Consider the following 57,671-nt stretch of genomic DNA (forward strand, 5'->3'; position numbering starts at 1 on the left):
GAAGTGTCCGAGGGATAATATTTATAGAACCACCTTGGTCGTATGCCATCGTGGACACATACATTGATATATCTGTCAATCTATTATTACCTAATCCCCCTGAAATCCTTACTAAACCAGCTTTGTTTCCCATACCTTCAATAATTCTATACCATCCATCGCCATTAGAAAGTGTAACTGTTGTTGTAGTTTGTGAAAAGACTGTGTTTCCTATGATAAAGAGGCATATATAAATAATTGTTTTCATATTTTTTAATATTAATTTTTAGATTTTAGTAAAACTTCAATTTTTTGTAATCTTTCTTCTAAAACTTCAACTTTAGAAGCCTGCTTTTTTAATGTGTTTATTTCTTTTTCTTGCTGTATCGTATAAAGCATCAATTCTTCAATTTTTTCAAGCAATTTTAAGTTCATTTCTTTAAGAAGAAGCCCATTAGCTTCCATCTCTTTTGCAGAAGGAATATTAGGTAAATGTCCTTCTTTTGTAATGTAGTTTTCTACCTCGTTTAAAGTTTTTAAATCGTAATCTTTATAAAACACATAATCGGGTGCCACGGCTCCTAATAAATCTACTTTTACTTCGTTGGAATGGATGCTACCTTTTACGGCAAGTTTTGCGTCTGGGGTTGTGGTACCAATGCCCACACGACCGTTTTCATTAATTCTCATGCCAAGGTTAGCTCCAACTATAAAGTCTAAGTTCTCAGATACACCACCACTGTTAGGTGTTGTTTTAATTACTGAGTTCCACTGTGAATCAGACAACCGTATAGCAGCTCCATTAGCAGTAGATGGGTTATGAATATTCAATATTTGATTGGTACTTCCATCTCCTTTTACATATAATTTATTTGTTGGATTTGAGGTGCCGACACCTATGTTTCCAGTAGAAGTAATCGTCATAACATCAGACCACGTTGCTGTACTATGTCTTGCTTGAAAGTTTAATAAGGTTTGCCCGCCAGGATCCGAATTAATAATTCGATGCCCAAATCCAGATCCCCAATCAGATGAGTTCCAAGTAATGGCTTTATTGACATAATTATTTGCATTTAAATTATCAAATGTTGTGGTTTGTGCATTAATGTGTATGGCAACAAATAAACAAAGGCTAATAATAAGTGATATTTTTTTCATGTTTTTAATATTTAAGAATCATTATGGTCTAATCAATTAATAAGGCATATACTTCTTCAACCGAAGTAATACCTAGTTTCACCAAATTAATGGCATTGTGTTTTAAGGTTGAGATGTGATGTTCTTCTAAATAATTATCAATTTCTAAATCGTTGTTTTTTATATGTGGTATAAGTGCTTTTGTAATGGGTATAATTTCATAGATGGCTTTTCTACCAGTATAGCCTGTATGATAACATGCTGAACACCCTTTAGCAATAAAGTGCTTGGTTAAGTCTTTTGGAATATTAAAATGCTCAGGAAAAATAGATTTAGAAACTAGGGCTTCTTCTTTGCAAGTATTACAGAGTTTTCTAACTAAACGTTGTGCAATACTTACATTTAGAGTACTCGCAATTAAAAAAGGTGGAATTCCCATATCTATTAATCTGGAAATGGTTGCCCAAGCAGAATTTGTATGTATAGTAGACAAAACCAAATGCCCAGTTAGAGCAGCTCGAATAGCCATATTTGCGGTTTTTACATCGCGTATTTCTCCCACCATAATAATATCTGGGTCTTGGCGCAAAAAAGTACGTAAGGCACTCGCAAAATCTAAACCAATATTTTCTTTTAGCTGTACTTGATTGATGCCTTCAAGGGTATATTCAATGGGGTCTTCAATAGTTACTATGTTGGTTTTATCGTCATTTAAAAGTTTTAAAGTAGCATATAACGTTGTTGTTTTTCCAGATCCTGTCGGCCCAGAAATAAGCACAATGCCATTTGGGTTTTTAATGGCTTCTTCATAGATTTTTAATTCTTGTACTGTAAAACCTAAATCGTCAATATCAATATGATTGGCATCTTTACTTAAAATACGTAATACTATTTTTTCGCCATGAAGCGTAGGTAGGCTAGACACACGAATATCAAACTCGTCGCTTTGCGATTTCACAGTAATACGTCCATCTTGAGGTAATCGCTTTTCTGATATATCTAAACTTGCTTTAATTTTAAGTTTGTTTATAATAATAGGGTATTCAGATAAATTGATAACAAAATGTTCTTTTAGTTTACCATCAATACGAAACCGCACTCTACATTTATGCTCATAGGGTTCAAAATGAATATCACTACTACCAATATTTTTTGCAGACATCAATATTTTTTCTAAAAAATCATTAGTATAATGTAAATCTTCTGTTTGGTTTAAATCCTGTTTTCTAAAATTATTAGTTAAATACAGTTGGATATTTTCTGTAGATTCAGAAATCAATTCAATTTGTTTTCCAAAAACAACTCGTAGTTCTTTTTTTAGATTTTCAGATGGTACATCAGATTTAAAAGTGAGCGTTCCGTTTTGTGCTTCAATAGGAATAATGTTATAGTGATACGCCTGCTCGCTACTTAAAAGCTGCAATAAATTTGTTGGTATGCTGTAGTTGTTGTTCATAATCTATTAAACATTATAAACAATATTTACAAAGCCAACCCAATGAAACAGATAACTCGTTAAAAAAAACAAACTCATATAACCCGCTAAAGGGACGGTAACCGTTTTTTGAGATTTGTTAAGTATAAGATGTAACACCAAGGAAAAAATAAGGGCGCTGATAAATAGGATTATAAATGATCCCGTTGAAAAAGAAACAGATATAGCTAAAAATAATAATAAGTCACCCAGACCTAGAGTGTTTAAAAACTTGGTTTTAAGTTTAAGTTTTGCATATAAATAGATTATTAATGTTAGTGCTACTAAAAAAGTCAAATTCATTAGTATGGAAACCAGAAATAATTCAGAAAGTGTATTTTGATAAAATAGGATACCTCCTAAAACTCCAATAATGGGAAATAGGAACCAATACACTTGTTGTTCTTTATAATCTTGAAGAAAAACCAAAGCGAAAGCTATAATTAATATAAGTTTTATAAATATCATTTAATCTTTTATAATTTGTTTTGGTGTGCCATTTTCATCAATTTCCCAAACATTAAAAATACCATCGCCATCAAAATCGGTAATAGCAGTTGCTTTGGCTTTAAAACTATTATTGGTAGCTGCTAAAATTTCGTAGCTATAATTGCTCGTCCCATTTTCTTGTACTGTTTTTGGAGCCTCAAAATCTATTTCACTTAATTCATTACTGTATTTAGAATACATATATCTATAAGTAGTTTGCGAGTTGTATATAAACTTTAACTGTGTTTGGGCCTCAACACTTTTGGTTTTACTTATTAATGGCATTAAATTAGGTAAAGCCAAGAGTAATAGTATACCAATAATAACAAGTACAATTAGTACTTCTTGCAAATTGTATGCTGGTAGTTTTTTTAATACGTGTTTATTGTTTTTAGACATATCCTTTTTCTTTAGCTATTTGAATGAGTTTCTTATCGCCTTGATCTTCTATATTAAATATTTCTTTTAGATGTCTTTTTCTGCGTTCTATACCACTTTTAGAAAGGTTAACAAAATTTGGCAAATCTTTGTTTTTTGTTCCTTTTGATATTTCGTGCAATAAAATCCTATCTGTAGAATCTAACACAAAATCATCTGCAATATGTTTACGTATTAAAGTCAAAATACTGGGACTGTAAAAAGGAGGATTTGTCAAAACACGGTTAATAGCATGAACAAGTCCTTTATAATCAATATCGCTTTTAATTAAAAATCCTTCTGGATTAACCGTTTTTAAAACATTATTAAGTCTATAGTTGTCATTATTAGAGGTATAAATAATGATTTTAACATGTGGAAAATATTTCCGCAGTTTCAAACCTAAATCTTCTCCAGATAGTATATTTTTTTCCTTTGATTTAGGAATATTGATGTCTAATAAAGCTAAATCGAATGGCCTACTTAATATGGCTTTTTCAATTTTATTCATAGCTGAATCGCAGTTAAGGGTTGGGTGTAATTTAAAATTCCAATCACCATTTGAATTGCTGAGTTGTTGAAAAATATCTTTAAGTAAGCCAACTATAATAGGTTCATCTTCAGCTATTAGGACATTAATAATATTGCTCATAGTTGAATAGATTTCATGATGTTAAATGTTCAAGCTAAAAGTATGTATTATGTAGGATTTTAGAGAAAGCTATTTGCTTACTTTTATTACGGGTTTTCCATAATAATACTTGAATTAAAACTTTACAAACCCGAACCACTATAATACAACACTAAAGCTTTATAAAAATTTTAGCTTGAGTAGGCAAAAAGCTTATTTTGAGTAAGCTTTTTGCTTACTAATTCCAATAGAATAGCTTACTCCAAAAACAATTCTCCTTTCTAATTTTATTGCATCATAATTTTTTAGTTCAAACATTCATTTAATCTGAATCCAAATGAAAACATCTTTAACATTTTTAATTTTAATCATTTTATCTATCAATATAGTTTTTGGGCAAGAACAAGAATCGCCTGCGCTACCAGTTATCACAACGCATTCTCCCAATGCAGCAAGTTTAGGTCAATATGGTGAGTATCCAATAGATTTTAGTACTGGAGTACCAAAAATTGAAATACCACTTTACACCATTAAGAGTGGAGATTTGGAGCTTCCAATATCGCTATCGTATCATGCTAGTGGCATTAAAGTAGATCAGGAGGCCTCGTTTGTAGGTTTAGGCTGGATATTAAATGCCGGAGGTGTTATAAATAGGATAATAAAAGATAAGCTTGATGATAGCAATGCACTTCCCTTTCCGGGTTTCTCGACAAGAGGAGATGACTTACCCGATTATAACTCTTATACCGATGATTTACCCTACGGCACTATTGGAAATGACCCTACCTATCAGGATGAAGATATTAGAACAAACTATAAGATGGATAAAGAACCTGATGTTTATAGTATAAGCTGCAGTAATTTGTCTGGTCAGTTTTGCTTAAACAATGATTTGAATTATACGAGCATGAATTATGAGCCTTATAAATATGAAGTAGATATTAATAATAAGTTAATTGTCATAACCAATGAAAAAGGAGAAGTCTATCGATTTGGAACAAGCCTAAGCAATGAAGAAGCTTTTGAGTCTACTGGAGTTGGTACCAGCACACGAGATGAAAAAAATGCTCCAGACTGGAGCGGTATGCTAAATGATTTACCATATGATTCTAGCTGGCATTTAACGGAAATTATATCAGCAAATAAACAGGACACGATATCATTCAAATATAAAACAGCAAGTTATTTCAATAACAAAATTTCTAGTGAAAGCAGATATGTTTTAGCAGATAGAAGCCTTGTGATAGTTGATGATAGAGGAAAGAATTACGACAGTCATATTCAAAATTATGTAGCATCATCAATTAACAATGTTAGAGTACTGGATAAAATTTTATTTAAGAACGGTTCTATAGAGTTTAGTTCAAATACAGACAGGTTGGATGTGGGAGCTAATTATCCAAGAATAACAAGCTTAACCGTATTTGATTTATTTGGGCAACAAATAGAGAAGATTGCGTTTAAAAACAATGATTATTTTAATAGAACGGGTATTGGAAGCACGAGTTTTCCCTCATTGATAATTACTGACTATAAGAGAAAAAGTTTAAAGCTTAACGCCGTTGAGTTTTACGATAAATATAATTCCTTCGTAAAGGATTATAAATTTGAATATGATTTAACTCCATTACCCCCTGTTAATACAAATTCACAGGATATTTGGGGATATTACAATGGTCAAAATAACACGACAATAATCCCAGAAACTTTTTATATCGATCGATCTAATAAACCAGTCTACGCTGGAGGAAACAGAGAATCTGATATAAATTATATGAAGGCTGGTATTTTAAACAAGGTTATATTCCCTACAGGAGGTTATACAAACTTTGACTATGAGTCTAACTATTATTTGTCTCAGGAGCAGTTGGAAGGCAAAAAGCCGACAACAAAATCCATTAGTTTGGCGGCTATTAATCGTTCTACATCTTGTCCTCAGGAGTTTTTTGAAGGGGTTCCGGTTAATAATACATTAGAGTTTACGGTTACGGAAGAGTTAGCCAATAATGGTGTTGAACTGGGTAAGCTAACCATTATGTTTTCCGATTATGATATCTTAAATAATGGGAACTATATGACGTATAGATTTACCGACTTAAGTCCAAGTGAACCCGTTGAATATTTCTTTGAGCACTTGCCAGAAAACAAAGAGAGCAATGCCGTGTTTACACAGTACGTATCTATAAATCAAGGACATACATACAGATTGGAAGCAATGACCAATGGTGTTACAGGCTCTTCCATGAGCATATGTAATAGTCCCTGGATTGAGTCTACATTGACCTACGATTATTTACTACCTGCTACTTCTCAAGAAATTATTCCCACACAGGCAGGTGGATTAAGGATAAATACAATAACCAACTACAATTCGGATAATCTTCCAGTAACAAAGAAAAAGTATTCCTATGGTGACTCGTTTTACGGTCCCAATGCGATTGGTGTCGGAACCCTAATTACAGATCCTTCAAAAAACTTCTATTATTATCCCTTGTTATATTATACTTATGTCGCCAAATTTCATGACGAAGTGTCCGAGGCTGCTTTAGAAAATACTTTGTGGTTTATTTCCTCTAGTAATATAGAACTGGGTACTAATAATGGAAATCCAGTCGACTATAATAAAGTTACGGAGTTTACAACCTCTTACTTAAATAATAGCTTAACAAATGGTAAGACCGAATATTATTATTCTCAAACCGATCGTAGTGTAGATATGAGCTGGTCGACAGCTAACCGACCTTATAATAGGTACATATTCCCTGCCTGGAAAAAAAGTAATCTTCAAAAAACCATTCAATATAAGCAGAAAGAGGACCTAAGTTACGAACCCGTCCGAAGTACGGAGTACACCTATACAGATTTTCCAGAACAGCGTATTAAAACGGTAAAAGTAATAGAAAGAGAACCAGACAAATATAGATCTTCTCATTACATCCCACATGATAATAACCCTAATAGGTTTTATTATTATAATTCGTATGTCTCAACTGGGAAAAGAATTCTAAATAGTGAAATTACGAAAGAATATGAAAATGGTCTTGAAACATTAGCTATAACAAAAAATTATTTCTACAATAATCTAGCGCATATAAAGCCCACGGGGATTACATCAACAAATAGCAAGGGAGACCTGCTAAGAACAAATATCGCATATCCGCAAGATATAGATGCGGGTGTTCGAACAGCAGCTGAACAAGCTTTGATTTCAAATCATCAATTGGCTGTTCCAATAAAAACAAAAACCTTTAAAAAAGAGGTGGGTAATCCCGAAGAATTGTTATCAATCCAATATACTAATTTTAAAGATTGGGATGTTGACTTAGGTCTTTCTACAAACACAAATATTATACTACCAGAAAACATTCAAGTCTCTAAGGGCTCAGGAGCTTTAGACAACAGGATTGAATATCACAAGTATTATGATGATGGCAATGTTCAAGAAGTTAGCAAAACAGATGGCACTCATATTGTGTATTTGTGGGGTTATAACGAGGAATATCCAATTGCCAAAATAGAAAATGCAACATTCTCTCAAGTAGAATCTGCAATCGCAACATTACACCTTAATTATGATACCCTTGAAGAAATACAAGCTAGATCTGATTTAGATAACGATAGGACTATCGGCACTTCTGGTAATGAGGGTGCTTTGCGTACTGCTTTAAATGATTTAAGAAACGCATTACCTAACGCAATGCTTACTACCTACACTTTTGATCCTTTAGTAGGGGTTACAAGCATTACAGGCTCCAAAGGCTATACCATCTATTACGAATATGATGATGCAAATCGTTTAAAAATGGTAAAAGATGCAGATGGTAAGATAGTAAGCGAAAACAAATATCATTATAAGAGTCAATAAATTCAAATTAAGTCATTGAGTTTTTTAACGTTCAATCATTAAAACACATTAAACCATGAGTTATTTATATAAAATTATTACGCTAAGCCTATTCATTTACACAATACAATTATCTGCACAAACACCTCAATTTGATTATACACTAACAAGTGATAAGCTTAGTGTTCTGGAAAAAACACAGCTTTTTAGTTCTACACTAATAAAAGTAGGTAATACATTGAAATGGGTACAGCACGTTAAAGGAACAAATAACACAATTACTTATCCTATTACTAAAATAGCCGGAGGTTGGAATATGAATTCATCTACAGGAAATCTTAGCTATACCTTATATAAAGAAGGCTTTAAAACATCTTTTAATTTAACTAGAATGGAAGGTGGTGTTTTAAAAGCTGTTATGAGTATTAAGCAAGGACAATCCCCTGAATTATTATACACGTTTAATATAACAAATATAACTTACCCTTAATACAATAGTTATGATACAGAATTTCAACCTTGATAAAAAGAATATCCTAATAAGTCTAATTCTACTTTTGGGAAGTTTTACCTTGTCTCATGCTCAAATAACAGGTTCAACTAGCGTACAAGCTAACAGCACGCATACCTATCAATTTAATAATGGGCAAAGCCAGTATCCCAATAATTGGATTATATCTGGAGGAACATTATTGAGCTCATGGAAAAGCGGGTCTACCTATTATGTTTCAGCTAAATGGGATGGAGGTATGAGTAACGGAACTGTAGTGTTTACATCTACAAATAATTATTTATATGTTTCAATAGCCTCATCAGCGCCATCTACACCTTCTACACCAACTATACAAAGTACCAACTGTGGAAACACTGTTTTGGCTAGAGGAAACCCTCCAAGTGGTGTAACTTGGTATTGGCAAAGCAGTAGTTCAGGCACAAGTACAAGCAATTCTAGTTCTACAATTACAAAAACTACTGGTAGCACGCAATATTTAAGAGCTAGAAATTCTTCAGGAACATGGAGTAGTTCTTCAAGTAGTAAGAGCTACAGCATTAATGCTATTCCCGCCGTTCCAAGTGCTCCAACTGTGGTTAATGATTGTGGTAATGCGGTATTAACCAAGGGGAGCTCACCAAGTGGCATTACCTGGTACTGGCAAAGTAGTTCTAGTGGCACTAGTACAAGTAATTCAATGACAACAATTAGTAGAACTACGGGCACAGTATATTACCTAAGAGCCAGAAATAACTCAACGGGCTGTTGGAGTTCAGCACGAACAATCAATTATACAATTAATAGTGTACCAGGAACCCCGAGTACCCCAACCATAACGAATAATTGTGGTAGCACCATATTAACCAGAGGGAGTCACCCAAGCGGACAGACTTTATACTGGCAAAGCAGTAGTGGTGGTACTAGTACAGGCAACTCGGGTAGTACAGTAACTCGAACCAGTGGTACAGTATATTACCTAAGAGCCAGAAATAACTCAACGGGCTGTTGGAGTTCAGCACGAACAATCAATTATACAATTAATAGTGTACCAGGAACCCCGAGTACCCCAACCATAACGAATAATTGTGGTAGCACCATATTAACCAGAGGGAGTCACCCAAGCGGACAGACTTTATACTGGCAAAGCAGTAGTGGTGGTACTAGTACAGGCAACTCGGGTAGTACAGTAACTCGAACCAGTGGTACAGTATATTACCTAAGAGCCAGAAATAACTCAACGGGTTGTTGGAGTTCAGCACGAACAATCAATTATACAATTAATAGTGTACCAGGAACCCCGAGTACCCCAACCATAACGAATAATTGCGGTAGCACCATATTAACCAGAGGGAGTCACCCAAGCGGACAGACTTTATACTGGCAAAGCAGTAGTGGTGGTACTAGTACAGGCAACTCGGGTAGTACAGTAACTCGAACCAGTGGTACAGTATATTACCTAAGAGCCAGAAATAACTCAACGGGTTGTTGGAGTTCAGCACGAACAATCAATTATACAATTAATAGTGTACCAGGAACCCCGAGTACCCCAACCATAACGAATAATTGCGGTAGCACCATATTAACCAGAGGGAGTCACCCAAGCGGACAGACTTTATACTGGCAAAGCAGTAGTGGTGGTACTAGTACAGGCAACTCGGGTAGTACAGTAACTCGAACCAGTGGTACAGTATATTACCTAAGAGCCAGAAATAACTCAACGGGTTGTTGGAGTTCAGCACGAACAATCAATTATACAATTAATAGTGTACCAGGAACCCCGAGTACCCCAACCATAACGAATAATTGCGGTAGCACCATATTAACCAGAGGGAGTCACCCAAGCGGACAGACTTTATACTGGCAAAGCAGTAGTGGTGGTACTAGTACAGGCAACTCGGGTAGTACAGTAACTCGAACCAGTGGTACAGTATATTACCTAAGAGCCAGAAATAACTCAACGGGTTGTTGGAGTTCAGCACGAACAATCAATTATACTGTAACACAACCAAGTACTTGGTATGCTGATTCAGATGGTGATGGCTATGGAAACGCCAGTGTTAATTCAAGTGCTTGCAGTCAACCTCCAAACTATGTAAGCAATAATTATGATTATGATGACACCACTACCAACATTACTAACATTGCCCCTCAAAATTTTTACCTAGATAGTGACGGTGATGGGTTTGGAGATCCTAACAACAGTGTTTACTATAGTGTCATGCCATCAGGCTATGTTGCAAATAATAATGATTTATGTCCTAACGAATCGGGTACAAATAATGGTTGCGATTATACACCTTCAACATTATCCGATGAAAATTATGTGTATACAAGAGTATATCAAGATCCTATGAGTAATGCATCTGAAATAAATCAAGATTCTGATATTATAGAAAGTATTACTTATTTTGATGGATTAGGCAGACCCATGCAAAACATAGGTATAAAGGCTGCTCCTGATAGAAAGGATATCATTACACATGTAGGTTATGATGATTTTGGAAGACAAGATAAAGACTGGTTGCCTTACCATGAATCCACTGGAAGTGTAGGAAGCTATCGAGGCGATAAGAGTTTAGTAACACAACAGTACTATCAAGCAAATTATGCTGATGACTTTCCGACTATTATTAACGCACAAGATATCAATGCCTATTCCCAAAAAGGTTTAGAAGAATCACCACTAAACCGTGTGTTACAACAAGCTGCTCCAGGAGAAGATTGGAAACTCGGTAACACTCACGAAATAGAGTTTAATTATCAAAGTAACACGCATGATGCTTTAAACCCTACAGACGCTTCAAAAGATAATGTAAAATTATTTAAAGTTAGTTTAACTTTAACATATACACCTACTTTAGTAGACGGTGGCTATTATACAGAACACACCTTGTACAAAACTATTACTAAGGATGAGAACCATAGTGGGACTTTAAAGGATCATACCACCGAAGAATTTAAAGACAAACAAGGGCGGGTATTACTAAAAAGAACATACAACAACGAGGTTAAGCATGATACATATTATGTATATGACGATTATGGTAATTTAACCTACGTACTACCTCCTTTAATGAATGCAAGTACGGCTAGTTTAACTACTATAAATACCCAGATAAACGATTTAGGCTATCAATATAAATATGATAGCAGAAATAGGTTGGTGGAAAAAAGAATACCAGGAAAAGACTGGGAATATATTGTATATGATAATTTAGATAGACCCGTATTAACACAAGATGCCAATTTACGAGTTGATGATAAATGGTTATTTACAAAATATGATGCATTTGGGAGAGTAGCCTATACGGGTATTCATACCAATACTTCGTATACTAACAGAACCAGTATGCAAAGTAACTTTAACACTCAGAATAATACACCCGAAGAACTGTATGAATCTAAAGATAATAATGGTACAGGCTACGATAATTCGTATTATACTAATGCTAATTTCCCAAATACCAGCATAGAGTTGCATACAGTAAACTATTATGATGATTATAATTTTGACAAAGCCAGTTTAGTTTTACCAAGTTCTGTTTTTGGTAAAACAGTAGTTAATTATAACGACACCAATAAAACAAAAACTAAAGGATTGGCAACAGGTAGTAGAGTTCGTGTTTTAAATGTTAGTCCAGCAAAGTGGATAACCACGGTAACAGGTTACAATGTAAAGGGTCAGCCTCTTTATGTGTCTAGTTATAATGCCTATTTAGAAACTACAGATGTTGTTAAGAGTGAACTTGATTTTGTTGGGAAAGTTACAAAAACGGTAACCAACCATACCAAAGGAGCAACCGCAGTAACAACAGAAGATTTGTTTACTTATGATCATGTAGGGCGGTTAAAAAAGCAAACACAAGAGTTAAACAACACCGATGTGCTAGAAGTTATTGTAGAAAATACCTATGATAATTTGGGGCAATTAACCAGTAAAGCTGTTGGTGGTAAAACCACACAAGGTAGGCTACAAGATGTAGAGTACACCTATAATATACGTGGTTGGTTAAAACAAATAAACAACCCTGCAGTATTAGGTAATGACCTGTTTAGTTTTAAACTAAATTACAATACGATCGATTATCATGCACCAAACACTGAAAAAGAACTCTATAATGGCAACATCTCTGAAACCGAGTGGAAAACAAAAAACTCAGACCAAGGTTTAAAATGGTATAAGTATAGTTATGATGCTTTAAATCGAATTACAAGTGGTTTGGCAAACTCAAGCAATTACAATTTAACTTCGGTTAGTTATGATAAAAATGGAAATATAAATAATCTAGTAAGGCAAGGCGTAAGAGCTATGAGTGGCAGTACTGTTACTAGTTATGGCGAAATGGATAATTTAACCTATACCTATCAATCTAATAGTAACAAACTATTAAAGGTTACAGATGCAGCCACACTAGATCAGTATGGGTTTATTGATGATGCAGAAAATACAGCACAAGACCTTATTAATGACTATACCTATGATGATAATGGTAATATGCTTTCAGACCAAAATAAAGGCATTACAAGCATTACTTACAACCATTTAAATTTACCAACAGATATTTCGATAAACGGTAATGGGAATGTGGGGACAATTTCGTACATTTACGATGCCACTGGAGTAAAGCTTAAAAAGATTGTGAGTACAGGAAGTAATACATTATATGCAGGTAATTATGTTTACCAAGAAACTTCGGGCAATGAAGTTTTAAAATTCTTTAACCATCCTGAAGGATATATAGAGCCTAAAGATGAAAATAACTTATCTCTTAGTTATAATTATGTATACCAATACAAAGACCATTTGGGTAATATTAGGTTGAGTTATAAAGACAATAACGGCACCCTTGAAATACTAGAAGAAAACAACTACTACCCCTTTGGTATGAAGCATAAAGGTTACAACAACGTAGTAAACTCAACCAATCCAGCTTTAAAGTATAAATTCGGTGGTAAAGAGTACCAAGATGAACTAGGTCTTGGCTGGTATGATATTACTGCTAGAAACTATGACCCAGCTTTAGGGAGATGGATGAATTTAGACCCTTTAGCTGAAATGATGAGGAGACATAGTCCGTATAATTATGCGTTTGATAATCCAATTTATTTTATTGACCCTGATGGGATGATGCCTTTTGGACCTGGAGACCCACCACCAGGAACTCCCGACCCAGTTGGATGGTTGAAAGAACAAGGAAAATCCTTTTTGTCATGGGTAGGCTCTGGAATTGACGCTGTAGGAGGTGCTATTAGTGATGCTGGAGACGCAGTGGCAGATTTCTTTCATAATGATGGAGAAAGTTTTAATGCTCCATCTGGTAGTCCAAGTAGAGACTCTAGTGGCGGTGGAGGAATTTCTTTTACAAGTAAAGATGGAGCTTCTGGAGACCAATCTTTAATAACAAAAGGAGACGCATCAACTGAACAAATAAATGTTGATGGTATAAAAACCATTGCAAGTATTGTTAAAAAAGCACCAAATGGAGCAAATAAGGGCAGGCCAATGTCTACAAATAATAATGCTTCCACAGCTAATACAGCTGTTAAAAATGTTAAAGCAGGAATGGGACTTAGCAAAAATGCTGTCTCTATAGCGGAAAAAGTTGATGCAGCAACAAGTAGTGGCGGTTCAATGAGTACGACAAATACAACTGGAGAAGTTTCTACTCAATCTGCAACCACTAGAACTTGGATAACTGCTTCTGACGGTAGTGCTTATAATTTGGTAATAGCAAACCATGAGTCTACTGAAAAAGCAAAAACAGATTCTATAATAAAAGTAAACAAAGGAACTACCGTCAATGAAACAAAAATAGATTCAGTGACTATTGATTATCACCAATAAAGATTAACATGAAAAAAAATATTTTACTTTTTGTAATACTAACTTTTATTTTTCTCTTGTCTTGTAATGAAAAAGTAACAACTGAGTTTTACGAGAATGGAAATAAATTTAAAAAATATCATAAAAAAGACGGTAAGTATGAAGGAATTTATGAAGAGTATTATCCTGATGGAAACCTAAAAGTTAAGAAGGTTTTTGAAAATGGAGTTGAAAGGGATTCTATAATTTATTATAATAATAATTCCTCTTCTAGCATTATGAAAATTGAATATTTATCAGTTATAGATTCTGTCAAGCAAAAATATTTTCATGAAAATGGAAATTTAAAAAAGGAAGGTTTTGTGAATTTGAACAGAAATGCAATTGGAAAATGGGTATTTTATAATGATAAGAAAGAAATAAGTGCTGTTAGAGAATATAAAAATATTTCTGGCAAAGAGTATTTAAATCAAGAATGGGCATTGAACCCTAGAGGAGACACATTGTACTATCAAAGTAATTTTTTTAATTTTTATAGCTCTAGTGACACCATCTATTTGAATGAACCATTTAAAGGGATAGTACGAGTAGACTGCCCCTTATTTAAAGATAAAGAATCTGAGATATATATACTATTACCACATATAATAGGTAATCTTAATTCTGATTTTTCTAATGAACATAGAATAAAGTTAGATACATTTTATAGTTTAAAAAAGGATATTAAAAATCAAAAATGGTTCTCTAATGAACAAGCTAAATATCCGTATATAGCTGCTTTTGGTAAAAAAAGCCTGAAAAAAGGTAAGAATATTATTAGAGGGATTATTTTGGAGTCTTATTTTGATAAAAATAAATCTGTTGATATAATGCATCGTAAATATTTTGAAAAAGAAATTTTTGTTAAAGATAGTATAGGTAGTGTTCCAAATTTAAAAGAAAACCAAACATAGCGTAATCCCCTAGCTGTTCCCTAGGGTAATGGATTAAATTAGTGGGTAATTAATTTTTTTAATTTAACTCATTAAGAATCAATAAAATAAAATCAATTTTAAAACTAAAACAGGTGTGCTTATGGGCTACTTGTTTTGGTTTAAGCTCCGTAAAGCTTTTAAAATTAACGACCTAAACACCCTTATGGGTTAAAATAGTGGGTGTTTTTTTAAAATTTGCTTACTAAGAGTAAGCTTTTAGCTTCTTCATACTCTAAAAAAAACGAATACTTTTATACCAAAAAGAAAGTAAGCGTGTTTTGAATTGTAAAAAGTGCAAAAATAAATGTATAAAAAATGGCTTTCAAATAAATGCAAAGCAACGTTTTTATTGTAAATACTGCAAAATAAGTTTACAATGTACTTATGCTTATAAAGCTTATAATTTGTCAACAAACTATCAGGTTTATTGTTTACTAATAAATAGTTGTGGTATTAACGATATTTCAAGAATATTAAACATAGCCAGAAATACAGTTAAACGGCGTATATTTCTTTTATCAAAACACATAAGAATTCCTCTAAACAACACCTATAATGAAAGTTACGAAATAGATGAGATGCACGTTAAAGTTTTGGGTATGGGCAAGCATTGCTATATAAGTTATGCTATTAATAGAAAAACAAAAGCGGTTATTAACTTTTGCATTGGTGGTAAATCTGCTGTACAATTAGCAAAGGTTGTTAACCCTGTATTGTTATTACATCCAAAACGCATATACACAGAAAAGCTTGCATCATACAAAAGAATAATTCCAGAACATATTCATAAAACTGGTAAATCGTTAACAAACCATATAGAACGTTACCATCTTACTTTACGTACACATTTAAAATGTTTATCAAGAAAAACAATTTGTTACTCTAAAAGCATCAAGAGTTTAGAAGCTATATTACGGTTGTATTTTTTTGGGCATACTTTAAATTTAAGAGGCTAGTAATTGACATTGAGAGCATGAATAATTTATGAGATATTTCTTATATTAGCATACTATAATTTTACAATGACAAAAGAAAATTATTTTTTTATTTTTTTAATAATCTCTAGTCAACTTATAGCTCAAAAAGAGGCTAACATTTGGTATTTTGGAGACCATGCAGGCTTAGATTTTAATAGTGGTACTCCAGTAGCTTTATTAGATGGGCAATTATCAACTATGGAAGGTTGTGCCACAATTTCTGATAATAATGGAAGCTTGTTATTTTATACAGATGGGATAACAGTATGGGATAAAAGCCATAATGTTATGCTTAATGGTAATGGTTTGTTGGGGAGTGATGATAGTACACAATCGGCTTTAATTGTTCCTAAACCAAATTCAAAAGAAGTATTTTATATTTTTACTGTAGATTCTCAAGCAGGAAATAATGGGTTACACTATTCTGAAGTAAATTTAACCCTAAATGGAGGTTTGGGAGGCATAACAGCAAACAAAAATATAAATTTATTAACTAGAAGCACTGAACAAATTACAGCAGTAGTTCATGGTAACGGATCAGATTATTGGGTGGTATGTCACCCCTGGGATAGTAATAAGTTTAATTCTTTTCTTATAACAGATTTAGGAGTAAATCTAACACCAGTTGAAAGTGTAACGCCTTTAATGATTACATGGCCTCCTGGATCAGACGGTACCAATGCTTCAGTAGGTCAATTAAAAGTGTCTCCAGATGGCACTAAATTAGGTGTTGTTAATGTAACTATTGGAACTCACGTTGCAGATTTTGATAACCAAACAGGGAAAGTGAGCAATATGATACAAATCTCTACCAGACCTATAGATTATGGGCTTGAATTTTCCCCTTCAAGTAAATTAATGTATGTAACATCTCAATTAGGTAATACCATTGATGGAATTCATTCTCTTTTTCAATATAATGTTGAGGCGTTCGATATAGCATCATCAGAAATACTTATAGCCAGAGAGTTTGGCTTAGGGTATGCTTTACAGTTGGCTACTAATAAAAAAATTTATGCTGCATTAGGTGGCTCTGGTTATTTAGGAAGTATTGAAAGCCCCAATATTATTGGAACAGGCTGTAATTTTATTTTTCAATCTGTAAATTTAAATGGAAGACTAGAACTTGCAGGACTTCCACCATTTATTCAATCTTTTTTTAACATCAGTACTTTTGACCTTGAAAACACCTGCTTTGGGGATGCTACAAAATTTACATTAAACGACACTGTTGATTCTGTTGTTTGGGATTTTGGCGACCCAACATCTGGAGTAAATAATACATCCACAGATTTAGAACCAACACATGTATTTTCTAACCTAGGAACTTATCAGGTAAGTGTTACAGCTACCGTTGGTGCAGAAACTGATACGGAAACTGAAATTATAACCATTTATGAACAGCCTGTAGCAACAAAACCTCACGATATTTTATTATGCGATTTAGTTGGAGATATTACTTTTGATCTTGTTAGCCATAACATATTTGTCCTTAATGGTCTAGACCCAAATGTTTTTGGAGTAAATTATTATGAAGGGATGACAAACTATACCAATGGAATTAAAATAGATATCCCTGAAGGTTATACAAATGCTTCAAGTTTTTTTACGCAAGAAATTATAGCCGAAGTTTATAACAAACAAAATCCAGAGTGTACAGATATTACAGATTTTAACATTGGAATATATAAAACACCACAATTAGAATCATCAGCAAACCTTTTAAGCTTAACACAATGTGATGATTCTAATTCAGGGTCAGATACTGATGGAATAGCTGAATTTGATTTAACACAACAAGAACAGTATTTATTGCTTAACGGGGTCGCCTCAGAGGTGCATTATAATTACTTTACAGATGCAGCTTCAACTCAACCAATTGCATCACCAAATTCTTTTATAAACACACAAAACCCGCAAACTATATATGTTGAAGGTGTTAGTAATATAAATAATCAATGTAAAACAAGCACCTCATTTATAGTTGAAGTTTTGGAATTGCCAACTATAACTCCAATGGTAGAACTGAAACAATGTGATGAGGACTTAGATGGGTTTTTTAGTGCGTTTAATTTAAATGAAGTTATAAACGAAATAACAAGTAATACAGCTAATGAAACTGTTACTTTTTATGAATCTCTGGCAGATGCAGAACAAAATAACAATGTTATAACTAACCCTAAAACATACTCTAATCAAACTTCAAGTTCAGACACTGTTTGGGTTAGGGTAGAAAACATTAATGGCTGTTTTAGGACTTCTCAAGTTAATTTAACGGTAACCACAACACAAATACCAAGTACATTTATTAGGGAATTTTATGCCTGTGATGATGATACTGATGGAGTTTCAAATTTTGATTTTAGTAGTGTGCATTCTGAAATAGAAGCTATGTTCCCTATAGGTCAGGAATTAATTATTGCTTATTATAGAAATGAAGCAGATGCTTTGGCAGAAGAAAACAAAATTGATGATATAACAAATTACAGAAATATTGCCTATCCAAATACACAACAAATTTATGTTAGAGTAGATAGTAAAGTAGATAACGATTGCTTAGGTTTAGGTGCACATATTAATTTGTATGTAGAGACGCAACCCATAGCAAACTCAGTAGTCATTGAAAGGGAATGTGACTATGATCTAGATGGAATATATTCTTTTGACACATCACAAGTTGAAACACAATTGCTTAGCGGGCAATCATTATCAGAGGTTACAGTAACATATTTTGATGAGAATAATAATTCATTAACAAGTCCATTACCAAATCCGTTTTTAACAGCAAGTCAAACAATTACTATAAGAGTAACAAATAATAATGTTAGTGATGGAAGCTGTTTTGATGAAACCACTTTAGAATTTATTGTAGATGCTCAACCTCTAGCTAATCCAGTTGCAAATCAAGTAGCTTGTGATGATGGAATAGATGATACTGATGGATTTTATGAATTCGATACCTCTTTAATTGAAAATACTATATTAAATGGCCAAACAGGAATGGAAGTACATTATTATGATAATTTAGGAGCAGAACTTCCAAGTCCGTTGCCAAATCCATTCAATACAAGCACCCAATCGATTAGAGTAGAAGTTGTAAACCCAATAAACCCAACATGTACAGATACTACTAATATTGAATTTATAGTTAATCCGTTACCTGATTTTACTGTAGAAACACCGCAGATAGTTTGTTCTTCAGATCCTACATTTACTGTAGTTTTAGACCCTGAAGAAAAAAATACTAATGAAATGTTTAATTATGAATGGGTTTATGAAGACGGAACACTATTATCTAAAGCTTCTACTTTAACAGTATCTACACCTGGAACATATTCGGTTACTTTAACAAAAACAGATGGTACCGATTGCTCCAGAACTAGAGATATATTTGTTAATGCTTCAGAGCTAGCCAAAATAACTTATAATGATATTACAGTTGTTGATGCTTCAACAAATAATACCATTACAATCAACTTGAATAATATAGGGCAAGGAGATTATGAGTTTGCTTTGGATGATGCCTTTTCATTTTATCAAGATGCACCACTGTTTGAAAATGTGAGCGCTGGTATACATACTCTCTATATAAGAGATAAAAAAGGATGTGGCACAAGTTCTATTGACATATCTGTTATTGGCTTTCCAAAATACTTTACACCAAATGGTGATGGAGTTCATGATTTCTGGCAAATTGAAGGTGTTAGTAATAGTTTTCAATCTAACAGTGATATATTTATTTATAATCGTTATGGAAAACTATTAAAACAAATAAGCCCTAATTCAAAAGGGTGGGATGGCACTTTTAATGGAAACATGCTACCTGTAGATGATTATTGGTTTAGTGTAAGTTTAGAAGACGGAAGAATTTTTAAAGGGCATTTCGCTTTGAAACGATAATAAAAAGCAAAAAGCTTACTATTAGTAAGCTTTTTGCTTACTCCTAATTTTTTAAAAACAAGTATTTTTATTCTTTAATAATAGTATTAAAAAATGAATAAAAGTATTTGCTTTATCTTTTGTGGTTTGTGCCTGTTTTTTAATTGTAAAACCATAAACCTATCTCAAACTTCGCAAACCAATACCACACAACCTGTATCTTTAGGAAGCATTGGAACAGGAAAAGATTTTATACTACAAAAAGGCTTTAATAATACTGCTGTACCAAGCTATAAAGCACCTATTAAACTGGCTATAAAAGTTAAAGGTTTTAATAAACAAAGCTTTAAAAGCTTTACAAAAGCAAAAGCTGTACAATCAGCGAATGTTAGCATTAACTATATAGATTCTGTAGCTAATAAACCAAAGTACATACAATTACAAATAGCGGATAAAGTAAGTTTAATTAAACAGCTTAATGGCAAAGAGAATACTCAGGAGAAACGGTATTTAAGCCATAATCCTTATGCCAAAATTTTAACCAGTATAACTATCGCATTCAGCCAAAAAGACATCCAACGTATTACTAGTGCCGATGCCGTTTTTTTAATTGAAAATAGCTTAAAAACGTATGCTTTACAGTTGCATAAAACTAAAGGAGATAAAGAAATTATTGCTTTTAACGAAGGCGTGGTTTTTGAGTATCAAGCCTCTAATAGCTGCTGGCAAGAAAACTCTAGACACAATTTTGATATTGTTGATTTGGTGAGCGCATTAAATGATTGTCCAAAAAAAACATATCGCTCTCCAAAACGAGCTAAAAAGAAGATTAACTATTTTAAACTTTAGGATTATGAAGCGCATTTCCATACTTTTTGTTATACTTTTAAGTGCTATAGCCTGCGATGATATTATTGAGGTTGAAGATATTAGTGATAAAACAGTACAAATTCTTGCACCAACAAATGGCGCTATTTTAGATACGCTTACTACCACTTTTACTTGGGACGCCTTAGAAGCTGCTGAAAGCTATCATTTACAAGTAGTAACTCCAAGTTTTGAAAATGCCAACCAAATTGTTGCGGATACACTTTTAGTAAAAACGAGCTTTAGTAAGTTATTACCAATTAACACTTATGAGTGGCGTATTCGCGCTGAAAATGCAGCTTATAAAACAAGCTATACCAAACAAAGTTTTACCATTGAAGACTAAAACAAAAACATATACACTATTAACATTGGTGTTAGGCATTTGGGGGGTAATAGGATATAAAATTTTATCTGCCGTTAATCCAACATCTCCTGAGTTTGTAGAACAAAATTTGGACGTATCCTTTAATCCAAAAGCTAGAAAAGAAACAGATACATTTTCAATAAAACCAGTTAACAGAGATCCCTTTTTAGGAACACTTTTAATAAAGAAAAAAACAATTACCAAAAACCCAAAACACAAAACCACTGTAGTTTGGAAACCCATCATTTATCACGGAAACGTATCAAATCAAAACGGCAAAACAAAAGTGTTTATCATCTCTATTGATGGTCAACAACACTTAATAAAACCAGGGCAAGTAATTAATGAAGTAAAATTAATTAAAGGAAATAGCAAAAGTGTATTGTTAAGCTATAAAGGTGTTAGAAAAAACATTTCTAAATCATGATTTTTTAAACACCTTTGAATTTGTTCAAGAATAATTTATTGCAAAAGTCATAAACCATTTTGAAGCACATTTTTAAATATCTAAACCTCGATTATCGAGTTAAGGCAGGAGCGTTACAATTTACTATGTTTATTGGGGTTGTAATTGCTTTACTATTAGCAGCATTTATTATTTTAATACACACATATAAAACTTTTAAAGTTCAAACAGATTTTCTTAAAGAATCTATTGAGAATTCAGATAAAGGCATAAACTACGCTTTACAAAATAAGCTTCAATTAAACGATACCACTTTAATTAATTTACAAGATGAAGATTTTAAAACTTTAAAAGTACATCGTAATTTTTGGGGCGTTTTTGAAAAAGTTATAGCTGTTTCTAATATAAAAAATAAAACATTTAAGAAAATAGCTTTGGTTGGAGCCTCTCAACCCGATGCTAATCGAACAGCACTTTATTTAGAAGAACAAAATAGGCCTTTAGTAGTTGTTGGGAATACAAAAATTCAAGGCGATGTGTATTTACCAAAGCAAGGCGTTAGAACTGGGAATATTTCTGGGCATTCATATTATGGAAATCAACTTATCTATGGTAATGCTAAAACAAGTCAATCTTTGCCGAAACTTCAGAATGAAATATTAAATCAAATTGCAACTATTAATAAAGTATATAGAAATATAGATGAAAATCAGTTTTTAGATTTAAGTATTAAAAGAACATATTTAAATTCATTTTACAAACCATTACAAGTTATATATAGTAGAGAAACAATTGTTCTTTCAGAAGTATTATTAACAGGACATATTTTAGTGCAATCTGAAACCAAAATTATAGTTGATGGGGCTTCAAAGTTAAAAGATGTGGTTTTGGTCGCTCCAATAATTCAGATTAAAAATAATGTAGAGGGTGCCTTTCAGGCTTTTGCTACTAAGGAAATTAGGGTAGGAAGTCGTTGTAAGTTGAACTACCCAACCGCCTTAATTTTGAATGAAGAAAAAATTGTGACTAATTCAAATACGAGCAACAATTTAGAAAACATTCCTTTTATTAAAATCAATAAGGATTCTAAAATAAAAGGAATCGTTGCTTATTTAGGGGGAATTAAAAATTATAAAACTCAAATACTAATTGATGAAAAGGCAACTATAATTGGAGAAGTGTATTGTAATAGAAACTTAGAACTATTAGGAAACGTTTATGGCAGTGTTTTTACTTCGGGTTTTGTGGCTAATCAATCTGGCTCAGTATATCAAAATCACATTTATAATGGGACAATAATCGTTAATAATTTGTCAGAAGAGTATGTAGGATTGCCTTTTAAAAACTCCAAAAAAGATGTTGCAAAATGGTTGTATTAAAAACAGTAAGTCGCCTTCGATTAAGCTTGAGAAACATTCATAAGGGAAAGGTGTTAAAAATTTCGAAACAAACTTTGGAACATTTAAATCTCGATTATCGAGTAAGGGCATCAACCTTAATGGAAACACTGGTAGCTACAGTTTTAATTGTTGTCGTTTTTATGATGGCAAGTATGATATTAAATAATTTATTTTCAAATAGTATTAAAAGTAATACAAGAGACGTGGAAGCATATTTAAGCGAACTTAATTACTTATACCTTAATGATAAATTGAGTTTGCCTTATTATGATGATTATAAACAGTGGGAAATATCTATTGTTGCTGATAAAAATAATACACAAAATATAATATTATTTGAAGCTAAGAACTCTAAAACAAATCAAAATATTTTAAAAGAAATTATTGCAAACTAAACATAAAATACAAGCTTTTACACTTAGCGAAATGATTGTTGTTATTATTTTGACCAGTATTGTAGTTGGTATGGCTTTTTCTGTATTAACCTTAGTTCAAAAACATATGTCTGGTATCCAAAATAATTTTAATAAAAACACAGAGCTTAATATACTCGAACAATCATTATGGTTAGACTTTAATAGATATTCTGAAATTGAATATAATGTGATTAATGATGAACTAATTTTTACTTCTGATGTAAAAACTACTACTTATAAATTCACAACTGACTATATAATTAAAGAGTTAGATACATTTAATATATCAACAGATAATAAATTACTCTTTTTTGATGGTGACAAAGCAACCAATGGGAGAGTAGATGCTATAAAATTTGAAACCTCAAAAACATTTCAAAACCAACCAGTGTTTGTTTTTAAACAAAATGATGCTAACCAATTTATGAACTAATGGCTTTTCATTTAGATAACATAGCAAAACAAGCACCAACAAAAAAAGAAACTAACAATAATCTTTCTTTTTTAAAGAGGGAAATCATATTTTTTAAAAACACCTTTTCAAATAAAACAAAAGAAGATTTTTATACCGAGTTGGGTGTTTTGTTAAAAGCTGGAGTGTCGTTAAAAGAAGGTTTAGAGCTTATTGAAAATTCTCAGAAGAAAAAACAAAATAAAGATGTTTTAAATAAGATAGGGCTAGACGTAGTATCTGGACAAAGTCTTTCAGATGCTTTAAGTAAAAATGATCAATTTACAAGTTATGAGTATTACTCCATAAAGATAGGCGAAGAAACTGGAACATTAGCTCGAGTTAGTGAGCAGTTAGGGAGTTTCTTTTCTAGAAAGAATGAACAACGAAGAAACTTGATTAGTGCATTAACTTACCCAGTTATTATATTAAGCACAGCGGTTTTGGTAGTGGTATTTATGCTAAACTATGTTGTGCCCATGTTTCAAGATATTTTTAAACAGCAAGGTGTAGAATTGCCTACTATTACTAAATTTATAATTAAAGTGTCTGAGTTTATGCAAAGCTATGGGTTAATATTGCTTTTTATAATAATAGCTATTATTGCCTCACAATCGTTTTTAAATAAAAAGAAACGCTTTAAGCAGTTAAAAGATAAGTTTATATTAAAGCTTCCGTTTATAGGTAACTTTGTTAAAACAGTGTATTTATCACAATTTACCCAAGCTGTTTCTTTACTTACAGCTTCAAAAGTTCCAGTAGTAAATAGTATTCAATTAGTTAAGCAAATGATTAATTTTTACCCACTTCAGCATGCTTTAGAAATTGTTGAACAACACATTTTAAAAGGAGAATTACTTAGTAAAAGTTTAAGCCAACATAATCTATTTGATGATAAAATGATAGCGCTTGTTAAAGTCGCTGAAGAAACCAATCAAACCGAATTTATTTTTGATAGATTGAATATGCAATATAACACGCAAGTACAACAACAATCTAAAATGTTATCGACCATTATGGAGCCTTTTATAATCTTAATTGTTGGAGTATTGGTTGGCGTGATTTTAATTGCGATGTATTTGCCAATGTTTAAATTGAGTAGTGTAATGGGGTGAAATTCTTTCCCTACTCCAGAACCTATACGTATTACACCAGTGATATCTAGGGCTTGTTTTTTTAAGAGAGTCTAGGGCTGCTAAAAGGGTAACTTACTTTTCTTAAGTGTATTTTTATTCGAGTTTATTCTTTTTATGAATACTAATTAGTATAAGGGGAACCTTGAATTATTATATTTTTATGATTATTGTATAGTTTTTATGCCTTATGAGTTTAAATACTTATATATAAAGAATAGTTGCTTTATGTATCGGGAAGTAGTGTGAATCTACGAAAGCATCTTACTTAATATAAATTAACTATAATAATTTATTTATTGTGATTGAAATTATGTATGGAAAGTTACTTAACTTAATAAAATTATAAAAAAATCGACAAAACGCTTGTTTTTTTCGATTAATTACATAAATTTGTCCTTTCAACCCTTAAATCTTCGACATGAAAATCAGAATTATTTTAATAAGCTTCAGCTTTTTCTTAGTTACAAACATTGGTTTTGCTCAGAAAAATAAAGCTGCAAAAAGTATTATTAGCGACAAAGTTTCTATAAAAAAATATCATACTAAAGAAGATCTTGACCGTATGCAAAAAGGACAGTTACTAGATTTATACGTTGAGCGTATAGAGAGCCTTGTTAAATTGTTGCCATATATTGCATTTGCAACTAAGCCAGGGGTGACTATGACCACTTTAGGTATTCCAAACGATAAAGACAACAGATCTGCACTTGATGAACAATTTGAAGCTACTGAAAGTTTTCTTGAAACAAATGGGGAATTTCAAAGGCGAATTTTGCCTTATTCAGATACAAGTAATCTCATCGCTGCGATTTTGTTTTACGAAGAAACAATGAAATCATTACATGAATATAGTGAGTTTCATTAGCGATTCATTTTGATAGTATATTAGTTTTTTGTTTTATAATTTATGCAGGAACAAAGTAAATATGTGAATATCATATTTATTTTGTTCTTTTTTATTTAATTAAGTGTAATAAATTCTATTTAGATTGAATGCATTTGTCTTATTAATATGTATTTCATCGATAAAATTATATATTAAAAGTTGTCAAAAATCGCATTTAATCGAAATAATTGGTATTTCATGGATTTTTTATTATATATTTGAGCGTTGTATAATAGAAAATATTATTTGTTTTTTCAACATAAAAAATTAATCATGAAAAACTTTACTAAAATACTTTGGGTATTTCTTTTAATTACAGGAAATATTTTTGGTCAACAGGAAAAGGGAATTACAGGTACTGATAATTGGCTGCACAATTGGACGGAGTTTAAACCTAATACGGTAGACTACGGAGAGCCTACTCAAATATTAGCAGGTAACATAACTAAAGACACAAAGCTGTCTAAACGTAATATATACTTATTATCTGGAAATGTTTTTGTAACAGATAGTACAACACTCACTATAGAACCAGGAACAGTTATAATTGGCGATTATGAGTCTAAAGCATCACTTACTATTTCTAAAGGCTCTAAAATAATTGCCGAAGGTTTAGAAACTGATCCTATTATTTTTACCTCAAACAGAAGCGTTAAAAGAGCAGGCGATTGGGGCGGAATAATAATTCTTGGTGATGCGCCAACTACAAAGTTTGGAAGCGGTTCTGTAGCATCTTTTTATGGAAAACTTAATGCCACAATTTTTGAAAATTCTAACTACGGAGGCGAAAACTTAGCGAGTAATTCTGGTGTTTTAAAGTATGTTAGAATTGAATATGCAGGAAAAAGAATTAAAAATGCTGGATATTTTAATGGTCTTTTATTGGCTAGTGTAGGTAACGAAACCATATTAGAAAATATAATGGTTAGCCATTGTGCTGGTAATTCTTTTGAAATATTAGGAGGTGAGGTTTACTTAAACAAAGTTGTTTCATACAAAGCAAATAGTAACGATTTTAAGTTTAATTATGGTACACAATCTAGCTTATCAAACTCTTTAGCAATTCGATCTCCTTACGTTTCAAGTAGAAACGGTGCTAGATGCTTACAGATTAATTCTTATGATAATAAAGATGAAGTAGATTTTACTAAAAAAGGAACCTTGGTCGTAGCAAAAAATATAACCTTGATTACTGATAGTGATAATTTAAAATCTGATATACAACAAGGGTTGGTAAAAGAAGCCGTTTATGTTGGTCATAATGCTTCGCTTGAAATGATTAAAAGTGTTATTTCAGGTTTTAACCCTGCGGTTTTATTTGAAGATAAAATTAGAGTAAATCAGGAAAATTTAGAAAAAATCAAGTTTACCGATATGTATTTTAACAATTGTAATGGAAATATTTTTGTTGAAAATAATATGAATAATGAAGATTTAGAAAATTGGTATGGTAACTCAGCCTTTTTTAACGTGTACTCTAAGAGTAATAATTCTGAGACCTTTATTGATTTGAAAAACCAAAGAAAACCAGATTATAGATTAAGAATTAATAAAATAATAGCTTCAAATGAAGTGGATCCGGACTTAAAAAGATTAGACGATTAAGAAGTGAATCTGTTTTTAGTTTGATAGAACTTAAGCGTATCCTGTTTCTTCATAAACTTTGGAATTATTTATTTTTATTTAGCCAACAATGATAAAACAGATAGTTTAAAATTCTAGAACGTGAACGATAATTGTTTCTCTTCTAAAGAAAATAATATCAAATGAAGAATTTTACTATTACTTACATTGTTGCTTTTTTAATGGTTTCAGTAACTGAAGCTATTGATGCGCAAGTGGTAATTAGCACACCAAGTTTAGGTTTTAGTCAAGCTTGTGCTAGTGCTTCATTTAATACATATAATATTACGTTTTCTTTTTCTCCAGAAGGAAATTTAAGCTCAACCAATCAATTTATAATTGAACTTTCAGATGAAACAGGTAGTTTTTCAAACTCTACCGTAGTTTATACATCAAGCCAAGGTTCAGTAACAACATCACCAGCAACTTTAAGCTTCTCGTTGCCTACAGATACTTCTGGCGAATCTTATAAAGTTAGAGTAAAAAGTACAGCACCAGTTGCTACAAGTACAGGGTCTGTTGCTTTTCCAGCATATTACAAAATTCAAGATACACCATTTTCAATAAATAATTTAATTGAAACAGGCGTGTATTGCTCAGGTGGTAGTTATTTGTTAACTATTGATAATCCAGGAACAGGCGATAACGATTCGCCATTGCAATATCCCTCACTTACGTTTAATTGGTTTAAAGAAACCAGTCCAACAACATCTGTTTTTGTGGCTACAGGAAATACGCTATCAGTCAATCAATCAGGAACATATTTTGCCGAAACTAATTATGGGTCGTGTACATCTAATTCGTTTTCTAATCGTGTTACGGTTAGCGAGTCTACAACAACCGGAACATCTTCTATTAGTTCTAGTTTGGGTAATCCGTATTGTGCAAGTCAAGGCTCTACAACTTTAAGTGCTATAAATGGGGTGAGTTATCAATGGTATAAAGATGGTGTTGAAATTTCTGGAGCTACAAATCAAATGTACGCTACTAATGAGTCTGGAGAATTTTCAGTGGATATTGATTTAGGCGATTGTAGTACGAGTGCTAAAATAGATTTAGATGGTACAGGTTTTATAAGTGAAATTGATGTAGATGTGGAAGGTGTTAATATAATTGATGATGGTGAAACTTTGACTGCTACTGTTACTACAACTGCTAATGCTCCTGAGTTTAAATGGTATTTAAATGATGTATTAATTACTGGAGCCACAGGAAATAGTTACGAAGTTACAGAAACTGGTAATTACAAAGTTGTTATTACTCAAACTGTTGGGTGTGCATCAACCAAAGAATTTCAGTTTACAGTAAGTTCTGCTTTTCCAAACGTTGCTAATATTCCAAATTTAATAAGCCCTAATGGCGATGGTATAAATGACACTTGGGTTATTCCACAAGAATATGTAAATGGTTCAAATACATCTGTAACCATATTAAGCTCTCAAGGAAAAATAATACTTCAAACGAACGATTACCTAAATAATTGGCCAGAAAACCAATTAGATTTTAAATCTGTTAACCCTGTTTATTATTACATTATTACAACTCAAGATAATAAAACTAAAAAAGGCTCAATAACAGTCGTTAAATAGAATGAAAAAAATACTATTGCATATAGTTTTATTTTTCTGTATTACACAACTTTTCTATGCTCAAGAAGATGGTGTTGTAGCCCTTGATTTGCCTACAAGAAATTCTTTAAAATTTAATAAGTACACTATCAACCCAACATTTAGTTTTGTAAGAGAGCAGAATAGATATATAACGTTTTATAATAAAAGACAATGGGTACAATTTGATGATGCGCCGTTAACTTACTTAGCTAGTTATGCAGGTAGGTTTAGAGAAAACATGGGTATTGGTGTTGGCGTGTTTCAACAAGATTATGGCGTATTAACTACTTTTGGAGGTGTTTTAAATTTTGCTTACAATGCTGTTCTTAACACAGATAGCAATTTAACCTTTGGAATGAATCTTGGGTTTTATAAAAGCGGCATAAACGAAGGTAGAGTCAATACAAACTTTCCAGATCCATCGTTAGAAAATATTCCTTCAAATTCAATAATTACGGTGAACCCAGGTATAAACTACGGAACAGCATTTTTCGATTTTGGTGTTTCTGTAAATAATGCGGTTTCCTATAATTTACAAACATCTGAAATTATTGAAGATAATCCTGAACAAAGCATTCAAGGGCATTTAATGTACACTGGCTATTTGAGTAGTCGAGGTTTTTTTGATGAAAGTAAATTTTCAGGTTTACTAAGGTCAGAATTCAAAAAAGACCAAACTGTTATTTCAGGACTTGTTATGTTAAATGTACCCAAAGGAATTTGGGCACAAGCCGGTTATAATAGTATATATGGTATTTCAGGAGGATTGGGTTTAAATATTACGACTCAAATTGCAATTGAATACAACTATGAAAAAGCAATAGGTGATTTATCAACTTTCGGAAATTCACATGAAATTACATTAGCATATAAATTCAAGAATAGAGAACGATATAGTTATAGTGGTGATGATGATGAACAAGCACTTTTAACTACTAAAAAGAAGAAAAGAGTATTAGCTAAAAATAGTACTACACCAAAGCTTAGTGCTGAAGAAAGACGAATTGCAAAAGAAGAAGCTCAAGCTAGAATTGAAGCAAGACGATTAGTAGCACAAACTAAAGTAGAAGAAAGAAAATTAGCAGCCCAACAATCACAAGAAAAGACAGAGCCAGAAATTCAAGCAAAAACTACAGCAGAAGAAACCAGAATTAGATTAGAAGAAACTAAAAAAGCCGAGGCTGAAAAAGAAAGTGAAGAAGAAAGATTAAAGCAAGGTGAAGCAGCAAGAATTGAGGCACAGAAAAAAGCAGAAACACAAAGATTAAAACTAGAAGAAGCTACTAAAATTAAAGCAGCAACTGAAGCTAAAGAACGTGCAGAGGAGCAAGCCAAAATTAAATTAGCAGAAGAAAAAGCTAAGGTTGATGCTGAAGCACAAGTTAAAGCAGTAGAGGAAGCTGAGCGTAAACGAATTGAAGAGGCTAAGGCAAAAGCTGATGAAGAAGATAATATAGAAATGGTAGAATTGGACGGTGTGCTGGTTCCTGTGGCTAAAGATAAAACCACAAGGGAGATGAACAGCCTAACAAAATTAACAACAGATGCTAAAATAGAACAGCAAAAACTATTAGTAAAACTAAGCGAAACGGTTGCTAATAGAAATCAAGATCTAAAAGATTTAAAAGAAGAAAACGATTTAAGTGAACGTGGTATTTACAAAGCACCAAAACCATTTAAAAGTGTGACAGCAGAAAATGCCATTTTAGAATCTTTAAAAGTTGAAATTGATAATGTCATTTTATCTCAAAATGAAAAAATAAAAGAGTTAGAGAATTTATATACCGAAAGACTTAAAAAAAATAGTGATGAGAATGATGCAACCAATGCATTCTATTCTAAAACTATTCAAGATTTAAAAACAGAGCAAGTACAGGCTTTAAGTACAAAAGAAAACTTATTATCAACATTAGAAATCATTAAAGTAGCTACGGAGGTTGAAAGAAAACGAAGAATTAAGCGTGCTGCATACGACAATGAAGAAGATCGATATTTAAAAGATAGAGCAGCATTAAATCAAATAAAACAATTTACGCCTGTAGCATCAGAACCATTAACATCAGAAGATTTTGACTCTGGAGAAGAGCAGAGTAGTAACATACAAATTGTTAAGGATGTAAAAAATACTGAAAGTGGGTTTTATGTTGTAATTGCAGTACATAGTGATGTTGCTAAAAGAGATGAGTTTTTAAGAAAAGCTGTAGCTGCGGGACAAGCAAATATAGATTTCTTCTTTGATGTTAATACTAGTAAATATTATATCTACTATCAAAAATTTAATGATATTGAATCTGCCAGAAATGCTATGGAATTAAAAGGAAGCAAGCCATATAATAATAAAATGTCTGCAGTTAAAGTAGAGAATTAATAGATAATAATTAAAACCGCTATAGTTTTTTAGTTCACTTAATTAGAGCTCGTGCTTCATATTTTTTATAGAAGCTTAAATTCTTTCAAGATTAATAATTCTTTTTCGTAGATATAATTATTGTATTTAAAAGATTACAAAATTAAAATTATTTTAAGTTTAAAGTAGTAATTCAACGATTAACTGCTCAAATTATTGTGTCTATTCATAACAGTTACAAAAAAATTCACGATATTTATACCGTTTAAAATCATTAAAATAAGATAAAATACTTTTAAAGTACTAATAAGCTTACCTTAATTGATTTTAAATAGTTAGAAATATTTCTTTTTTAAATGCCCCAAATAAAAAAGAAATGCAAAAACTAATCGACTATGAAAAAAACTACTTATGTAAACATTGGACTTTTTGTTTTGATGTCATTATTATGTTTCAGTAGTATGGCTCAAAATTTAATTCCTTTTTCACCAAGATACGATCAAGCTATTAAGGGTGATATACTTTTAATAGGAAACAGTAATGTGGGTTTGCATGTTTCAGACCCGTATAATGGGAATGATACAAATGATAGAGTAAATGCAGCGGTTTATGTTGATATTGATGGCGATGCTACTACATTCAATTCTAGTAGTGCAGATTTAGATGTGCCAGACGATGTTACTTGTTATCAAATAGTTTATGCAGGTTTATATTGGAGTGCAGTTGTTAATGGGGCAGAACCTATTTCTGATATTAAATTTAAAGTTCCAGGTGGAGCATATGTAGATATTACGGGTACTCAAATTTATTTTCAAAATGCTGCAAATAATAATAACTCGAACACTTATGCCTATTACCATGATGTAACAAATATGGTAACTGCTTTAACAAATCCAGAAGGCACTTATTCGGTAGCAAATATTTCATCGCTTATAGGGCCTAAGCCAAACTCAGAAGGACTTTCTGCTGGTTGGTCACTTTTTGTTGTATACGAAGATCCAAATTTGCCAAGTAAATACATAACATCTTTTGATGGTTTTACAAAAATTACTAGTACTATAAATGAAACCTTTCCCGTTTCAGGATTTACCACTATACCTACAGGTCCAGTTCGTGCTAAATTTGCTTTTAGTACAATTGAAGGTGACCGACGATATACAGGCGATTATTTAAGGCTTAACGGTACTACTATAGATGCCACAAATAATGCGGGTACAGTAATTCGCCCTGGAAATAATTTTTTCAATAGTACGGTATCTTATATAGACCCTGTAACTAATACACCAGAGCTTTTTACAACCAGAACTCCAGATGGTTCAAACACTTTAGGATTCGATGCTGGTATTATTAATATTCCTAATGCAGGTAATACTCTAATACCTAATAGTGCTACTTCGGCGACTATTAGTTTAGGAAGCAATTTAGATATTTACTATTATTATTTTAGTGCTTTCGCGATAGAAATTATTGCACCAAATATAGTATTAACGAAAATTGTTGAAGATGAAATAGGAAACGATATTGGTGGTCAGTTAGTAAACCTTGGCGATGAATTAAATTATGTTATTGGTTTTCAAAATACAGGAAATGATGACACTAGAAATCTTACTATAAGAGATGTACTTCCTATAAATATAGTTTTTAATTATCCAACAGATTTAGGAGTTTTACCCCCAGGTGTAACCGTACAAAGTTACGATCCAACAACTAGAGAAATCATTTTTAGTGTTGATAATTCTGTTGTTGAAGAAAATGATCCTGTACAAGAAATTCGTATTAAAGTAACCGTTGTACAAACCTGTAGTTTGTTAAATGATGCTTGTGATAATATAATTAGTAATCAGGCATTTGCGACTTATAACGGAACGTTAAATCCAACATTTACTATATCAGATGACCCTAGTTATAATACCAACGCAGGCTGTTTATTAAATACATCTGCTACTAATTTTTTAGCCGATATAGATTGTACGTTTACTGAAGAAGTTATACTTTGTGGTGCAAGTACGGTACTTACAGCTGGTGATGGTTACGATTCATATTCATGGTCTACAAGCCCAACAGGAACTCCAGTTATTGGTACAACACAATCTATAACTGTTACCACAACAGGAACTTATTATGTACGTAATACAGCAATAGCACCTTGCCAATCTATCAATCAAGAATTTGAAGTCATTACTTTTGGTGCTGGTGTTACAAACCCATTAATTCCGTTTGCAGATCAGGTTGTTGTTTGTCCGAATGATGGTAAAGAATTGCCTAACTTCTTTTTATGTGGTGCAGGCGACACAAGAAATATTCAAACCAATATTACAGATACATCTTCTATAATTTGGGAAAAATTAGATGAAACAAGTTGTGCAGCTGTTACAGATCAAGATTGTGCCAATGAAGATTCTGGATGTACTTGGAATCAAGTTGAAACAGGTCCCAACTATTTAATAGATACGGCAGGTCAATATAGATTAACATTAAATTATACAGGTGGTTGTTTTAATCAGTTTTATTTTAATGTGTACACTAATTTACTAGTTCCAACGGTAACATCAAGAGACATTTATTGTACAACTCCAGGAGAAATAACTGTAGGCGGTGTACCAAGTGGTTACGAGTATAGTATTGATGGCACTAACTATCAAACAAGTAATGTGTTTTCAATTACTAATCCAAATATCTATAGTGTTTATGTGAGACAAATTGGTGTTTCTCCAAACCCTTGTATATTTTCAGTACCAGATGTTCAAATACGAGAACGCGATTTTACGGTTTCAACCATTATAACTCAACCTTATTGTAATGGCGATTTAGGTAGTGTGGTATTAGCAGCAAATGATGTGCGTCCGCAATATTTCTTTTCAATTTATGATGGTGCCACTTTAGTAAATAGTGTAGGACCTATAAATGATAATAACTACACGTTTTCAAATCTAAACCCAGGAACTTATACTGTAAATGTATCAACAGAAGATGGTTGTGCATATACTGGAGATATTGAAATTATTACTCCCACTTTATTAGAAGCTACTGCCGCATTAACACAGCCATTAACTTGTACAGATGGTGAGATTACAGTATACCCAGTAGGAGGGACTCCACCGTACTTTTACTTTATAAATAGTACAACGGTTTTTCAAAGTACACCAACAATTTCAGTAACAACAGCAGGCGTTTATAACATTACTGTTGTAGATTCAAATAACTGTTCTGCAGATACATCAATTACTGTTGATGCTACACCTGCACCAGATTTTAGTGTTACTAAAACGGATATTTTATGTTCTGATGATGTTAATAGTGGTTCAATAAACATTAATGTTACAAACCCTAACGGCAATAGTTTACGATATAGTATTGATAACGGTGCAACGTTTACTAATTCACCAGTTTTCACAGGGCTAACTGCTGGCGATTATGATGTTGTTGTTGAGTACACTTTTGGTACAGACGTATGTTTATCAACACCACAACTTTTAACTATTATAGCATCAACTGCTATTTCAGGAACTGCAACATTAACAACACCATATACTTGTACAACTAATGGCGTGATAACAGTTTCAGGAGTTTCTGGCGGAAATCCACCATATAGCTTTAGTCTTGATGGTTTTACTTTTCAAGGCGGAACGACTTTTTCAGGATTGATCGATGGCACTTACACAGTTACTATTAGAGATGCTAATAATTGTACGTTTGTTACAGCACCAATTACTATAGATCCATTAAATCCACCAACAGATTTAGCATTTAGCAATCCACCATTAAGTTGCCCGACAATTACTACCGATGTAACCATTAGTACTACTGGCGGCACATTACCTTTAGAATATCAAATAATAGCACCAGCAGCTTCGGCAACAGTATACCAGTCCTCTAATGTGTTTACTGGACTAACACCAGATACTTATACATTTCAAGTAAGAGACGTAAACAATTGTGTATATAGTGAGTCTTATACTATTGCACCATTGCCACCAGTTGTTGTAAGCACAGTTCTGACTAAAGATTTAGATTGTACGGTATCACCCGATGCTGTGATTACTGGAACAATCTCAAGTGGTGTTGCACCGTATACTTATGCCGTTTCATTTAACGGAGGAGCTTATAGCTCATTAGGAGCAACAGGTTCACCGTTTACTTATACAACTGCAATTGATGGCACATATCAATTTCAAATAACAGATGCCAACGGGTGTACTGCTGAATCTACGGTTCAAACAATTAATGCAATTACATTGCCTGAAATTATTTCTGTTGTCCAAACACAGCCGATTTTATGTAATGGTGATTCAAACGCAGCCATTCAAATAACCATTAATAATACTGTAGGGACACCAGCTTTCAATATTAATGTGAATAACGATACTACAGGAACAGATTATGGTACACAAACAAGTAGTTTGCCAGCAGGTACTTATACTATTACTTTAACCGATTCAAAATCTTGTACAGATACAGAAACCATTATAATTGCAGAACCTAATCCTATTACTTTCGATTTAACCAAAGTAGATATTACTTGTAATAATCCAGGAGGTTCAAGTTTAGGTTCAATTACTGTTGAAAATGTTTTAGGAGGAACTGCGCCTTTTACCTATTATATTACAAATAATTTTGGAGATGTTATTCCGGGTAATCCTTATTCAGCAGTCTCTAATGAAAATCATACCTTTAATATTATCAATTTTGGTACCTACACTGTAAATGTAGTTGATGCCAATGGTTGTAGTTTATCTCAGCAAATAGTTATTGCATCTCCACCATCAGATTTACTTATTAATGTTAATACAGCTGTGCCTGATTGTACAAATGGGGGTACAGCTACAGTACAAGCCATTTCTGTTGTAGGTAGTGGTAGCTACGAATTTGCCATTTTAGAATTTAATACGTCACCTTATGCACTGGCAACATCATATTTACCTCCAGATCCTTTACCAGTGGGTAACACAGACACGAGGACATTTACAAACTTAACGCCAAGTGTTATTTATACTTTTGTGGTACACGACCTTGTTACAGATTGTTACTATGTAAAATCTGCAGATGCGGCCATAGACCCAGCTTCAACTTTAACATCAACGGTTGCGCCAAATAATGTAGCGTGTGTTGGCGAAAACAATGGTAGTGTAACCTTTACTATTGATAATTTTGATAGCACTACAACTTCAGTTGATTATACTATTTACAGGGCTTTTACAAATGTGTTAGTAGATGGTCCAACGAATTTACCTGTTACTTTTGGTGTCCCAGAAACTGTTACAACACCATCACCCGGAACATTATCAGTTGGGCAATATTATATTGTTTTTACTGAAAATGGAATTGGTTCTTTTAATGGATGTGAGTCTGCATCGACAATTTTTGAAATTAATGAATCGTCAATAGATTTAGATATTACTGCGACAGTAGATAAAAACGCCAACTGTAACCCTAATTCAGGAATAATTAGTGCCATAGCTACAAATGGTACGTCACCATATTTATATCAAATTACAACATCGGTAGTACCACCTTTAGCAACAGATCCTTCATGGGCAACTGCAAGTACTTTTAATGTAAATACGAACAGTTATTATGTACATGTTAAAGATGCTAATGGTTGTATAAAATCGACTCCAGTTTTAGTGTTACCAGCAGATCCAGAGCCAGTAATTACAGCAACAGTTAACAATCAATGTACAGTAGCGGAAGGTAACTTTGAAATCGATGTTGCGTTAACAACTGCAGGAATTTCACCATATAGTTATAGTATAAATGGTGGTGCATTTCAAACACGTACCGCACCATTCTCAATATCAAATTTAGCGTCAGGGACACATACTATTGAAGTACAAGATGCAAACGGTTGTGGTAATTTAGTGTCTGTAACTATTGAAGCACCTATTGATTTGATTCCAACAGTAACAGCATTAGCAACTTGTAATGATGATGATGGTGAAATAACAATAACAGGGTCTGGAGGAACAGGAACTTATACTTATGCTATTAGTCCTAGTCCAGCTTCAATCAGTTTAAGTGGAAATGTGTTTTCAGGTGTTCCTTCTGGTACATATACCGTTACAATTACAGATGCTACAACTTTATGTTCTGCCAATGCAACTATTGTTGTTCAATCAGAAACACTTCCAACGGTTACAACAACGCCAACAGCAGTAACATGTTTTGGTGATAATGATGGATCGTTTGAATTGAATGTAAATGGATATTCTGGGGCATATACTTATGAAGTATTTGATAGTGCAAACGCTTCAGTTTTTGGTATTGTAGTAGCTAATACATCTACAAATCCTGAAATAGTAACAGGTTTATTAGCTGGCAGTTATACAATAGTTATTACAGAAACAGCTAGTCCATTTTGTTCAAATACAGGAAGCGTAATAATTCCTTCACCAGCTGATGCATTAATGGTTGTAGCAACCGAAACATCTAATGTAACATGTGATAATAATAGTGGAACGATTACAGCAGTTGCAAGTGGTGGCTGGGGAACATATGAATATGAATTAACTGGAGCAGCAACAGTAGCATATTCTCCAAACGGTACCTTTACCAATTTATCAGCAGGAGTTTATACGGTTAATGTTAGAGATGCTGGTGGATGTATAGCATCAGATGGAGCAACATTAGTTATTCCATCACCAATTACAGCCACGGTTACAGCAAATACGCCTTTATTGTCATGTTTTGGTGATACAAACGGAAACATAACAGTAAGTGCTACTAGTGGAGGACAAGGAAGTAACTATTCATATACATTGGATATGATTTCTCCAACAGTAAGCACATCTGGTCCGCAATCATCAAATGTATTCAATGATTTAGCAGCAGGAACTTACAATGTAACTGTTACTGATGGCTATAATTGTACATTTACTTCAACTAATGTGGTTATTACAGAGCCAACTCCAATCCAAGCAAGTTTAGTGGCTGCAACAACATCAACATGTACAACAGATGCCACATTGACATTAAGTGCAACTGGAGGAACTGGAACTTATGAATATAGTAGTTCTGCATCTTTTGCAACAGTTTTAGGTTCTTTTGCGTCATCTACAACAATTACTGGTGCAACTCCAGGAACATATATGTATTATGTTAGGGATGCTAATGGTTGTGTATCGTCTGTTTCAAACGAAATCACAATTGATCCATTACCTACATTAATGGTTAATTTAGATACTACAAATGCTTCAATTAATTGTGCAGGTGATAGTACAGGTGTAATTATCGCTACAGCAGAAGGTGGTTTAGGCAGCTACATATATACTTTACAAGATGGAACAGGAACTGATATTACTCCAGCACCAGTACAAAGTAGTCCAGGTGTATTTACCGATTTACCTGTAGGTACTTACCAAGTGCAGGTTGATAGTGGAGATTGTTTGTCAATAAGTGCGCAAACCACTATTACAGAACCTGCTTTACCTCTAACAGCTAGCTTTACAGTAACTGATGTTACTTGTACTGGAAGTAATGACGGTATTATGGAAATTACAGCTTCAGGTGGAACAGGTGTTATAAAATATGCTATTTCTCCTCAATTGAATCAGTTTTTTGATTCACCTATTTTTGAAGATTTGGCTCCAGGAACTTATCAGGCTATTGCTCAAGATGAATTAGGCTGTTTTGTTATTTTAGATTTCACTATTGCACAACCTATACCTATAACACTAACTATTGTTCCAAATTCCATTATTTCTGAGGTTTGTAATGGCGATTTAGATGGTGAATTTAGTATTGAAATATCTGGAGGAACTTTACCATATAGCGTAAGTTTAGATGATATTAATGGAACATATACTACAGGAACATTAACACAAACTCAGTTTGATTTTACAGGATTAGCTGGAGGCGACCACATAGTTTATGTTCGTGATGCACAAGGTTGTGAATCTGAATGGAACATCACTTTTCCACCATCAGTATTAATAGATCCAATGGTTGCTGTTGACTATGGATGTACAAATAATTTATCAACCAATACGGTTACTGTAACGGTTGACGCTAGTGTAAACCCATCAGATTTAGATTATTCGTTAAACGGCGGTGTATATCAAACAAGTAATATATTTATAGATGTGCCACCAGGATTGAATCATTTTATAGATGTAAGACATACAAATGGCTGTATCCAAAGAACCGATACTTTTGATATTGTGGCTTACGATCCTTTAACATTGGTTTTAGAAGAAAGTACTACTTTAAACGAAATTGTTGCGACAGCTTCAGGGGGAACAGGCGATTACGAGTTTACATTAAATGGTGTGTCTTATGGAAGCACCAATACATTCCTTATTTATGCTTCTGGCGATTATACCGTTACGGTAACAGATAGTAATGGTTGTTTTGCTAGTGCAACACGATATTTTGAATATATTGATGTTTGTATTCCTAATTATTTTACACCTAATGATGATGGTGTTTTAGATGGCTGGGGACCAGGTTGTACTGACCAATACAGAGATATGACCTTTGATATTTTTGATAGATACGGGCGTAAAATAGCAACCCTACGTGTAGGACAAAAATGGGATGGAAAATACAATAATAAAGAGCTTCCTACTGGTGATTATTGGTATGTAGTAAAATTAAATGATAATCTGGACGATCGTGAGTTTGTTGGACATTTTACACTGTACAGATAAAACCCTCAAAAAATTTAAAAATGAAAAAACTAATCATATATATATATATTCTAATAGTAACATGTAGTTATAGTCAAGAATTGAATTTACCTGTATTTACCCAGTATTTGGCAGATAATGAATTTGTTATATCTCCAGCTTATGCAGGTATTGGCGATAATTTAAAAATTAGAGCTAACGGATTAACACAATGGGTAGGTATAAAAGGAGCTCCAGATAATCAGTCAATTTATGGTGATTTTAGAATTGCAGATCGTTCTGGTATTGGTCTGTCTTTTTATAATGATAGAAATGGAAATACTATTCAAACAGGTGCTAAATTCTCTTTCTCACATCATCTTGTTTTAGATTATTATTCAAAACAATATTTATCGTTCGGTATTTCATACAACCTAAATAATTTCAGAATAGATATAAATAATTTCAATACAGGTTATGAAAACCCAATAATTGACCCTTTTGTTACAGACGATAGGAGAACTTCAAATAATAATTTTGATATTAGTGCACTTTATAGAAACAAAGGTTTCTTCTTAAGTTTCAATGCTAATAACATTTTAGACAAAAACATTGATAAAGATATTAGAAAGTTAGAACCTAGTTTAATTTCTAATTATCAAATATATTCTGGATATACTTTTAGAGGTCCTAAAAAAAGTGGTTTAGAATATGAGCCTTCTGTCTTTTATCAATTATTTAGTAGTGATAAACGCTCTGCAACCGACTTTAATTTCAAGTTTAGAAAATATAACAAGAATGATGATTATTATTGGGCAGGGGTATCTTACCGTTTTCTTAACGACCAGTTTTTTAAACCTCTTAATGTAGGACCAATGGCTGGATTTAAAAAAAGACAGTTTTATTTTGGTTATGCTTATCAAGTAACTATTAACGATTTGTCAAGATTTAATTCAGGAACGCATGTAGTTACTATTGGGATTGATTTTTTACAAGGTATTAGTAATTGCCCATGTACGCAAAGTGCGGTTCGTAAGTCGTTTTAATGAATGAAATTATAATCGTTAAAGTTAAAATATTCAACAGATTTTATATCGCCTTTAATTGAAACGGCACCAATATAATTTTGATGAGGTGAAAAAGTAAACAGTTTCCAAGTGTTTTTTTCTGCCTCATCCCATTTAGTTTCTAATAATTCTGTTTTCTTACCTGAATTTATACAAACTGAAAACGAATCTAACGGAAATGTAAGCCCTAAAGATTTAGCTTTTATGAATGATTCTTTACGTGTCCAACATCTATAAAAAGAGTTAACATGTTTTTCTTTAGGTAACTTTTTTAAAGTATCAATTTCTGCTTTTGAAAAGTAATTTGAAGCTATGTCTAAAACATCAAAATTATCTTTAATTTTTTCTATATCTGCACCAATATCATAGTTTAAAACAAATGCTAAAACAGCCATATCACCAGAATGAGATATATTAAATTTTAAGTTTGAATTAAAATCAAATTCAGGTTTTCCATATTCACCATATTCAAATACAATTTTTTTAGCGCATATATTCAGATACTGAGCGCTTAAAATTCGTAACACCCCACGCGATATTATAAATTGATTTTCATCTTTTTTAAAACGAAACCTTGAAGCTTTCTCTTTTTCACTAACAGAAAGTAAGCTTAAAAAGAAAGATATATTATTTAATTGTTGGCTAAAATTTACTTGCCATAGATGTGCTAGATTAGAGGTTAAAGGTTTAATTTTTGTTGATGGTGACATGGTATTAATTATCTTGAATCATAACTTTATCTATCTTTTTAGCCAATAAATCTGCATGTGGTGAGCTAAATAGTTGGTGATGAACACCTTCAGTATATAATACATTAATATCTCGTTCAGTTATACTTTTCCAGGCATCTATATAGGTTGGGTTTAATTTTTTGTCTGGTTTTTCGGTTAAAATTAAATTTGTAATACCAGGATGTTTCTTATCCCACATGTATAATTTGTAAATACGAATTAAGTTTTGCTTAACTTTTTCAAGATTTTTTTTGTTTGATGAAGCAAATAACTGAATAACTATTGGTTCTAAAAAGCGCTCATAATTATTAGAAACCATTAGTCTTATAGCACTAATAGGATTATTTGTAAGGCGCTTAAAAAATCCAGAAAGGCGCATTTTTATTCGTGTAGGATCTGTAAAATCTTCTTGTTTAATAATACTATCTATAACTATAAGGTTTGTTTTGTCTCCTTTCTTTTCAAAAATATCAGCAATTTCAATCCCAACTGCAGGACTAAAGCAATATACTAACAAATTATAAGGTCCTTTAGGTTGAATATCTTTTATCTCTTTGGCGTAGTCTTTCGCCATCTCTTCGATGCTTTTGTGCATTTTTTCATTTCTGTTTATACCAGATGGTTGTATAGCATAAACAGGCGTTTCGCTATTTAAAGCGTTTGCAATTGGATTAAAGAAAAATACATAACCACCGCCACCGTGAATACAGAACAAAGGCTTTTTGTTTCCTTTAGCTTTTATAGGCACAACATAATTCCAAGCTGCAACATTTTCATCATCGATAATATATTTTGATAAAGCTTCGATACTTGGGTGTTCAAGTAGAGTGATGGGAGAAATTTTTACTTTTAGGTTTTTATCAATTAACGAAAACATTTTTATAGCTAATAAAGATTTTCCGCCTATTTCAAAAAAATTATCGGTAATGCATATATTATTTTTATTAAGAAGGCTTTCCCAAATTTGCAGTAAAGCTAATTGCGTTTTGTTTTTTGGACTAACAATTTGATTTATAGTTTTAGTTTTTTCTGAAACTTTATTTACTATATTGGAATTTATAGGTGTTATACTTTCCAATAAATCTTCAATTGAAAGGGATTGGTTATTATGAAGCAGATTAATTATTTCTTCAAATCTATTTAAAAACCAATGATTTATTTCGTTTGAAAAAAGCAGTGAATCACTAAATAAATAAATTTCAATTGATGTTCCAGTTTTTACGGTTAATGTTAACGGATAGGTTGTTGTAATTCCGCTTTTTGAGCTATGTACATTAATATTTCCTGCTTTTATATCGTCCCAAGGGTAATTTTCAAAAATAAAAAGGCTGTCAAAAATATTTTCAGAAGTATTTTCAATCCATTCTGTTATTTCTCCTGTGGTAAACTGCTCATAATTTCTAGCTTCTAACTGCTGTAGTTGTATGTTTTTTAGCCAACTTTTAATACTTAAATTATAATCAATTAAACTTCTTAATGGAAGCACATTGGCAAACATACCAGCTAATAATTCAATATTTGGAAAAGAACCCGATCTGCCAGAAACGGTATTACCATAAGTTATATCTTTAGAGTGTGAATACTTCGATATAATTAAAGACCATAGCCCTTGAAATAAGGTGTTTAAAGTAACCTGATTAGTTTTTGCTAAGTCTTGAGCCTTTTGGCTAGTCTCAGGTGATAAATTTATACGGTTTTGTGTGGTAGTATCTAATTGTAATTGATTTTTATTAAATAAAAAAGGTTTTTCAAAGCCCTTGAATGTGTCAATCCAGAATTTTTTTGCCTTATTTACATCGGTTTTTTTTAACCAATTAATATAGGATTTGTATGAGGGAATAGGTTCTAATAAAGCAGTTCTATTATTAAATAATGCATCATAAAATATAAAAACATCTTTTAAAATAATGCTAGAAGACCAGCCATCTAGTAGTAAATGATGACAACACCAAACCAAATAATGAGAGTCTTCTTTTGTTTTTATTAAGCTAATTTTTGTTAATGGATTTTTTTGAAAATTAAGACCAACATTTTTGTTATTAGCTTTAAATGCCTCTAATTTTTGTTGCTGTGTAGTATCGGTTTCATTTGTCCAATCTAAAATAGTCCAATCTGTAGTAGTATTTGGTTTTACAAGCTGTATAGGTTTTTTAATTTTTTCCCAATGTACAGAGGTTCTTAAAATAGAGTGTCTTTTAATAGCTAAATCCCAAGATTGTTTTAATAAATCAATATTTAAATTTCCATCTAAAGTGCATTGTACATTTAAAAATCCTTGATCATCTTTTGCTGTTAAGTGATGGAAGAGTACCCCTTGCTGCATTGTAGTAAGGGGGTAAATAGCTTCAATTTTTGATTTTTCCATGGAATCATCACGCATAGTTTTTTCTTTTCTAAGCAATATAATACATGTTTTTATAAATAAGAAGATATTTTTTTTGCATCATAGCTTTTATAAATTTCATGTGTAGCTTTCATTTTTTCATAAAAACTAGTATTGTTTATAATGGTTTTTATTTTTGAATGAATGTCTACTGAGGATTCTAAATCTTTATCACCCATCAGTCCTAAGCCATGATATGCAATTCTTGCAGCGTTCCCGTTTTGATCAAATTTTTTCCCAGAATAAATTAGCATAGGCACTTTATTACTTATGCATTCATTTATAGTATGAATACCGCCATGATTTATACTACAATCTATTTTGCTTAAAAGATAGAGTTGAGGTACCCATTTAAAAACATGGACATTATTTGGTGAATTTTTAAAAGTATCAGCACTTAATTTTCCTCCAAGAGATATAATGAGTTCCCAGTTTTCTTCATTTTTAACGGCATCAATTACTTTTCTAACAAAGCTAGTATCTCCAGATTCTGCCATTGTAGTTATTGAACAATAAATGAGTTTTTTATTAAAATGAGTTTTTGATTCTATGATGGTTTTCAATGCATCTGGAATGTCTAAACCTTTAAAGTTACTATCAGACACCATAGGGCCAATATATGACAGGTTTTTAGGTTTAGAATGTGAAAATTCTAACTCTGGTAATGACATAGATAATATGGGTATATCTCTATGAATAAATACCGATGGAAAGTTTCTTGATATTAATGATTTTCTAGATAAACCTATGTGCTGTGCATACTTTTTTAATACTGATCTTCGACTGTTTTTAAGGGTGGTTTTATTTAATAATGCTCGTCCAAAAATCTTCAATTTTAAAAACAGCCAAGCATATAATATGCCTGCAGTACTTCCTTTTAATCCTTTTTTAGGAATTATACTTGTGCATATTGGAGGCAGGTTAAAACGCATTCTACTACAAAAAAACTGACTAATTAATTTAATAGGAATGTTTAGTTTAATACTTGTAAAAATAAGCTCGTGTAGTTCCTCGTCAATAAGTATAAAGTCTGGTTTTAAGTTATTCAGAATCTTTTCATATTTATAAAAATTTAGTTCTTTTTTGCCTTTATAATATTGATTCTTTAGATGCGTGAAATGGTACAAAAAACCATTAGGTTTTAAAAAAGAAAAGTCATAATTAATTTCTGGTAATTGAATATAATTAACCTCATGCTTTTCAATTTTTTCTTTAATGTCGATAGGACAGAGGTAAGTTACTTTATAGCCTTCTGCCTTAAGTTTAGATACTAATTTTAGGCTAGCATTAGTAATACCAACCATACCAGAAGTTATAATAGCTATGTGTTGCATCGTATTAAAGTTCTAAATCGTTTAATAGATTATCTAAATCTTCTTGGTCTAGGTCAACATCTTCAAAATCTGATGGTGTATATTTTACAGTTTCTGCATTTATACAATGTGCTACAATGCTTTTTAGCGATTCATTAAAGTTATCAATAAAAGCTTTTATAGTCTCTGTTTTATGAACTTGACTTGAATAGATACAATTTATTCCTAAAACGCCATCTTTAATTAAAGCATTAATCTCTAGGTAATAATGCCTTTCGCTAAAAGGATGCCTCGTGTTTTTTGACTGAAATTCTATATTGTTTTCTCCTGTGGTTTGCTTTCCTAAAAAGTTAAATACAATTTCTGGATATTCTGCTTGCCCTAAAGATGAAGTTAAATAACGTAAAATACCATAGCTCATGCCGCCATTAGGGATTTCCCGCATTTGCTCTTTGGTTGCAATAATTTTTGAAGCTATATCTGTGGTCGATTCAAAATTAAATGTTTTAGGAAAAAATGCTGTAAACCAACCTACTGTATTCGATAAATCTATAGCTGTGTTTATTGTTTCTCGACCATGCCGTTCCAAAGCTAAACTAACATTTTTATTGTTTGTCCAGTGGCTTAAAGTATCAACCAAAGCTGTTAATAGCAATTCATCTATTTTTGTATTGTAAATATTATTAGCCTTATTAATAAGGTTGTTGGTTACTGTTTTGTCAACTTCAAAATAAATGTCGCTAATATCTTTTTCTAGTATAGGGAAATCACCTTTAAAGTCTTTAGGCAAAACAGTTTTAGTTGTTATTTGATCGTTCCAAAAATCAATCTCATTTTTTATGTTTTTTGAGTTTGATAACTCTAATAAGTGATTACTCCAAGTTTTAAAAGATGCAGTTTTAGTATTTCGATTAGTGAATTTATTGTTATGAATTACCTCAGTATAAGCATTCAAAATAATTTGCCACGAAACAAAATCTATAATTAAATGATGTGATAAGAATATGATAAAATTTTTAGAAACATCTCCAGTTTCAAAATAAATACATTTAAAAAGATTTCCTTCTTCAAGGGTCTTATTTTCTTGTATATCCTTTAAAATAGTTTCAGTTTTTGAATTGTAGTTTGCTAAATCTACGTTTGAAATATTAACAACAATAAAAGCTTCAATTTTATCTGGACTTAAAACTTTAGCTTTCCATTTATTTTCATTTAGGTAAAAACTTGAGCGTAGCGCATCGTGAGTTTTTATAATGTAATTGGTTGTTTCATGTAAAATATTTTTATTGAAAGCTTTTGGTAAATCTTTTATTCTGAATATTTGATTCCAATATTGTGGTGCTGTTTTATGTGTTTCGAAAAACCATTCTTGAATTGGTGTTAACGACACTTCACCTAAAACCATAGCTTCCTCTACAATACTTGTTTCGTTTTCTAATGACACAAACATGGCTAGTTCTGAAATTGTTTGATGTTCAAATAGTAGGTTAGGAGCAATAACTAAGCCTGATTTTCGTGCCTTTGCAATAATTTGAATACTTAAAATAGAATCGCCACCAATTTCGAAAAAATTATCTGTTATACTTAATGATTTAATGTTTAGAATGTCTTCCCAAATATCGAGCAACTTTTGTTCTATGTCATTATTAGGCTTTATTATTTGATTAGTGTCTTTGGCTTTTGAAATGACTTTTATACTACTAAGCGATTTTTTATCAATTTTCCCATTAGGAAGAAGTGGTATCTCCTCAATTAAAACAAAATTACTAGGAATCATGTAGTCTGGTAGCGCTTCTTTAAGCTGAAGTTTTAATTGATTTTCATCAAACAAACCATCTGGTTTTACATAAGCAATAAGCTGTTTTGGTTTTCCTTCATCTTGCTTTACAATAACAACAGATTGCTCAACTAAATCACTTTTATTTATTGTGCTTTCAATGTCGTCTAATTCAACACGATATCCTCTAATTTTTATTTGTTGGTCTAATCTTCCTAAAAACTCAATAGCTCCATCATTTCTATATTTTGCTAAATCTCCCGTTTTATATAGCTTTTCTTTTATATTAAAAGGATTTTCAATAAAGACTTTATTAGTTAATTCTGGTCTGTTTAAATAGCCTTTTGAGAGTCCATAGCCACCAATATAAATTTCGCCTGAGGTTCCAAAAGGGACTTTGTTTTTATTATCATCTAATAGATAAACTTGTGCATTAGCAACAGGTTTCCCTATAGGAATTTGAATTTTGTTTAAATCTGCAGTTTCAATTTTATGTGCAATACACCAAACCGAAGCTTCTGTTGGGCCGTATTCGTTATATAGAGAAACGTTTGGTAAGGTTTTAAAATGAATGTTGCAAACCGATTTCGAGCAAGCCTCTCCAGCAACTATAGCTGTTGTTAAGCTTTCAAGTTTTTTTGTTTCAACATTTTCTAAAATAATATTATATAATGAAGGAAGCATCAGTGTGTGGCTAACATTATGTTGTTGTACAATATTTGCAATTTTTTCAATGTCTTGTTCAATACGTTTTTCTGAAATTACTAAATTTCCACCTGTGCATAATGTCCAGAAAACACCTGCTTTTGAGCTATCAAAAGAAATGGATGACATGAGTAAAAAAGCAGAAGGATTTTCATTATAAAAATCTAATCTACTAGCTGTAGAATTAATTATATTTTTGTGTGTAATAGGAACACCTTTTGGTTTTCCGGTAGTACCAGATGTATAAATTATGTATGCTAAATCGGTTTCTTTTACTAAAGGTAATTGAATAATGTCATTACTTTGTGATTTATCAATTTCATCAATCAAAATTGAGTTTATATCAATTTCTTCAAAAAGAGTAGAAAGGGAGCTTTGCGAAATAATAATGTTTACTTTGGCATCATTTAGTATAAAATTAATACGCTGATTTGGATATTCGGGATCAATTGGTAAATAAGCACAACCCGCTTTTAAAATGCCCAACATGCCAATAATCATATCTAAAGAGCGCTCAATACATAAGCCTACAACTTCGTTTTTGGTTGACTTTTTTAAGACCTCTTGTGCAATTCGATTAGATTTTTCATTCAATTTTTTATATGAAATTGAATTGTCGCCAAATGTTACAGCTAGATTATTTGGGCATTTTAATGCTACATCTTCAATTATTGAATGTATACTTTCAAAACCTTTAAAAACATTTTTATGTGCTACATTGTTTAAAACAAGTAGCTTTTCATCAGCTTCAATTAAAGCAGGAATACTATCAATTGTTTTATTTGAATGATATACAATATATTCTAGTATGTGCTTTAAATGTTGTTGAAATCTATTAATAGTTTCTTCTTCAAATAAATCGGTTGCATATTCAAATGTAGAACTTAATTCTCCTTTGTTTTCTGTAATAAATAATGTTAAATCAAACTTGGACACATTAGGGCTATATTCAAAACTATTAACTAACTTTAAATTATTTCCAAATGATGGTAATTCTGGTTTTGAAGCATACACAAACATAACTTGGAAAAGCGGATTTACAGCTAAAGACCTTTGAATGTTTAACTCTTTTACTAAAGTATCAAATGGTATGTCTTTATTAGAAAGTGCTTTCATAGACATAGCATTTACTTCTTTTATAAACTGCGCTATTGAAAGTGATTTTTTTACTAATGTTCTAAAGACCACTGTGTCTATAAAAAGCCCAAAAACAGACTCTAAACTTTCAATATCTCTGTTTGACACTGGTGATCCAATTAAGATATCTTCTTGATTGCTAAACTTTTGAAGTAAGATATAATATGCAGATAAAAATAAAGTGAAAGGTGTAATTTCTAATTTTTTTGCAACATCTAAAATATCTGTTGATATCGACTTTGAAAAATTTATAGTATGAGTTTTTCCTTTAAAGGAAGGAGAAATTGGACGTGTAAAATCTGTAGGTAAATTTAAAAACGGAATTTCGCCAGCAAGTTTGTTTTTCCAATATATCTTTTGACTTTCATAAGTCTGTTTTTGGTTTTGCCAATAAGCATAATCTTTAAAACTTATAGAATTTAAGTCTGTTTTTATTTGTAAATTATTAATTAGTGCTCTATAATTATTAGCTAACTCTTGTTTTAAAATATTCATTGACCATTGATCAGAAATGATATGATGCAAAGTTATAAATAGAACGTATTTGTTTTGAGTAATTTTTAAAACAGAGGCTTTAATTAATGGTCCGGAAGCCAAATTAAAGTTAAAATTAGCCTGTTTATCAATAAACGTTTTAGATTTAGATTCTGCTTCATTTTCAAGATAGTTGCTAAAATCTTTTTCTTTAATATTTAAAGTATATGAATTATTAAATTTTAAAACCGATTTTCCTTTTTTAGTTGGATAATAGGATTTTAAAATTTCATGTTTTTCGAAAATTAAGATTAAACTCTTCTTTAAAATTTCAATATTAATATTTCCTTCAAACTTATAGCATTGAGATAAGTTATAGAAAGTGTTTTTTGGGTATAATTGTTGTAAAAACCAAAGTCGCTTTTGAGACTTAGATAAATTATAAAAACCATTATTATCTGGAGCTTTTACTATCTCAAAAGAATCATTTGCTTTTTTTGATTTTTTTTTCCATCTATCTAATATAGATGCCTTTTTAAAATCTTTTTCCACAAGAAATTTATTGAATTATTCTTTAACTATTTTAAGCCTAACCATACTGCAAATTCATACAGTTTCCATTTTATATACTCATCTGGATAGAAATCAACATCAAATGCTCGTTCTATAAACCAGTATAAAGAAATTATAATTAGTAAAATAGATGTAAAAACTAAAAGCTTAGGGTAGAGTTTGAGTTTTCTTATTAAATATAATACGGGAAAGATGCAAATTATGATAACAAGTTGACCTATTTCAACACCTATATTAAAACCTAAAAGAGATAGGGTTAAAAACTCTCCTGTTAAACCTAGATCACTTAAAACACTGGCAAAACCAAAACCATGAAATAAACCAAAAATAAAAGCAATAACCCAATCTTTCATTTTAAAAATGGGCTTAATATTATGAAACGCTGCAAGACCAATTGAAAAAGCAATAAGAGACTCAACTATTCTAGATGGTAGCATTACAATTTCTAAAGAAGCAAGTGTTAATGTAATAGTATGTGCAATTGTAAAAAAGGTAATTACTTTTATGATATAAATAAAAGCAGCCTTAAATGTCATAACTGGTTCCCAACCATAGATGCTATATGCATTGTTACTGTTTTTACGTCTTCTAACTACTGATGGTAATATAAGTGCTAATAAAAAAAGAATATGATCAATACCAATCCATATATGCCAAACACCTTGTTTTATCATGGCAATAAACCCCGTAAATAAATTAGCTTCGCTAAGGTTTAAGTCTCCAATGGTGTCATTTGGACCAAAGTCTAGTACGATATTAGCTTCTTCGTTTATAACACCAGCTTTCCAATTATATTCTATAATTAAAAACCCTTTATGATCATTATCTTGTTCAAAACCTATATTATAATATACTTTTAAGTGTTCTGGTAAAACCTTTGTATTAGATAAGTCAAATTTGAATAGAATATAATTTCCAGAAACAATATCAATAACATCCAAATCTTTAAAAATAATGTCATGCTTATTTATTTCAGAGCTAAATCCAGCGTTTTTAAGAATGTATGCTTGAATTTGGTTAGCATAAGGTTTTACGTCTTCTACCGTTGCGTTTTTGGGTAAATTTAAATTGAATATTTTATTTAATTCTTTAACATTTATTTCATAGCGTCCTTCTATACCATTATTTTCATAAACTCTAACATAAACATAACTTTGGTTAGGAGAGTGTGAATAACTTGATATAGAAATCATTAAAAAAAACGCAAAGAGGCATTTGGATAGTAAGTTTTTCATTTTTTCTTATTTCATTAAATTCATTGAATATTCCTTTTAGTTCAAGATAAAAAACGATGAATTCTATTATTTAATTTTTTTTCAATGATATTAATAAAATTATAGATGCTAGTAATTATTGATTTATATGCTCGGTTTATTCGTTAAAGTGCAAAATTTTTTTCAATTTTTGAATATTATGAAAAATAAGTGTTAAAAAACAAAAGTTAATCGATTTAAAAAGTTTCCTAACGATTGTTTTTGATTAATACTAATTATTAAAGTTTATTGCTACTGATTGAGAAAAAAGTTATTGCTAAACTATTAGGTATTCAATACTTAATAAAAAAAGAGAAATTGATATATAATTTAGTACAAATAATAGGGAATTCTGCAAAAAAGTTTCCTCTTAAAGAGGCGTTTAGATATTTAGATGAATCTATAACATATTCAGATTTAGATATTAAAACAAATCAGCTAGCGAGTCACTTACTAAGCTTAGATGTAAAGAAAGGAGATCGTGTAGGTGTTCTTATGCATAGATGTTTAGAAACTTCAATTGCTATTTATGGTATTTTAAAATCTGGTGCAGCTTATGTGCCAATAGATCCTTTTGTGCCAAATGAGCGTGTAAAGTTTCTAATTAATGACTGCGGAATAAAGCATCTAGTTACTACCCCAAAACAAGAAAAAAAAATAAAAAAAATTTTAATTGATGATTTTTGTTTGTTCAATGTCGTTGGCATTTCAAAAAATAATGTTGTTAACTCTGTAAGTTGGGAAGACATCTACCAAATTTCTTTAAAAAAGTATAAGGCTATAAATATTTTAGCCGAAGATTTAGCGTATATTCTTTATACGTCTGGCAGTACAGGAACACCAAAAGGTATAATGCATACGCACTATAGCGGGTTAGCATTTGCTAAATTAGTTGTAGACCTTTACGACTTCAAGCCAACAGATAAAGTGGTTAATATAGCTCCTTTACATTTTGATGTTTCCTTATTAGGCTATTTTTCTGCACCATTATCAAGTGCAACAACAGTTATAGTTTCTGATGCCCATCTAAAATTCCCAACGAGTTTAGCGCAATTAATGGAAAAGGAGCAATTAACAATTTGGTATTCTGTACCATTAGTATTAATTCAGCTTCTACTTAAAGGTGGTATTGAAAATAAAGACTTCTCTAGTTTAAGGTGGGTTTTGTTTGCAGGAGAAGTATTTGTAACCAAACAACTAAAAGCATTAATGCAGTTATGGACAAATACAGAATTCAGCAATATTTATGGTCCAACAGAATTAAACCAATGCACTTACTATAATTTAAGTGAGCCACCAAAAAATGATAATCCAATTCCAATTGGAACTACGTGGAAGAATACTGAATATAAGATTTTAGATAGTAAAGACGAAGAAGTTGAACATGGTAAAGAAGGACTTCTAGTAGTAAGATCTGCTACCATGATGAAAGGGTATTGGAACAATACACCTCTCACCGAATCATCTTTATATAAAGAAAAAATTGCTCCAGGGTTTGAGTATATATATTATAGAACAGGTGATTTGGTTAAGCTAAATAAAAATAACGAATTATTGTTTTTAGGAAGAAAAGATAGACAAATAAAGTTTAGAGGTTATCGTATTGAAATAGATGAAATTGAAAACATATTGATAAAAAATGAAGCGGTCATTGAAGTTGCAGTGGTACTAACAGAAAGCAGTAATAATAAAGAAAAAGAGCTTTCGGCGACAGTACTATTGCATAAAGACATGCATATTAGTTTAGAAGATTTAAAAACACATTGTAAAAAGCATTTACCAATATATGCGGTACCAACCAATATATTGATATTAAAAACATTTCCTAGAACAAGCTCAGGAAAAATAGATAGAAAAAAAATTGAAAAGATAATTGAGAATGCATAGTATGGAACAAACCATTATCAAATATATAGAACAAGAGTTTGCAAGTGAAGATATAGAAGATTCGTTGGAAGCAACAGATGAGCTTTTAGATAGTGGTATTTTAGATTCTATGGCAATGATAAGGCTTATAACCTTTGTTGAAGAAACTTATAATATAAAAGTAGCTCCTGAAGATATGATTATTGAAAACTTTATGACAGTAAAAGATATAAGTATATTCATCATGAGTAAGTTGAGATTAGGAAAGGAGAGTGGCTAGTATGGAGAACAAGTATACTAAATTAACTCAAAACCAAAAACTACTGTGGCTTGGACAGGAATTAAATCCTGATTCACCTATGTACAATATGGTGATGTCTTATGAAATTAAAGATGCCATTTCCTTACCTAAATTTAGAATTGCTTTTCAAAAATTAGTAGAGAAAAGTGATGTACTTCGATCCGTTTTTTATATACAAGAAGGAGAACCTATTCAGAGATATCTTTCTAAAGTTGATTACGAAGTTGAATTTAAAGATTTTTCCAATCAACAAAATCCCAAAAAAGCATATAAAACATGGGAAAAAGAAAGGGCACATAATCAGTTTAATCTAGAAAAATGTGCATTTGATTCTGTTCTTATTAAGCTTTCTGAACATCTTTATGTTTGGTATTTTAATCAATATCATTTAATTTCTGATGGTTGGAGTACTTCGCTTATTTTTTCTAAAATGTCTGACTATTATGCAAAAGCATTAGAAAATAAGTTAGAAAATTTAGAAGAACTTCCATCATATAATGAGTATGTAACTAATAGTCAAAAAGTAAAAACTGGAGATAACTATAAAGAGGCTTTAAAGTATTGGGGGGAAAAACTAAAAAACTTCCCTTCACCTCCATCATTTTATTACCAAAAAGATGTTTCTTTCAATACGGCTTCAGACCGATTAAATATAAAACTTGGAAAAGAGCGTTCAAATAAAATACGACAATTAGCAAATGAGAAAGGTGTTAGGGTTTGGACTCTAGATTTAACACTTTATAATATATTTTTAACAACACTTTTTGCTTTTTTAAATAGGGTTACTGGTCAAGAGTATTTAGTAATAGGTTCTCCTGTGCATAACAGAACTTCAAAAAAAATCAAGAATACCATTGGTTTCTTTATTGAAACGTTTCCATTACTAGTTGAAGTGGATGAAGAGGATACTTTTATGTCTTTATTGCAAAAAGTTCAATTGGAAAGCAACAGTTTTCTTAAATATGCACAAGCAGGAGCATCTACTGCCGATTTAAATAGAGGGTTTAATGTACTCTTTAATTATATAAATAATATAAATCCTAAATTTAATGATGCTCCAGTTACAACATCTTGGGTACACCCTGGACATCATGACCCAAGACATCATCTTCGTTTACATGTTCATGATTTTGATAACTCCGGTGAAATACAATTATATTTTGATTTTAATACCAACGTATTTAATACTCAAAAGCAAAAAGTAGTTTCTCAACATTTCTTAAAACTTTTAGATGCTTTTATTGAAAATCACAATCAGCAAATTAATTCTGTAAACTTAATAACAGATGTTGAAGTTTCAACAATAGAAGATTGGAATAATACAACTGTTGAATATCCTAAAAATGAAACTTTACTTTCTAAGTTTGAAGCTCAAGTTTTAAAAATACCAAATCTGAAAGCCCTTGTATTTGAGGAAGAATTAGTTACATACAAGGTGTTAAATGAAAAATCTAATCAAGTAGCACGTTTTTTAACCCAAAAAGGAATTCAAAAAAATGATATTGTAATTGTAAGTCTTGATAGATCATTAGAAATGATGTTTTGTATCTACGGAATTATAAAATCTGGAGCAGCATATTTACCAGTGGCTACAGATATCCCTTCGGAGCGATTAAAGTTTATAATAAACGATGCAAAAGCAAAAATTTTATTTTATAATCATGATAGCATAGACGGTGATGTTTTAAAAAGTATTGATTGTTTTTATTATGAAACAATTAAAGAGCAAATAGATTTGCTAGATAGTACTTCAAACAATATAAAAATACTCCCAGATGATTTGGCTTATGTTATATACACATCAGGAAGTACAGGAAAACCAAAAGGTGTTTTATGCCATCACGAGGGAATTTGTAATCGTCTGAATTGGATGAATAGCAAATATCCAATTTCTATTGATGACACTTTTATTCAGAAAACGCCAATCACGTTTGATGTTTCATTATGGGAATTGTTTTGGCCAACTCAAGAGGGGGCAACTTTAGTTATAGAATCACCAGAAGGGCATAAAAACCCAGATAAATTAATTGAGACAATTAAAAATTATCGAGTTACCAATATTCATTTTGTTCCTTCAATGTTGAATGTGTTTATTCAAACTAATGAAATTGAAAATTGTAATAGTCTTAATAGAATTTTTTGTAGCGGAGAAGTACTTTCTGTGCCTATAGTAGAAAAGACATATAATAAATTAGATGTTGAAATTTATAATCTATATGGGCCAACAGAAGCGTCTGTAGATGTAACTAGTTGGTATTGTAAAAAAGAAGATCTTTTTGATGGAATTTTAATTGGTAAACCAGTTGCAAATACCCAGCTACATATTTTGGATAAAAACTTAAATCAATTGCCAATTGGATTAAAAGGTGAGCTGTATATTGCTGGAAAACAAGTAGCAAAAGGATATTTAAACAGAGAACGGCTAACTAATGAGCGATTTGTGAAAAATATATTTTCTGATGCGCCTAACGCAAAAATGTACAAAACAGGTGATTTGGCAAGGTATAGAGCAGATGGAGAGATTGAATACCATGGTAGAATTGATAATCAAATTAAAATTAGAGGATTAAGAATAGAACTTGGCGAAATTGAGAATAATATTGAAAGACTACCTGAGATATCTCAGGCTATAGTTTCTGTTGATAAACAAGATAACTTAGTAGCATATTATACTGGAGAAAAAATTGAGGGCTTTGAGTTAATAACTACATTAAAGCTGCAACTTCCAGAATATATGATTCCACAATCTTATATGCACTTAGAGCAGTTTGAACTCTTATCTAGCGGTAAAGTTAATAGAAGAAAGTTACCCGAGTATAATAGTCTAACAATAGTGCAAGAGACAGGTATTAAGTTAGGTCCTAAAAACGAAATAGAAGAAATTATTCTAAATGTTTGGAAAGAGGTTCTAGGTATAGACAAAATTGGAGTGAATGAAAATTTTATTAGAATAGGTGGTAATTCTTTAAGTGCAATATCTATTACATCAAGGATAAAAAGAGCTTTAGAATTAGAGTTGCTTATCACTGATGTGTTTAATTATCCTACAATTAGAGTCTATGCTAATTATGTAGAACAAATGATTACTAAATTATTAAATGAATAATATATAAATATTAAAACCGCAACTATTTAAACTTCGTAAGTACTAATTAGAAGAATAAAATTATTGATACTGTTTGTATCAAAAAATGGAAAAACTAAAAATACATATAATAAAATTTACAGCTATAGTAATAAGCGTTATGTATGTACTTATGCCAATACACAAAGAGGCTAAAAGGGTTTTGCATAGTATTTCGCATTTTATAGAAATGCCCAATGCTATATTATCACACAATCAAAATGAAAATTTGGATTATAAAGTTAAAACACCAACTATAACGTATCATGAACATAAAATACTAGATATATTAGATGTTTTTGCAGAAGTAAATAATGACACCGAAGACTCAAACAAACCAAGTTTAGTTGATAGTAAAATTGACAAACATTTTCATTCATCAAAATATAAAGAGCAAAAATTAATTACATCTAAATCATTAGCTGTTATAGATAGTTACACAGAAAAGGTAAAAGCCCTTTTTTATAGAAAAATAAAAGTTCCACCAAAAACATCAAATATGCAGCTATCATAAAAACGATTAGTTACAAGCTATGTAATTATTTCAGATGCTGTATTACAACACAATCCATTCCTTTATTTAATAAAAATTGCACATACTTTACTTTGGCTATTTGTTTTAGTAATGTATGATTATAAAATTAAAAAAAATGAAAAAACATATACTTTTATATATGCTTTTAGCTGTTTTTAGCAGTGTAAAAGCTCACGAATTAAGTGGTGTTATTATTTCAGAA

Annotated in this window: 35 protein-coding genes (1 of these 35 cut by a window edge); 24 read left to right on the forward strand and 11 right to left on the reverse strand. The window is 31.6% G+C overall.

Features of this window, described 5'->3' with window-relative positions; translation table 11 throughout:
- The 6 genes from RG22_RS18035 to RG22_RS16015 form a co-directional block, all read right to left on the reverse strand.
- Positions 1–247 (reverse strand): hypothetical protein (locus tag RG22_RS18035; RefSeq protein ID WP_204244194.1); only part of this gene is annotated, 247 nt, incomplete at its 3' end.
- A gap of 11 nt (positions 248–258) precedes the next feature.
- Positions 259–1,137, reverse strand: coding sequence for a tail fiber protein (locus RG22_RS17390; protein WP_052143789.1), 879 nt, complete (start codon positions 1,135–1,137; stop codon positions 259–261).
- A gap of 28 nt (positions 1,138–1,165) precedes the next feature.
- Positions 1,166–2,572, reverse strand: coding sequence for a GspE/PulE family protein (locus tag RG22_RS16000; protein WP_034045115.1), 1,407 nt, complete (start codon positions 2,570–2,572; stop codon positions 1,166–1,168).
- A gap of 6 nt (positions 2,573–2,578) precedes the next feature.
- The gene (locus RG22_RS16005) at positions 2,579–3,058 is read right to left on the reverse strand and encodes a hypothetical protein (protein WP_052143790.1); all 480 of its coding nucleotides are present in this window, start codon (positions 3,056–3,058) and stop codon (positions 2,579–2,581) included.
- Positions 3,059–3,478: a prepilin-type N-terminal cleavage/methylation domain-containing protein gene (locus RG22_RS16010; protein WP_034045118.1), complete on the reverse strand. Its 420-nt coding sequence runs from the start codon at positions 3,476–3,478 to the stop codon at positions 3,059–3,061.
- Positions 3,471–4,148, reverse strand: a complete 678-nt coding sequence (locus RG22_RS16015) for a response regulator (RefSeq protein WP_034045121.1) — start codon at positions 4,146–4,148, stop codon at positions 3,471–3,473. Before RG22_RS16015 ends, RG22_RS16010 begins: the two co-directional genes overlap by 8 nt.
- A 316-nt stretch (positions 4,149–4,464) precedes the next feature.
- Between RG22_RS16015 and RG22_RS16020 the strand changes: the two genes are divergently transcribed.
- The 19 genes from RG22_RS16020 (at position 4,465) to RG22_RS16110 (ending at position 41,276) form a co-directional block, all read left to right on the forward strand.
- Complete coding sequence (locus RG22_RS16020; protein ID WP_034045123.1) at positions 4,465–7,992, forward strand: hypothetical protein; 3,528 nt, start codon at positions 4,465–4,467, stop codon at positions 7,990–7,992.
- 55 nt (positions 7,993–8,047) lie between these two features.
- On the forward strand, positions 8,048–8,461 hold the full coding sequence (locus RG22_RS16025) for a hypothetical protein (protein ID WP_034045126.1): 414 nt from the start codon (positions 8,048–8,050) through the stop codon (positions 8,459–8,461).
- A gap of 10 nt (positions 8,462–8,471) precedes the next feature.
- Entirely contained in the window at positions 8,472–14,309 is a 5,838-nt protein-coding gene (locus tag RG22_RS17395; RefSeq protein ID WP_081997755.1) for a DUF6443 domain-containing protein, read from the forward strand.
- Positions 14,310–14,317: 8 nt separating this feature from the next.
- Positions 14,318–15,241 carry a toxin-antitoxin system YwqK family antitoxin gene (locus RG22_RS16035; RefSeq protein WP_034045128.1) on the forward strand — a complete coding sequence of 308 codons (924 nt, stop codon included), beginning with the start codon at positions 14,318–14,320 and terminating at the stop codon, positions 15,239–15,241.
- A 299-nt stretch (positions 15,242–15,540) separates the two neighbouring features.
- Positions 15,541–16,218 carry an IS1 family transposase gene (locus RG22_RS16040; protein ID WP_034045130.1) on the forward strand — a complete coding sequence of 226 codons (678 nt, stop codon included), beginning with the start codon at positions 15,541–15,543 and terminating at the stop codon, positions 16,216–16,218.
- Between the two features lie 66 nt (positions 16,219–16,284).
- Positions 16,285–20,139 (forward strand): T9SS type B sorting domain-containing protein, encoded by a 3,855-nt coding sequence (locus RG22_RS17400; protein ID WP_052143793.1) that lies wholly within the window; start codon positions 16,285–16,287, stop codon positions 20,137–20,139.
- A 93-nt stretch (positions 20,140–20,232) separates the two neighbouring features.
- Positions 20,233–20,967: a hypothetical protein gene (locus tag RG22_RS16050; protein ID WP_034045132.1), complete on the forward strand. Its 735-nt coding sequence runs from the start codon at positions 20,233–20,235 to the stop codon at positions 20,965–20,967.
- A 4-nt stretch (positions 20,968–20,971) separates the two neighbouring features.
- Positions 20,972–21,331, forward strand: a complete 360-nt coding sequence (locus RG22_RS16055; protein WP_052143794.1) for a hypothetical protein — start codon at positions 20,972–20,974, stop codon at positions 21,329–21,331.
- Positions 21,321–21,779, forward strand: coding sequence for a hypothetical protein (locus RG22_RS16060; protein ID WP_156113409.1), 459 nt, complete (start codon positions 21,321–21,323; stop codon positions 21,777–21,779). Before RG22_RS16055 ends, RG22_RS16060 begins: the two co-directional genes overlap by 11 nt.
- Before the next feature lie 59 nt (positions 21,780–21,838).
- Positions 21,839–23,137, forward strand: a complete 1,299-nt coding sequence (locus RG22_RS16065) for a hypothetical protein (RefSeq protein ID WP_244462154.1) — start codon at positions 21,839–21,841, stop codon at positions 23,135–23,137.
- Positions 23,138–23,211: 74 nt separating this feature from the next.
- A complete protein-coding gene (locus RG22_RS16070) occupies positions 23,212–23,553 on the forward strand; it encodes a hypothetical protein (protein ID WP_034046231.1) in 342 nt (113 codons plus the stop codon).
- A complete protein-coding gene (locus RG22_RS16075; RefSeq protein WP_034045137.1) occupies positions 23,543–24,007 on the forward strand; it encodes a PulJ/GspJ family protein in 465 nt (154 codons plus the stop codon). The genes RG22_RS16070 and RG22_RS16075 overlap by 11 nt, the downstream gene beginning before the upstream one ends.
- The gene (locus tag RG22_RS16080) at positions 24,007–25,140 is read left to right on the forward strand and encodes a type II secretion system F family protein (RefSeq protein ID WP_034045140.1); all 1,134 of its coding nucleotides are present in this window, start codon (positions 24,007–24,009) and stop codon (positions 25,138–25,140) included. Before RG22_RS16075 ends, RG22_RS16080 begins: the two co-directional genes overlap by 1 nt.
- Positions 25,141–25,579: 439 nt before the next feature.
- Positions 25,580–26,026: a hypothetical protein gene (locus RG22_RS16085; RefSeq protein ID WP_034045143.1), complete on the forward strand. Its 447-nt coding sequence runs from the start codon at positions 25,580–25,582 to the stop codon at positions 26,024–26,026.
- A 294-nt stretch (positions 26,027–26,320) separates the two neighbouring features.
- Positions 26,321–27,652, forward strand: coding sequence for a hypothetical protein (locus RG22_RS16090; protein WP_034045146.1), 1,332 nt, complete (start codon positions 26,321–26,323; stop codon positions 27,650–27,652).
- A 161-nt stretch (positions 27,653–27,813) separates the two neighbouring features.
- Complete coding sequence (locus RG22_RS16095) at positions 27,814–29,259, forward strand: T9SS type B sorting domain-containing protein (protein ID WP_034045149.1); 1,446 nt, start codon at positions 27,814–27,816, stop codon at positions 29,257–29,259.
- 1 nt (position 29,260) lies between these two features.
- Positions 29,261–31,648 carry a PorP/SprF family type IX secretion system membrane protein gene (locus tag RG22_RS16100; protein ID WP_034045152.1) on the forward strand — a complete coding sequence of 796 codons (2,388 nt, stop codon included), beginning with the start codon at positions 29,261–29,263 and terminating at the stop codon, positions 31,646–31,648.
- A 374-nt stretch (positions 31,649–32,022) separates the two neighbouring features.
- Complete coding sequence (locus RG22_RS16105; protein ID WP_034045155.1) at positions 32,023–40,272, forward strand: T9SS type B sorting domain-containing protein; 8,250 nt, start codon at positions 32,023–32,025, stop codon at positions 40,270–40,272.
- Positions 40,273–40,292: 20 nt separating this feature from the next.
- On the forward strand, positions 40,293–41,276 hold the full coding sequence (locus tag RG22_RS16110; RefSeq protein ID WP_034045158.1) for a PorP/SprF family type IX secretion system membrane protein: 984 nt from the start codon (positions 40,293–40,295) through the stop codon (positions 41,274–41,276).
- Here RG22_RS16110 and RG22_RS17405 read toward each other — a convergent pair.
- Genes RG22_RS17405 through RG22_RS17410 form a run of 5 tightly spaced genes read right to left on the reverse strand, consistent with a single transcriptional unit; the run spans position 41,273 to position 51,625 of the window.
- Positions 41,273–42,007: a 4'-phosphopantetheinyl transferase family protein gene (locus RG22_RS17405; protein ID WP_052143796.1), complete on the reverse strand. Its 735-nt coding sequence runs from the start codon at positions 42,005–42,007 to the stop codon at positions 41,273–41,275. The two genes, RG22_RS16110 and RG22_RS17405, sit on opposite strands and share 4 nt — an antisense overlap.
- Before the next feature lie 4 nt (positions 42,008–42,011).
- Entirely contained in the window at positions 42,012–44,429 is a 2,418-nt protein-coding gene (locus RG22_RS16120; protein ID WP_034045161.1) for a condensation domain-containing protein, read from the reverse strand.
- A 14-nt stretch (positions 44,430–44,443) separates the two neighbouring features.
- Positions 44,444–45,745 carry a glycosyltransferase gene (locus RG22_RS16125; RefSeq protein ID WP_034045164.1) on the reverse strand — a complete coding sequence of 434 codons (1,302 nt, stop codon included), beginning with the start codon at positions 45,743–45,745 and terminating at the stop codon, positions 44,444–44,446.
- A 4-nt stretch (positions 45,746–45,749) separates the two neighbouring features.
- Positions 45,750–50,369: a non-ribosomal peptide synthetase gene (locus RG22_RS16130; RefSeq protein WP_034045167.1), complete on the reverse strand. Its 4,620-nt coding sequence runs from the start codon at positions 50,367–50,369 to the stop codon at positions 45,750–45,752.
- A gap of 26 nt (positions 50,370–50,395) precedes the next feature.
- Entirely contained in the window at positions 50,396–51,625 is a 1,230-nt protein-coding gene (locus RG22_RS17410) for a HupE/UreJ family protein (protein WP_081997756.1), read from the reverse strand.
- Between the two features lie 336 nt (positions 51,626–51,961).
- Here RG22_RS17410 and RG22_RS16140 point away from each other — a divergent pair, with 336 nt between their 5' ends.
- From RG22_RS16140 to RG22_RS16160, 5 genes are all read left to right on the forward strand, one after another.
- Entirely contained in the window at positions 51,962–53,530 is a 1,569-nt protein-coding gene (locus RG22_RS16140; protein WP_162183659.1) for an amino acid adenylation domain-containing protein, read from the forward strand.
- A 1-nt stretch (position 53,531) separates the two neighbouring features.
- Positions 53,532–53,789, forward strand: coding sequence for an acyl carrier protein (locus RG22_RS16145; RefSeq protein ID WP_034045172.1), 258 nt, complete (start codon positions 53,532–53,534; stop codon positions 53,787–53,789).
- Between the two features lies 1 nt (position 53,790).
- Entirely contained in the window at positions 53,791–56,916 is a 3,126-nt protein-coding gene (locus tag RG22_RS16150; RefSeq protein ID WP_034045174.1) for a non-ribosomal peptide synthetase, read from the forward strand.
- Positions 56,917–57,001: 85 nt separating this feature from the next.
- On the forward strand, positions 57,002–57,448 hold the full coding sequence (locus RG22_RS16155; protein WP_034045175.1) for a hypothetical protein: 447 nt from the start codon (positions 57,002–57,004) through the stop codon (positions 57,446–57,448).
- Positions 57,449–57,584: 136 nt separating this feature from the next.
- On the forward strand, positions 57,585–57,671 hold the 5' portion of the coding sequence (locus RG22_RS16160; protein WP_034046238.1) for a TonB-dependent receptor. It continues 2,148 nt past the right edge of the window; 87 of the gene's 2,235 nt are visible here — the first part of the coding sequence; its start codon is at positions 57,585–57,587; the stop codon falls past the right edge of the window.

Source organism: Wocania ichthyoenteri Th78, assembly GCF_000789235.1.
GTDB lineage: Bacteria > Bacteroidota > Bacteroidia > Flavobacteriales > Flavobacteriaceae > Wocania_A > Wocania_A ichthyoenteri.

Bases quoted from the DNA above. Each gene is read 5' to 3' on its own strand.
- RG22_RS17390 (WP_052143789.1), bottom strand. From the start codon at position 1,137: ATGAAAAAAATATCACTTATTATTAGCCTTTGTTTATTTGTTGCCATA.
- RG22_RS16000 (WP_034045115.1), bottom strand. From the start codon at position 2,572: ATGAACAACAACTACAGCATACCAACAAATTTATTGCAGCTTTTAAGT.
- RG22_RS16005 (WP_052143790.1), bottom strand. From the start codon at position 3,058: ATGATATTTATAAAACTTATATTAATTATAGCTTTCGCTTTGGTTTTT.
- RG22_RS16010 (WP_034045118.1), bottom strand. From the start codon at position 3,478: ATGTCTAAAAACAATAAACACGTATTAAAAAAACTACCAGCATACAAT.
- RG22_RS16015 (WP_034045121.1), bottom strand. From the start codon at position 4,148: ATGAGCAATATTATTAATGTCCTAATAGCTGAAGATGAACCTATTATA.
- RG22_RS16020 (WP_034045123.1), top strand. From the start codon at position 4,465: ATGAAAACATCTTTAACATTTTTAATTTTAATCATTTTATCTATCAAT.
- RG22_RS16025 (WP_034045126.1), top strand. From the start codon at position 8,048: ATGAGTTATTTATATAAAATTATTACGCTAAGCCTATTCATTTACACA.
- RG22_RS17395 (WP_081997755.1), top strand. From the start codon at position 8,472: ATGATACAGAATTTCAACCTTGATAAAAAGAATATCCTAATAAGTCTA.
- RG22_RS16035 (WP_034045128.1), top strand. From the start codon at position 14,318: ATGAAAAAAAATATTTTACTTTTTGTAATACTAACTTTTATTTTTCTC.
- RG22_RS17400 (WP_052143793.1), top strand. From the start codon at position 16,285: ATGACAAAAGAAAATTATTTTTTTATTTTTTTAATAATCTCTAGTCAA.
- RG22_RS16050 (WP_034045132.1), top strand. From the start codon at position 20,233: ATGAATAAAAGTATTTGCTTTATCTTTTGTGGTTTGTGCCTGTTTTTT.
- RG22_RS16055 (WP_052143794.1), top strand. From the start codon at position 20,972: ATGAAGCGCATTTCCATACTTTTTGTTATACTTTTAAGTGCTATAGCC.
- RG22_RS16080 (WP_034045140.1), top strand. From the start codon at position 24,007: ATGGCTTTTCATTTAGATAACATAGCAAAACAAGCACCAACAAAAAAA.
- RG22_RS16085 (WP_034045143.1), top strand. From the start codon at position 25,580: ATGAAAATCAGAATTATTTTAATAAGCTTCAGCTTTTTCTTAGTTACA.
- RG22_RS16090 (WP_034045146.1), top strand. From the start codon at position 26,321: ATGAAAAACTTTACTAAAATACTTTGGGTATTTCTTTTAATTACAGGA.
- RG22_RS16095 (WP_034045149.1), top strand. From the start codon at position 27,814: ATGAAGAATTTTACTATTACTTACATTGTTGCTTTTTTAATGGTTTCA.
- RG22_RS16100 (WP_034045152.1), top strand. From the start codon at position 29,261: ATGAAAAAAATACTATTGCATATAGTTTTATTTTTCTGTATTACACAA.
- RG22_RS16105 (WP_034045155.1), top strand. From the start codon at position 32,023: ATGAAAAAAACTACTTATGTAAACATTGGACTTTTTGTTTTGATGTCA.
- RG22_RS16110 (WP_034045158.1), top strand. From the start codon at position 40,293: ATGAAAAAACTAATCATATATATATATATTCTAATAGTAACATGTAGT.
- RG22_RS17405 (WP_052143796.1), bottom strand. From the start codon at position 42,007: ATGTCACCATCAACAAAAATTAAACCTTTAACCTCTAATCTAGCACAT.
- RG22_RS16125 (WP_034045164.1), bottom strand. From the start codon at position 45,745: ATGCAACACATAGCTATTATAACTTCTGGTATGGTTGGTATTACTAAT.
- RG22_RS17410 (WP_081997756.1), bottom strand. From the start codon at position 51,625: ATGAAAAACTTACTATCCAAATGCCTCTTTGCGTTTTTTTTAATGATT.
- RG22_RS16145 (WP_034045172.1), top strand. From the start codon at position 53,532: ATGGAACAAACCATTATCAAATATATAGAACAAGAGTTTGCAAGTGAA.
- RG22_RS16150 (WP_034045174.1), top strand. From the start codon at position 53,791: ATGGAGAACAAGTATACTAAATTAACTCAAAACCAAAAACTACTGTGG.
- RG22_RS16155 (WP_034045175.1), top strand. From the start codon at position 57,002: ATGGAAAAACTAAAAATACATATAATAAAATTTACAGCTATAGTAATA.